This window comes from Pantoea sp. LMR881, assembly GCF_027157825.1.
In the GTDB taxonomy this organism is placed as follows: Bacteria; Pseudomonadota; Gammaproteobacteria; order Enterobacterales; family Enterobacteriaceae; genus Pantoea; species Pantoea haifensis.
This window is the reverse complement of record NZ_JAPVOK010000002.1, coordinates 230,538-288,208: the sequence shown is the minus strand read 5'-3', so window position 1 is coordinate 288,208 and position 57,671 is coordinate 230,538. Positions and strand designations below refer to the sequence as shown.

Here is a 57,671-nt window from a genome sequence, read left to right as displayed (position 1 = left end):
TATCCAGTGCGCTGAAGCTGATGGACGAAGTGGTAAAAGATCGGTATGACCCTGCGCAGTGGAATATTTATGCTGCACAAGCCTCAGACGGTGACAACTGGGCAGATGATTCGCCGCTGTGTCATGAAATTCTGGCAAAAAATATCCTGCCCGTGGTGCGTTATTACAGTTATATCGAAATCACCCGCCGTGCACATCAAACGCTCTGGCGTGAATATGAACATCTGCAAGCGATTTTCGATAATTTTGCTATTCAGCACATTCGTGAGCCGGAAGATATTTATCCCGTATTCCGTGAACTGTTTCATAAGCAGTCTGCCGAAGCCTGATTTGCCCAGCCGGTCTCTGACCGGCTTCTTCTTTATCCGCTGAATAACTTGTAAAAACAGCCCCTTTTCTACTTTTACTCTGCCAACCCCTTCATTCTACACGTTAATCTGATCATGCTACGCGATAAACATTTTAATTCATCTTAATATTCACGATGACAACTCTTTGATAAAACATTATCTTTCATCAATAGCGCAGGAAAAACGCCCTGTTTTATTCATAATGCCCCTTATTAGCGCAGGAGACCGGGTTTGAACCACAATATCGTTTACAGTCTGTTTATCATCGGTTCTGTGCTGGTTGCATCAAGCATTTTACTCAGCTCATTCTCTTCCCGTTTAGGCATTCCTATCTTAGTTATCTTTCTGGCGTTGGGCATGCTCACCGGCATTGATGGTATTGGCGGTATTGCTTTTGATAACTATCCTGCGGCGTATTTAATTTCCAACCTGGCCCTGGCAATTATTCTGCTTGATGGTGGCATGCGCACCAAAGCCAGCTCGTTCAAAGTCGCGCTGGGACCGGCGCTGTCGCTTGCTACGCTTGGCGTCATGATCACCGCGGGTTTAACCGGACTGGTGGCGGCCTGGCTGTTCGACCTGGACATGATGCAGGGCTTTCTGATTGGTGCCATCATCGGCTCTACTGATGCCGCGGCGGTATTTTCTCTGCTCGGCGATAAGGGCCTTAATGAACGCGTGAGCTCTACGCTGGAAATTGAGTCGGGCAGTAACGATCCAATGGCCGTTTTTCTGACCATTACGCTAATAGAAATGATTCAACAGGGGCAAACCCGCATCGACTGGATGTTCCTGGTGCATTTAATTCAACAGTTTGGTCTGGGTATCGCACTGGGGCTTGGCGGTGGCTGGGCGCTTCAGCAGTTAATTAATCGCATCAATCTGGCCAGTGGTTTATACCCTTTACTGGCGGTCAGTGGCGGGATTTTAGTGTTTGCCCTGACTACCATGCTGGAGGGCAGCGGTATTCTGGCCGTTTATCTGTGCGGGTTCCTGCTGGGTAACAGACCGATACGCAACAGACACGGCATTTTGCAGACCTTTGACGGTATGGCCTGGCTCAGCCAGATTGGCATGTTTATCGTGTTAGGGCTGTTAGTGACGCCGTCTGATCTGTGGCATATCGCCCTTCCGGCCATGCTGTTATCGCTCTGGCTTATTTTAGTGGCGCGTCCGCTGTCAGTGTTCATCGGCTTGCTGCCGTTTCGCAGTTTCACCGCTCGCGAGCGCGTTTTCATCAGCTGGGTAGGCTTACGCGGTGCGGTGCCGATCATTCTGGCCGTGTTCCCGATGATGGCCGGGCTTGAAAATGCTTCGCTCTATTTCAATATTGCCTTTTTTGTCGTCATGGTGTCGTTGATGTTACAGGGCACCTCGCTCGGCTTTGCCGCGAAGAAAGCGAAAGTCGTGGTACCGCCGACGGCCTCACCCATCAGTCGCGTCGGTCTGGATATTCATCCTGAGAACCCCTGGGAACAGTTTGTGTATCAGCTCAGCGCCGATAAATGGTGTGTTGGCGCAGCGTTACGCGATTTACAGATGCCGCGAGAAACACGGATCGCGGCACTGTTTCGCGATAATGTGTTGATGCATCCGAATGGGGGACGCGCCTGAAAGAAAATGATGTCATTTGCGTGATTGGACGCGAGCGCGATCTTCCGGCTTTGGGCAAAATGTTTAGTCAGTCACCGCCCGTCTCGCTTGATCAACGCTTCTTTGGCGACTTTATTCTCGACGCTGAAGCACGATTACGCGATGTGGCACAAATTTACGGTCTGGAGCTGGGTGAAGAGACCAACGATCAACAGTCGCTTGGTCAGTTAATATTAAGCATGCTGGGCGGTGCGCCAGTAGTCGGCGATCAAATTGAATGGAATCAGCTCACCTGGACCGTGGCAGAGAAAGAAGATAACCGAATTGTAAAATTGGGGTGCGCCCGGTCGCAGACAAGGATTAATCCTAATTAAACAGGCTCGTAATTCCACGTAAACCCACTAAGCTAAATATTCAACCCAGCATATACGGGAGAAAAGTATGGGACACGTGGTAAAAATTGGCCGTTACGAGATAATTGATGCCGAACTCGACACCGAAAAACTTGAAACGGTTAGCATTCCCTGCCAGACCAATCCCGGTTTGAGTTATCAGCTTGACGGCTGGGATCATGAGACCAGCGTTCCTGCCTGGATAGACGGTAATCCGGTGGATCTGCAAATTGCGCATTATGATAAAGAAGGCGATCGGTGGGTGCTCAAAAAACCTGCATGAGCTGAGGTAATTAACCGCCAGTCACCCGATTGGCGGTAATTCCGAAAAACAGGCTTAAACGCAATGGTTATAAGCAGGTTTAAAACTATTTAACTCTTTATTTTCAAAGAATTAGCCTTTAAAAACTTTAGTGCTTTTTTGAGTTTTCAGAATTATTCCGTATTAACTCCTTCACATATCTCCTGCATACTCTTAAACGTCGCTGCACTTTTTCATGATGGAAATCACATTTTTTCCGTTGCTCTGATGGCAGCGAATAGCGATTTAACAACTGTAATTATCTGAAAATTGGTCTTTTCTAATTTTCAGTAGCCCACTCCTGAACGCGTACTTGATTCTGGTCAGGCCATCTTTTACTTAAGAAAAGTGAGCAGGTTTTATGGCAAGTACATTGATAATGAATGATGCGAGCCGCTCATGGAGCGGAACGCGTAAAAACATCATCGTTAAGTTCGCATTAAGCTTTTCAGATTTAATTGCTTTTAATTTGGCGCTCTTCTTGTCCGCCGCCACAGTCCAGGGTATTTGGGGAGAACTGGATTCATTTATTCCACCGCATCAAATCGAATACCGTTTTATTGCACAGTTTATTATGTCAGTAATGTGTACCGGTTGGTTCTGGGTACGCTTACGTCATTACACTTACCGCAAACCTTTTTGGTTCGAGTTAAAAGATATTGTTAAAACATTATTTGTTTTTTCACTGCTTGATCTCGCCCTGATTGCTTTTTCCCGGTGGGATTTCTCCCGCATGATTTGGGTGTTTAGCTGGACTTACGCCCTGCTGCTGCTGCCGCTGATGCGTACTTTAGTGAAACGCGCAATTAACAAAGCCGGACAGTGGCAAAAAGAGACAATTATTATTGGCTCAGGAAAAAATGCCACTGAAGCTTATACCGCCTTACAAAGCGAAGAGATCCTTGGCTATAACGTGCAGGCCTTTATTTCCGTCGATGATGTTCCTCAGCAGCAAAGTGTCAATGGCGTGCCGGTCATTACCTGGAAAGACATTAACTGGCAAACCATTGATCGCGATAATATCCAGTTCATCGTGGCGATGGAGTATGAACAGCAGCCGATGCGTGACCGCTGGTTGAAGTTTCTCTCCAGGATGAATTGCCGCTCCGTGTCTGTGATCCCTACTTTGCGTGGCGTGCCGCTGTACGGCACGGATATGTCCTTTATCTTCAGCCACGAAGTGATGATCCTGCGCGTCAGCAATAACCTTGCCAAGCACTCATCGCGCTTCCTGAAACGCACCTTCGATATTGTGGTCGCCTCTCTGCTGCTGCTGTTTCTGGCTCCGGTGTTTGGCCTGCTCTGTTATATGGTAAAGCGCGACGGCGGCAATGCGATTTACGGTCACGAACGTGTAGGCCAGGAAGGCAAAAAGTTTAAGTGCCTGAAGTTTCGATCAATGGTGACCAATTCAAAAGAAGTGCTCGAAAATCTGCTTGCGACAAGCGCGGAAGCGCGCGCCGAGTGGGATAAAGACTTCAAACTGAAAAACGATCCGCGCATCACCAAAATTGGCGGTTTTCTGCGTAAAACCAGCCTGGACGAACTGCCGCAGTTATGGAATGTCATTCGTGGCGAAATGAGCCTGGTCGGCCCACGTCCGGTTATCGAAGCCGAACTGGAACGTTATGCAGGCGATGTTGATTACTACCTGATGGCGAAACCGGGTATGACGGGTTTATGGCAGGTCAGTGGTCGAAACGACATCGATTATGATACTCGTGTCTACTTCGATTCCTGGTATGTCAAAAACTGGGCGCTGTGGACTGATATCGCCATTCTATTTAAAACAGCCGGTGTGGTATTGCGCCGGGATGGCGCTTACTGACTGAAGTTCTGGCGATGCCTGTTTCCACAGGCATCGCATTTTATATCCTGTTTTTCTCTTCCCTTTTCAGTGCTGAGTCATTAACCTCACCGCCTTCGTTTTTTCACAGAACGTTTACCCTCTGGTTGTTATGCAAAAATTTACTTTACTGTTATTAAGCCTGGTGCTGCTGGCGCCTTTAGGCATTGATCTTTATCTGCCCACGTTGCCACAAATCGCTGAAGGGCTGAATACGCCAGTCAGTCTGATCCAGACCACCATTCCCCTGTTTTTGCTGGTAATGGGTGTTGGCCAGCTTGTAACGGGTCCTTTGGTTGATAATTATGGTCGTAAGCCAATTGCCCTGGTGGGGCTGGCGCTCTATATCATCGGCAGCGCGATTGCGGCTACCGCAACGTCCTGGCCGCTGTTTTTGATTGCGCGCCTGGTACAGGGCTGCGCAGTCTGTTGCACTGCTGTGGTAGCGTTCAGTGGCGTACGCGACCGTTTGAGTGGCGATGACGCTGCGCGTGCCTATGGTTTTCTGAATGGGGCGTTAAATATCGTTCCTGCGCTGGCTCCCCTGTTGGGCGGATTACTGGCCAGCGCATTCGACTGGCGCGCGCCCTTCTGGTTCCTGTGCAGCTATGCCGCCCTGATTACCCTGCTGGTTATCGTCTGGCTTCCTGAGACACGTCCGGCCAATACGCTGCGCGTTAAGGGCTTACCCGTTGCACAGTACGCAGAAATTTTAAGCCAGCCGCGTTTTCTGGCATTTGCTTTTGCTAATGCGGGTGCGTTAGGCATGGTACTGACCTATGTTTCGCTCGCGCCACAGGTTTTGATGACCGAAGGCGGATTGTCACCCATTCAGTTTTCTTTTGCCTTTGGTGCCAATGGATTTTGGATCATGCTGGTCAGCGTGCTGGTAAATAAAACGATTCGCAAAGTCGGTCGCCCGTTTTGTCTGGCAATGGGCTGCGTCACGATGCTGCTCGGCGCGCTGTTATTAATAACCGGGATGCTGCTGCTGCCCGCTGCGATACAGACCCACTGGGCGCTGTATATGTTGCCCGTGGCGATTGCCGTGGCGGGCCTGGCGTTTACCGTCGGGCCGGCGACCAGCTATGCGCTGGAGCCTTATCAACAACAGGCAGGCGTGGCGTCAGCTTTACAGGGTTTTATTCAAATGGCTGGCGGTGCAGCGGGAAGCTTATTGATTGTGGCCCTGCCGTTGAGTGAAAAAAATGGCGCTGGCGTGGATGATGATAGCGGGTGCAGCCCTGGCGCTGATTGCCTGGCGCTGCACTAAAAAAATGCACGGTACGCTAACCGCGCTTAAATAACCTTAACCGGAACGCGTGGCGCAAGGGCACACATAAGCTCATAGCCCACCGTTCCGGCTGCTTTTGCTACCTGATCAATTTTTACCTGCTCACCCCATAATTCTACCCGCGAACCGATGCCAGCTTGCGGGCATGGGGTTAAATCAACAGTAATCATATCCATCGAAACAGCCCCGACGACTTGCGTCAACGTGCCATCCACCATGACTGGCGTGCCGGAAGGCGCATGACGCGGATAACCATCGGCATAACCGCACGCCACTACGCCGATACGCTGTGCCTGTGGCGCATGATAGCGATAGCCGTATCCCACGCCATCGCCTGCATTCAACTGCTGCATACCAATAATTTCACTGGTAAGCGTCATGACCGGTTGTAAGCCGCTGCTGGCAATATCTTGCCAGTTACCGCTCGGTGATGCGCCATACAACACAATGCCCGGACGAACCCAGTTATAATGCGCCTCAGGATGCCATAAGGTACAGGCCGAGTTGGCGAACGAGCGCGGACAATCAAGCCCTTCTGCCGCGCGATCAATACGCTGCAGAGGTTCGATAAGACCTTCAGGATTTTCCGCATCGGCAAAATGCGCCATCAGCGTCATATCACCTACATTTTTTAACGAGCGCAATTTATGCCAGGCATTGCTGACGTGTTCGGGACGAAAACCGAGCCGGTTCATCCCGCTGTTAACCTTAAGATAAACATCAACTGGCGCCGATAATGGCGCCTTCGCCAGCGCCTGAATTTGCCAGTTGCTGTGCACACTGGTGGTCAAACGATACTGGTCAATCAGCACCAGATCGCTTTCATGAAAAAATCCTTCCAGCAGCAGAATGGGTTTTTTCCAGCCTTGCTCGCGCAGCAGGATTGCCTCTTCCAGATTAAGCAAGGCAAAGCCATCGGTTTCCGCCAGACTTTGCCAGACACGCGTAATCCCATGACCATAGGCATTCGCTTTAACCACCGACCACACACGTGATTCTGGTGCAGCCTGGCGAACAATGGCCAGATTATGCCGCAACGCCTGTTGATTAACGGTAGCGACAATTGGACGTGACATACAACTCTCCCTGATAGCTTAACGAGTGGCATTGGCATTGCGCAGCGGTGAGGCGCTCGCGTTGAATCCTGGCAGATAGCGAAAAACTGACAGGTCGTCCGCAGTAATCGCCGGTTTCTTTCCTGAGATCAGATCGGCAAGCAACTGACCGGAGCCACAGGCCATGGTCCAGCCCAGGGTGCCGTGTCCGGTATTCAGATAAAGATTAGATAACGGCGTTGCACCTACAATTGGCGTACCATCCGGTGTCATAGGACGTAAACCGGTCCAGAAACTGGCCTGCTCAATATGACCGCCTTCAGGATAGAGATCACTGACGACCATCTCCAGCGTTTCACGACGTGCATTCAGCAGTTTGGTGTTAAAACCAACAATTTCAGCCATTCCCCCTACGCGAATGCGATCGTCGAAGCGCGTCACTGCCACTTTATAGGTTTCATCCAGAATGGTTGAGAGCGGCGCAGCATCAGGATTTTTAATCGGAATGGTCAGTGAATACCCTTTTAAAGGATAAACCGGGATATCAACGATATTTTTTAACAACGCAGTGGAGTACGAACCAAACGCCACAACATAGCTGTCAGCTTTGATCACTTCAGCGCCGCACTTCACGCCGTAGATCCGGTTGCCTTCGCGCAGCAGTTGATCTACCGGGGTGTTGAAGCGGAACACCACGCCAGCCTCTTCTGCCATTTTTGCCAGGCGCTGAGTGAAAAGCTGACAGTCACCGGTTTCGTCATTCGGTAAACGCAACCCGCCAGTCAGCTTGTGCTGTGTTGCTGCCAGCGCGGGTTCAACACGCGCCAGCTCGTGCGCCTGAAGCAGCTCGTAAGGAACTCCCGCGTCACGCAGAACAGCGATATCTTTGCTGGCGCTATCGAATTGCTGCTGAGTGCGAAAAAGTTGTAGCGTGCCGCCCTGACGCCCCTCATAAGCGATACCCGTTTCAGCACGCAGGGCTTTAAGACAGTCGCGGCTGTATTCAGCAATGCGCACCATGCGACTTTTATTCTGTTGATAGTGATCAATGTCGCAATTGCGCAGCATGTTCCACATCCATTCCAGCTGGAAACTGCTGCCGTCCAGACGAATTGCAAGCGGCGCATGGCGCTGAAACATCCACTTTACGGCTTTCAACGGCACGCCCGGCGCTGCCCAGGGCGCAGCATAGCCCGGTGAGATTTGACCGGCATTACCTGCGCTGGTTTCCATTGCTGCTGCAGGTTGACGATCAATCACGGTTACCTGATGTCCTGCTCGTGCCAGATACCAGGCACTCGCGACGCCAACCACACCACTACCCAGAATCACTATGTGCATATGTCCCCCGCTGCAATTTTTTAAAAGCATAATCCACTAACTCTAAGGATATATTCAGCGTAATTAATCAGCCATCACCCTCGCCAAATTGATGTAACTATTTCACATCTTTTTTACCAAACTGGTAACTAAAATCTTGGTGGCAGACAAAAATCAGTGGTTTATACGCCTTTTTTAAAAATTGCAGGAATTAATGACATTCGCTTTAGTTAATTCATCTTTTATCAGGAGAAAAAGCCAACCCCATACAATACGCTTACAAACAGGATATTATGCTAACGACAAAATAGATTATCGAAGATAAGGCTATTTAATTCCACTGCAATAAAGTTCAAATGATTTTCTGCCAAAGAATTCATTTGAGTTCCGGTTTCGGATAGGCGACAGTGGACTATCATTGAAGTGTTCACTCAGTTTTTGGGTTTTCTTTCTCAGGATGAAGCCTTAAATAACCGGAACGGGCTACTCTGGTAAGCCCGTTTGCAAAACAGAGGTGCGCTATGACGACTATCTTTGACGATCCCATTAAGGACAGCAAACGACTCAATGACGGACCAGACTGGACATTTGACCTGCTTGATGTCTACTTAGCCGAGATCGACCGCGTAGCTAAACTCTATCGGCTCGAGACCTATCCTCACCAAATTGAAGTGATCACCTCTGAGCAAATGATGGATGCTTACTCCAGCGTGGGTATGCCAATTAACTATGCTCACTGGTCATTTGGCAAAAAGTTCATAGAGACCGAACAGCGTTATAAACACGGTCAGCAAGGACTGGCGTATGAGATTGTTATTAACTCCAATCCCTGTATCGCTTACCTGATGGAAGAGAACACCATGACGATGCAGGCGCTGGTTATGGCGCACGCCTGTTACGGTCACAACTCATTTTTTAAAAATAACTATCTGTTCCGCAGCTGGACTGATGCCAGCTCCATCGTTGATTACCTGCTGTTCGCCAAAAACTATATTTCTGACTGCGAAGAACGGTATGGGGTGGAGGAAGTTGAACGCCTGCTTGATTCCTGTCATGCATTAATGAATTACGGCGTTGATCGCTATAAGCGTCCGCAAAGATTTCGCTCCAGGAAGAGAAAGCGCGTCAAAAAAGCCGCGAAGAATATCTGCAGAGTCAGGTAAACACCCTCTGGCGTACGTTGCCGCGTCGGGAAAAAGAGGCGGTGCAGGTTGAAGTTGCCCGTTACCCTTCTGAACCGCAGGAAAACTTACTCTATTTTATGGAGAAAAATGCGCCGCTGCTGGAACCCTGGCAGCGTGAGATCCTGCGTATCGTGCGTAAGGTGAGCCAGTATTTTTATCCGCAGAAACAGACTCAGGTGATGAACGAAGGTTGGGCCACTTTCTGGCATTACACCATCCTGAATCACCTCTATGATGAAGGCAAAGTGACAGAACGCTTCATGATGGAATTTCTGCACAGCCACACCAATGTGGTGTTTCAGCCGCCGTATAACAGCCCCTGGTATAACGGTATTAATCCGTATGCGCTGGGCTTTGCCATGTTCCAGGATATTAAACGTATTTGTCAGTCGCCAACGGAAGAAGATCGCTACTGGTTCCCGGATATTGCCGGTTCAGACTGGCTGGAAACCTTGCACTTTGCCATGCGTGAGTTCAAAGATGAAAGCTTTATCAGTCAGTTTTTGTCGCCAAAAGTCATGCGTGATTTCCGCCTGTTCACCGTGCTGGATGATGACCGCAATAATTATCTGGAAATTGCCGCAATCCATGATGAAGCGGGTTACCGGGCTATTCGTCAACAACTCTCTGCGCAGTATAATCTGAGCAACCTTGAGCCAAATATTCAGGTGTATAACGTCGATTTACGCGGTGATCGCTCGCTGACGTTGCGTTATGTGCCGCAAAGCCGCACGCCGCTGGATAAAAGCCGTCGTGAAGTGCTTAAGCACGTGCACCGTTTGTGGGGCTTTGATGTCATTCTGGAACAGCAAAATGAAGATGGTAGCGTTGAATTACTGGATCGCAACCCTCCACGCGGCAGCGCACTGTAAAAGCAAAAAACCGGACATGCTGTCCGGTTTTTTATTAACGTTTGCTGCTTAGATCGTCTGGCATACTTTTTTGCATGCTGTGCCAGATTTCACCGCTGCGACGGCCATAATTTCTGACGGTTTCGACAATTTCATCCTGCGATGGCTGTGCCTCACACAAGCTGAACAGCTTGTTATAGAAATCACGAGCCACCTGACGCGCTTCAGGATTAGAGAAATAGTGACGCCCGACACGTGTATAAAGGCCTTTAAGCCCATTGAGGATTAAACCGTAAATGGGGTTGCCGGAAGCAAAAGCCAGCCCACGGAACACGCGATAGTCTAATTCAGTGAAGGCATCAGCCTGATCTTCAGCCTGAGCAACGCTTTCTAAGACTTCCCGCGCCTTATCGGGATGATGACGCAATGCGCGGCTGATAAAGATTGACGAAATATTGGTGCGCACTGACAGCAGGTTATCAATTAATACCGGTACGCTGTCATGATCGAGACGCGCCAGAGTTTCCAGAATATTAAGCCCTGACGTTTCCCAAAAGTCATTTACGCGCGTCGGTTTACCATGCTGGATAGTTAACCAGCCATCACGCGCCAGACGTTGTAAAACTTCGCGAAGCGTGGTGCGCGTTACCCCGATCAATTCAGAAAGCTCACGTTCAGCAGGCAAAATTGACCCAGGGGGAAAGCGGCTATTCCAGATGCTTTCAATAATATATTCTTCAGCAAATCCCGCTGGACTCTGAGCCTTAATGACCATAGCAGTGTGTTCTCGTTGCTTTCTTTTTCGTGGTAGGCACTCATCATACCAGACGGCCTATAGCGGATATAGCCTGTGCAACTATTTAAAGCGCGCGCTGGTGCAAAATTCAACCGCTTTCCTCTGGTTTGATTAACAGGATTTGCGCCCTTACCTGCCTAAGATTATTCTTTGCGGCACATCGCATTGACTACAACAGGATCTTAACGCGGATGGAATTAACCTACGCCCAGGCATTTAAACGAAATTTTCTTGGTCATTCACCGGACTGGTATAAGGTACTGATGATCGGTTTCCTTATTCTTAATCCCCTTATCTACTTCTTTGTTAGCCCTTTTTTAGCCGGCTGGCTGCTGGTTGCAGAGTTTATATTTACGTTAGGCATGGCGCTAAAGTGTCATCCGCTTTTACCCGGCGGATTATTAGCCATTGAGGCTATTTTTATTGGCATGGCCAGCGCCGAACAGGTAAAAGCTGAACTGGCGAATAATCTGGAAGTGTTGCTGCTGTTAATTTTCATGGTGGCAGGCATCTTTTTTATGAAGCAGCTGCTGCTGTTTGTTTTTACCCGACTGCTGCTGACGCTGCGTTCTAAAGTTTTACTTGGCCTGACCTTTTGTGTTGTCTCCGGCTTCCTCTCCGCTTTTCTTGATGCCCTGACAGTGCTAGCGGTGGTGATCAGCGTGGCGGTAAGTTTTTATGAGATTTATCACCGCGTCGCATCCGATCCTAAATTCCAGGGACAGGCTATCGCTCAGCGTGAAACGCTGGAACAGTTCCGCGCTTTCCTGCGAAGCCTGATGATGCAGGCTGGCATTGGCACCGCCCTGGGGGGTGATGACGATGGTCGGCGAGCCGCAAAACCTGATTATCGCTAATGCTGCTGGCTGGGATTTCATTCAGTTTTTTCCTGCGGATGGCTCCGGTTACGGTGCCGGTTTTGCTGTGTGGTCTTTTAACCAGTGTTGCAGTAGAACGCTTCCGCCTGTTTGGTTACGGTGTCACTTTTCCACAGGCCGTGCGCCAGATTTTAGTGGATAATGAGCGTCAGGCTGCTGCTCAGCGCACCCGACAGGATACCCTTAAACTGGTGATTCAGGCGCTAATTGGCGTCTGGCTAATTATCGCGTTGGCTTTTCATCTGGCTGAAGTCGGGTTAATTGGCTTATCGGTGATCATTCTGGCGACCTCACTTTGCGGTATCAGCGATGAACACACTATTGGTCAGGCCTTTACAGAAGCCCTGCCTTTTACCGCGCTGCTCGCGGTCTTTTTCGCTATCGTGGCAGTCATTGTGGAGCAGCAACTTTTTACGCCGCTGATTACATTTGTTCTCAATGCCGAACCTGCGGCACAGCTTAACTGGTTTTATGTCTTCAACGGGCTGCTCTCCTCTATTTCCGATAATGTGTTTGTCGGTTCTGTTTATATCAACGAAGCGAAACATGCGCTCGACAGCGGTATGATTGATGCACGTCAGTTTGAGATGCTGGCGGTTGCCACTAACACCGGCACTAATTTGCCTTCTGTCGCCACACCGAATGGTCAGGCCGCCTTTCTGTTTTTACTTACGTCAGCACTGGCACCGCTGATTCGGCTTTCTTATAGTCGGATGGTTTGGATGGCCTTACCGTTTACGGTAGTCTTATCGATAATAGGTTTCTTGTGTATTCAGTTTCTGCTGGTGCCTTTTACCGACATGATGATGAATGCCGGCTGGATCACATCGCCTCACTTTTAATCGGCCTGGCCCGTCTGGTGCAGGGTGAGATCATGTTTGTACATGATTTTCCGTTGCGCCAGGCTGGCGTGGGCTCGCTTTTGGTTTACACTGCCAGCCATTCACGTTTACAGGGAAGGCAATATGTTGCGATATCTGAATCAATGTTCTCGTGGTCGCGGAGCCTGGTTATTACTGGCACTGACGGCGCTGGCGCTGGAGCTAACGGCATTGTGGTTTCAGCATGTTATGGGGTTAAGCCCCTGCGTCATGTGTATTTATGAACGTTGTGCCCTGTTTGGCGTGATGGGCGCGGGCATTGCTGGCGCGATTGCACCTAAAACGCCGTTGCGTTTTGTTGCACTGCTGGTTTGGCTCTATAGTGCCTGGGAAGGATTACGCCTCTCCTGGGAACACACCATGCTTCAGTTGCATCCTAATCCTTTTGTTACCTGCGATTTCGCAGCACGCTTCCCAGGCTGGCTGCCACTGGATAAGTGGTTGCCTTCAGTTTTCGTTGCCAGCGGTGATTGCGCAGAGCGAGGCTGGACTTTTCTGACATTCAGTATGCCGCAGTGGATGATTGTCATTTTTGCTGGCTATTTGCTGGTGGGTCTGCTGGTTCTGCTTGCACAGCCGTTTAAAGCCAAACGCCGCGATCTTTTTAGTCGCTGACTGAGTCGCTAATGTTGAAAAGGCTGCCAGAGGCAGCCTTTTTAATCCACGTTATCCGTTGCGATCGGGGCGATCAATAATATGATCTTCCCAGTCCCGAACTTCACTTTCCCGCACCGCAATGTAACGTACCGAAATACGTTGCGCATGCATCTCTTTTTCGAACCCACGCGCAAAGGATGCCAGGCTGGTAAGGTTTTGCCCTCACCTAACAGACGATAAGCACAGGTACGCGGCAGCCAGTCAAAGGTGGTGAGGTTTTCCCGCGTCAGTTTAATGCAGTCTTCTTCGAGCTCGAAACGGCGCTCATAGTTACGGCACTGACAGGTTTTGATGTTGAGCTGGTTACAGGCGACGTTGGTGAAATAGATTTCATCGGTATCAGCATCTTGCAATTTGTTCAGGCAGCACTGACCACAACCATCACACAAGGATTCCCATTCCTCATCGCTCATTTGTGCCAAACGCTTGTGTTGCCAGAAAGGGATTTCAGTCATGATCAATGTCCTGCTTTAAATCAAACCGCACCTTATAAAGCCTCCGGTGCGGCGATGCAAGCTTTACAGTACGCGAGTGCTGATACTCTGGCCTGCCAGTGACACTTCCAGCGTATCGCCAGAATGCAGTGGTCCAACCCCTTCCGGTGTCCCGGTCAGAATGACGTCACCAGCACGCAGGGTAAAATACTGACTCATATGTGCAATCAGCGGTAAAATTTTGTGGATCATATCAGCCGTGCTGCCATGCTGACGAACCTCACCGTTGATTACCAGCTTAAGTTCAACGTTTTGCGGGTCGGCGCTAAATTCTGACACGGGAATGAAGCCCGAAAGCGGACAAGCGTTATCAAAGCCCTTTGATTTTTCCCGGGTTGCCCGGCTTTCTTTAATTTGGCCTGTAAATCACGCAAGGTTAAATCCAGCGCCACGCCATAACCGGCAATCGCTTTTGCCACATGCTCTTCATTCGCCTGCTTCAGCGTGGCACCAATCAGCACCGCCAGCTCGACTTCATGATGAACTTCGCCGAATGCGCTGGGAACAGACAGCGGCTGGCGCAAATCGCATAGCGCGGTCTCGGGTTTGATAAATATCACCGGCTCGACAGGCGTTGCGCTGCCCATTTCCTTAATGTGTTTCGCATAGTTGCTGCCGACGCAAACCACTTTGCTGACTGAATAATCCAACAGAGCGCCTTGCCAGTTACGATGCTGATACATGCTAATCCCCTGCTTTTGTTTGGTGTGATGCCAGCGATGCTGGCGGATTGATGCTTGCTTACGCGCTGGTCGAACGGCCAACCTCGTCGGCAAATAATAAGATGGTTTTACTGGTCAGGTATGCGGAAATTGTCAAAAACCGTGAATCAACAGGTTGAAATGGTGAAATATTGCACAGCGGGAGCATTAACGGTGCCGTTAAAATAAGCGTTTTAATGGCGCAAGCGCGCGCCATTAATATTTTATCGCTGAGAACAATTTATTTTTGACGATATTTAAACAATGACTGTTTATATTTACAGATGAATCCGAATTAATCTTTTTATCGCTTCCAAGATGAACTTTTAGCAGATTTTCAATCGGTGGTGGAATTTGCAAATAAAAGCCCTGTTCGCTTAATCCCTGCTTAACTTTATTGATGTCCGCATTCGCTAACTTATCGCGGCCCGCCAGCGATAAAACCATTGCCAGCTGGGGCTTACCGAAGCCTTTCAGTAATTCTTCAGGCACACGCGAAAAATCGTCTTTTTTTTCAACATAGAGATAAGTCTGGTCACGTAACGGGCTTCTGTAGATCACACAAAACATATATTTTACTCGAATTAACTGGAATTGAGGCTTGTCTGTATATAGCTGTAACTATAACATGCTTGCAGAACTTCGAATATTCACCGTTTTCGCTTAATGATGATTTAATCATCCTTCAGCAAACGGTAGTGAAAACAGGACTGAGTCGGGACAGATGTCGCAAACGCCAATCGAATTCAAAGGTAGCAGTTTCACACTGTCTGTCGTTCATCTGCATCACCACGATCCCGAGGTGATTCGCAAGGCACTTCAAGACAAAATTGAACAGGCTCCCGCTTTCCTGAAAAACGCCCCCGTGGTGCTGAACGTGGCGGCACTGAATGGCGAAGTTAACTGGAAACAGTTGCAACAGGCTGTGCTGACCACAGGATTACGTATTGTGGGCGTCAGCGGCTGTAAAGATGATGCGCTCAAACGCATGATTGCCCGTGCGGGTTTACCGGTTCTGGCAGAAGGCAAAGAGGGGAAAGCGCGTAACGACGTCCCTGAGCCTGAAGCCAGGCCGCCTGTCGCCGCACCTGCCGCCGTGAAAACCCGCATCGTCAACACGCCCGTGCGATCGGGCCAGCAGATCTACGCCCGCGACGCCGATCTGATCGTAACGAACAGCGTCAGCGCGGGCGCTGAGCTGGTTGCCGACGGCAATATCCATATTTATGGCATGATGCGCGGTCGTGCGTTGGCGGGTGCCAGCGGCGATCGCGATTGCCAGATTTTTTGCACCAACCTGGCAGCAGAGTTGGTCTCAATCGCCGGAGAGTACTGGATTATGGACCAGATCCCGGAAGAATTTTTTGGTAAAGCAGCGCGCCTGTGCCTTCAGGATGGCGCCCTCACTATCCAGACACTTAATTAGGCCCCTTTTCTTTCGTTAAGGAAATCAATATTTATGGCACGCATTATTGTAGTTACATCAGGTAAAGGGGGCGTTGGTAAGACCACGTCAAGCGCGGCCATCGCCACCGGTTTAGCGCAGAAAGGCAAAAAGACGGTCGTTATCGATTTCGATATTGGTTTGCGTAACCTGGATCTGATTATGGGCTGCGAACGTCGCGTAGTGTATGACTTCGTCAATGTGATTCAGGGCGATGCGACATTGAATCAGGCACTGATCAGAGACAAACGTACCGAGCAGCTCTATATCCTGCCCGCTTCGCAAACACGTGATAAAGACGCCCTGACGCGCGAAGGCGTTGAAAAAGTGCTGAATGATTTAATCGCGATGGACTTTGACTTTATCGTCTGTGATTCACCGGCCGGTATTGAAACGGGTGCGCTGATGGCTCTCTATTTTGCTGACGAAGCGATTATTACCACCAATCCTGAAGTCTCTTCAGTGCGCGATTCCGATCGCATTCTCGGCATCATTTCTTCGAAATCCCGCCGCGCTGAAAACAGTCAGGAGCCGGTTAAAGAGCACCTGTTACTGACACGTTATAACCCTGGCCGCGTCAGTCGTGGCGACATGCTGAGCATGGAAGATGTGCTGGAAATCCTGCGCATTCCGTTAGTCGGTGTGATACCGGAAGATCAATCTGTGTTACGCGCCTCCAACCAGGGCGAGCCGGTGATCCTCGACAGCGAATCTGATGCTGGCAAAGCCTATGCCGATACCGTTGAGCGGTTACTCGGTGAAGTACGCCCCTTCCGCTTTATTGAAGAAGAGAAGAAGGGTTTCCTGAAACGCCTGTTCGGGGGATAAACCATGGCATTACTTGATTTCTTTTTATCCCGGAAGAAGAACACTGCCAATATAGCCAAGGAAAGGCTGCAAATTATCGTGGCAGAACGCAGAAGGGGCGACAGTGAGCCCCACTATCTTCCGCAGCTTAAGCGCGACATTCTGGAAGTGATTTGCAAATATGTGAAGATCGATCCAGAAATGGTTACGGTTCAACTGGACCAGAAAGGCGATGATATCTCCATTCTGGAGCTGAACGTGACGCTACCGGAAACGGAAGACGTGACTAAATGACGCTGCTGGTTTCCTGAATTTCCCCTGCTCAGTTGCAGGGGAATTTCGCCTGTCAGATATCCGCCAGAATGTGATCGATACCTGGTTTTAACACCTTGCCGCGCCAGCCGGTTAACAGTTCAGGTAAACGATTTTGTGGCTTGAGTCCCCAGTGCTGGCTCAATACCTGATTAATCTGCCGCCGTGATGCCAGAAGCTCCTGGCTAAAGCCGCTTTGCTCGCTCACCTGCTGCACCAATGCTTTAATCGCTTTGAAAACCTGCTTGTAGTTCGGATGATCGATAAGATTGCCTAACGGCTGCGGCAAATCATCCTCGCTGAGTGCCTGCGTCTCATCGACCAGCGCCAGTAGCGTTTTTCCATGAAAACGAATTTCATGGCCTGACAAGCCCAGATGATCAAGCTCGCCCAGTGAACCGGGCATAAAGCGCGCCACTTTCCACAGATTTTCTTCCCGCACGACAAAGTTCACTGCCATATCTTTTTCCCGTGCCACGTTTAAACGCCATGCGGCGAGACGCTGTAAGGCGGCTAACTGACGCGGCGCAGCTGCCAGGCATTCGTAATATCACGCCAGGCCTCTTCAGGGGTGAGAATATCGAGTCGACGCTGGCACAAATTCTCGCATTCACTGAGCGCAGCCTCCATATTGCCGGCAGCCGTTGTTTGCTCCATTAACTGATGTGCAATAGGTAACAAAAAATGTACATCTGCCGCGGCATACTGGCACTGACGTTCAGTCAACGGGCGAGCCAGCCAGTCGGTGCGCGCTTCGCTTTTGTCCAGCTGAACCTGGGTGAAATGCGCCACCATAGAGGCAAAGCCCCACGAAAGTGGCTGCCCGGAGAATGCTGCCAGAATTTGCGTATCAATCATCGGTTGTGGCAGAACCCCGAAGCGATGAAGGAACACCTCTAAATCTTCACCGCCCGCATGGAGAAATTTGGTGACGCCGGTGTCCGTCAGTAAGTCGATAAACGATGACCAGTCGCTGATTTTCAGAGGATCGATAAGGACCAGTTGTTCGCTGTCATAAAGTTGAATCAGCCCCAACTGTGGATAGTAAGTGCGCGTACGAACAAATTCAGTGTCGAGGGCCACAGCCGCATGCTGGCGGGCTTTTTGACAGACTTCTGCCAGTTGATCATCCTGGTCGATCAGGGAATAGTTCACGTTCATTTTTTCACCGCAGCAAACCGCGCGCGGTGCTCCATGTTAAAAGCAATAAAAACGCCGGTCATCGCCGGCGTTCAACCTGTATTCATGCTGGCACTCAGCTTGCGCTGGGTTTCGCATCGTCTCGTAATTCACGCCGCAAAATTTTGCCGACATTGGTCTTCGGCAGTTCTTCACGAAACTCAATAATTTTGGGCACTTTGTAGCCTGTTAGCTGACGGCGGCAGTGATCAAGCAGTTCATCTTTCGTCAGAGACTGATCCTTTTTCACTACGCAGACTTTCACCGCCTCGCCCGATAAATCGCTGGGAACCCCAATTGCCGCCGCTTCGCGCACTTTTGGATGCTGCATCAACACATCTTCGATTTCATTAGGATAGACGTTGAATCCGGAAACCAGAATCATATCTTTTTTACGATCGACGATGCGGATAAACCCTTCCTGATCAACGGTAACAATATCACCGCTGTGGAGCCAGCCATTTTTGAGGACTTCAGCCGTCGCGTCGGGGCGTTGCCAGTAGCCCAGCATCACTTGCGGGCCACGAATGCACAACTCACCCGGTTCACCGGGTAAAACATCATTGCCTGCGTCATCTACGACGCGGATATCCGTAGAGGGCACCGGCAAGCCAATGCTGCCGGTATGGCAACTGATGTCATATGGATTAACAGACACTAACGGAGAACATTCAGTCAGGCCATAACCTTCCAGCAGATAATGACCGGTCAGCTTTTCCCACCGTTCCGCCACAGCCTTTTGCACCGCCATGCCACCGCCAGCGGAAAGACGCAGCGTGGAAAAATCGAGCTTATTAAAATCAGCGTCGTTCAACAGCGCGTTGAATAAAGTGTTTACGCCAGTCAGCGCGCTGAAAGGAAATCTCGACAGCTCCCTGACGAAGCCGGGAATATCACGCGGATTGGTAATCAGCAGATTCTGCCCACCCAGCTCAAAGAACAGCAGGCCGTTCACGGTCAGAGCAAAGATGTGATACAGCGGCAGCGCCGTGACAACGCACTCCTTCCCGTCACGCAGCACTTTGCCGTAGGTCGCTCTGGTTTGTTCGAGATTGGCCTGCATATTGCGGTGCGTCAGCATAGCCCCTTTCGCCACGCCCGTGGTGCCACCGGTATATTGCAGGAAAGCGATATCGTCATTGCTGACATCCGGACGCTGATAAGGCATCTCAGCACCCAGCTGTAATACGCTGCGAAATGAGATGGCGCCCGGTAAGTGATATTTAGGCACCAGCCGCTTGATATATTTAATGACAAAGTTAACCAGCGTCGCTTTCACTGGCGCCAGCTGATCTCCCATCCGGGTCAAAATCACATGTTTTACTGCTGTCTCCGCCACAACTTTTTCCAGCGTATGGGCGAAGTTCGAAACGATAACAATGGCACTGGCTCCGCTATCGTTGAGCTGATGCTTAAGCTCACGTGGGGTATAGAGCGGATTGACATTCACCACCACAAGGCCTGCACGTAATACGCCAAACAGGGCCACGGGATATTGCAGCAAATTTGGCATCATCAGGGCGACACGTTCGCCAGGCTTGAGATGCAAAGCATTTTGCAAATAGGCGGCAAAAGCCCGGCTTTGCTCATCGAGCTGGCGATAGGTCATCTTCTGACCCATATTCCAAAATGCGGGTTGGTCGGCGTAGCGTTTTGCACCTTGTTCAAACAGATCGATCAATGAGGTATAACGATCCGCACTAATTTCGGCAGGAACATCTGCCGGGTAGCGTTTAAGCCAAACCTTGTTCAAGGATTCACCCCGATAATCATGTTGTATTCCCATCGCTACCTCAGCCTTTCAGTTTGTTAACAATATTTTAACTGATTGTACCAGTTTGGCTGTTTCGGCATTTTGAGGTTGCGAAGTTCATCACTAAATTTCGTGCCGGTTGAAAAGCACATTAAAAAGCCCGGTGCCTACGCCGCTACCGGGCTGAAAACAGTACGCCACATCAGGATTATTCGGTCAGGATGGTTTCAACCTGAGCCGGGCCGCTACTGTACATTCCCCAGTATGGATTGGGCCCCCAGTAGCCGGGACGATAACGGGTCGGACCGTACCAAATCCAGGGATCGATCGGCTGTGGCGGCGACATCACCTGCTGGGTTAAACGCCAGCGTTGATAGCCACGCACATCAATCAATACGAATTTATATTTGGCTTCACCAATGGTTCCTTCTTCGGTGCCTTTGATGGTGCCCAGTACCGTAACGTATTGATTTTTTACATCAACCGGATCAACAAAGCCATGGATATCCGCATAGATCCGTCCAACGGAAGCCGCACCCAGTCGTGGGCGAGCTCCTTCATCCAGCGGCTGCGTGGCGATCTCCAGCCGCGTTTTACCGGTAAGATTAGTGACATTGACGACTTTACCGCCAAAGCGCGACTCCTGACCGACATAAATTGCCGGATCGTTCATTACCCGCAACAGATCTTGTTGAGGAAGCGCCGCGCCACCTTTGATAGTGTCAGGCACAGAAACACAGCCACTTAAAACCAGAGCACAGGTCAATATCAGACCAGTCAGGCTTTTTCTACAGATGGACATAGGCGTTCTCCAGATAATATGTGATTAGACTGGACGCATAACAATAAGTTGCGTTGCCTTTACCGCCCCGGTAATTTTTTCCATGCTACTTCATTACGTAAATAGGTTGGCTCTGCCTGCTCTGGCGGAACAGTATTACCCTGAGCCAATGCCTGCTGGGCTAAGGGCAGCATATCCTGCGCGGCGGGCAGTAAAACGTCGCTGGCCTTGAGTTGCAAGGCATGGCCTTGTTGTAATGCTGGATAAGCCTGCCAGCCCGTGCCAGCGGTAGTCCATTCACCTTCCAGCGTCTGCATACGTGCCAGAGCAGTTTCGGGCGACAACACGCTTTCGCTGGCTTCGCCCTGCCAGACCCCGTTTTCGTCACGCTGGTATTCCGCCCAGTAGACTTCACCCATGCGTGCATCAATGGCGGCTAATACCCGCGTCGCGCCGTGCTGCCGCCATGCGCCCTGCGCTAAGGTTGCCAGCGTTGACACCCCAATCATGGGCAAAGCAGCACCCAGCGCCAGACCTTGCGCAATACCAATACCGATGCGTACCCCGGTGAAGCTGCCTGGCCCCCGGCCAAACGCCAAGGCATCAAGCGCCGTCAGCTCGAGCTGCTGCGCCAGTAATAGTTCTTCAATCAACGGCAATATGCGCTGCGTGTGATCGCGCGGTGCGATTTCAAAGCGGGCATCAATCTGATGCTGATTCAGCAGTGCGGCTGAACAGGCTTCCGTCGCCGTATCCAGGGCTAAAATTCGGGCCGACATAACCACCTCAAGAGATTTTAAACGGCGCGCATCTTAGCACAAAATCACGCAACCGGTTGTTGACGTATAAACGCAATAGCGCGTTCAATGTCACGTGTCCGCGGCGTGGGGGCAGGCTGTTAAGAAACAGCGCACCATAAGGACGCGACACCAGCCGTTGATCGCAAATCACCAGCACGCCGCGATCTTCCGTATCGCGAATTAAACGTCCCACGCCCTGTTTAAGCGTAATCACCGCGTCAGGTAATTGCACATCAGCAAAAGGATCGCCTCCACGGATCCGACAATCTTCCATTCGCGCCTTCAACAGCGGATCTTCCGGTGAAGTAAACGGCAGCTTATCAATGATGACCAGCGATAACGCATCGCCGCGAACATCCACGCCCTCCCAGAAGCTGCTGGTCGCCACCAGCAAGGCATTACCTTTTTCGATAAATTGCTTCAGTAACTGTCCTTTGCTGGTTTCACCCTGAACCAGCACCGGCAAGGTCATTGAAGCGCGAAACTCAGCGGCCAGCTCGCGCATCATCAGATGCGAGGTGCAGAGAAAAAAGCAGCGCCCCTTATTGGCATCAATGAGCGGCTTCATCATCTGCGCCAGACGACGCGCGCCACCGGGACGATTTGGTTCGGGTAAGTTACGCGGCACGCAAAGCAGGGCCTGTTGCGTGTAATCAAACGGGCTGTTGAGGATCAGGCTTTTCGCCTCACTGACACCAAGGCGATCGGCAAAGTGATGGATTTTTTCATCAACCGCTAAGGTTGCCGAGGTAAAAATCCACGCAGCTTTGCGGTTATCCATCACTTCACGAAAACGCTCAGCGACCGAAAGTGGCGTTAACGCTAAGGTAAAATGGCGCGAGGTACATTCGTACCAGTAGCTGAAACCGGGTTCACTGATGGCGCGAAGACGCTTCAACCGGCCACGATAAAGTGCCGCACGCTCAAAGGCCGCATCCAGCAAAGCGGAACGCCCAAGCGATAACTTGATTACGTCGTAGCAAAGTTCAAGGGCATCATCCAGCAAGGTAAACATTCGCATGATGTTATTATCGCTGAGCAAATCACGCAGGTTGCCGCGATAGCCTGGTTCGCCAAGCGATAAGCGAAAATCCTGCGCACACTGCGCCAGCCGATCGGCAGACTTTTGCAGTTGCTGGACGTCACGCACTTCTGTGCGGTAAGCAATAATGATGTCTTTTGCGAGATCCAGGAGCTGGCGGCTGGAGAGCTGCTGGCCAAAGTATTGACTGGCGATGTCGGGAAGCTGATGTGCTTCATCAAAAATCATGACGTCAGCTTCTGGGATTAGCTCTGCAAATCCGCTCTCTTTTACCACCAAATCGGCGAGAAAAAGATGATGGTTTACCACAACCACATCCGCATCCATGGCGCGTTTGCGCGCTTTAACCACAAAGCAATCTTTATAGAGCGGGCAATCGCTGCCGAGGCAATTGTCATTAGTGCTGGTAACCAGCGGCCAGATGGGGCTGTCTTCAGTGACCCCGCCACAGGTGCTGATATCGCCATCAACCGTTTGTGAAGACCAGGCACGCAGCGTAACCAAATCGGTCAGCGCCTGCGTATTCAAATCGCCCCCGGCCATTGATTGCTGTTCAAGCCGCTCAAGGCATAAATAGTTTGAGCGCCCTTTTAATAAAGCCATTTTGCCTTTGAAGGTTAACGCTTTGGCGATGGTAGGAAGATCGCGCCCGTAGAGCTGGTCCTGCAGGGCTTTTGATCCTGTCGACACAATCACTTTTTTTCCGGCACGTAACGCGGGTGCCAGATAGGCATAGGTTTTGCCGGTTCCGGTGCCTGCTTCCACCACCAGTTCACTGTTACTTTTAACGGCCTCAGAAACCGCATGAGCCATCTCACGCTGTGCCTCGCGGGGTTTAAACCCGCTAATGGCTTGCGCCAGCGCGCCATCAACTGCAAAATCGTCCGCCACATTTCCTCACATAGAACGGCAAAAACCCTGTAATTATGTCAGTATTGCCAGGGTTAAGCAAAAGGCCGACGAGCGACGGATGGCGCGCTGCAGGGTGGCTGTTACGCATAAGGAAGCGGCTGGCGCGCGTTAACAAACAGACTTATTACGGCCAACACCGGGTAAGTTTTGTGCTATGACACACTAAAAAACCGGCTAGTTGCCGGTTTTTTAGTTAATCGCTGCAGCGAGAGTTAACTCACTTCAGGCGTTTGCCTTATTTCAATACCGAAGGCGCAGCGTCAGACAGCATCTGCTCTTTTTGCGCGCCTGAATTGGCTTTTGCATGGCCCAGCAGGGGTTCTTCACCCAGCATTTCAGGCTGCTCTTTCGCCGTGAACTGGCCTGCGCCGTCGAAGGAAGGACCTTCACACCAGCGACCTTTCGGCAGCGGCTTATCCAGCGAGGTATTCAGGCAGTAGTAGGAATGCTCCTGCGCCTCTTCCGATTGCGGGAAGCTGTTTGGAATCGGCAGCGAGGCACTCAGTCCCCCATATCTTCGATAACTGCTAACCACTGTTGCTGGTGCATCGTGTCACGCGCAATCAGGAACGACAGGAAATCTTTCATCCCTTTATCTTCCGTCATGTTGTATAAGCGCGTAGCCAGCACACGACCGGTCGCTTCTGCCGTGACGTTAGCCAGCATGTCGGCAGCAATGTTGCCCGACGCGTAAATGTGGCTCATATCAAAGGGTACACCGTTGGCATTAACGGGCATAGCGGACAGGCCGGACGACAACACGTGTCGTGGGTTCATGCCACCAAGAATCGCATTGACGACAGGATCTTTCGCTGACGCTTCCTGATAGGAAACCGGTGCGCCTTCCAGATTGAGCGCCACAGCATGACCCAGCATCTCAATATGCGCTAATTCTTCAGTTGCCGTAGAGATGAGCAGATCTTTAATCCGGGCATCGCCACGGGCACCCATTGCCTGGAAGAAATATTGCATCGCGACACGTATCTCCCCTTCTACGCCACCAATCGCCTGCTGTAACAGCATGGCAAATTCTGGATCAGGCTTTTCTACGCGAACGGGATACTGAAGTTTTGATGAATGATGAAACATGGTCTTCTCCTGGTAATGTTATACAGATGAAGCAGCCCATCAAGCCTGGAACGACATTCTGGAGAATGAAAGCGGAGCGAGAGCGATTTTCGCTGAAACCCTTATTTAAAAACATTAATAATCAATAATTTAAGCGGATAAAAATTTTTCCTGCCCCGCCCCTGTTATAACAGCCACACTGTCTGTTTTCTGGCACTGTTTGTCATTCAGCGCAACAGATGACAATGGCTATCGGGTTGTGTCAGGCTTATACCCTTAAAACCAAGGAGATAAAGATGACCATTACACGTATTGATCCCGAGCATCGCATGTCGGAAGCGGTAATCCATAACGACACGATTTATTACACCAGCGTGCCGGAAAACCTTGATGAAGATGCACAAGCGCAAACGGCCAATGCGCTGGCAGTGATTGATGCGCTGTTAACGCGCGTGGGAAGTGATAAAAGCAAAATTCTTGATGCCACGATCTTTTTAGTCGATAAAGCGGACTTTCCCGCAATGAACCGTGCCTGGGATGCCTGGGTTTCGCCAGATAACGCCCCGGTACGCTGCACGGTTCAGGCCGGATTAATGCATCCTGACTATAAAGTCGAAATTAAAATTATTGCGGCACGCTAAGTGTTACGCCGGGCGTCAGACTTCATCTTCATCTTCCTCTTCGAAGCGCGCCCGGATCTGTTCACCCTGATGATTTTGGCGAATTTCCTGCGCAACCTGCGCGATAGCCTGGCCACTGGACATGCCGCCAGCCATTAATTCCTGGATGCGCTCAACCGCCTGCTGTTGCTGTTCATGAGACAGTGCCGGTAAACCTGTAAACATATTTCACTCCTGCGTTGGGGCAGACATTATTCCATGCAGAACAAACAGGTGCCAGCCAGTTAAAAATATGTCAGTCTAGCGGCCTTATTGATGTCTGATTTTTCTGCCCGATGATCGTTGAAACTCATAGCCTAAATTATACGCCGGATGCGCTGACACAGCTTTTCGCCCGCATTGCGCATCTGCCCTGGGCGATGCTGCTTTCCTCTGGTCAGGCCGAGCACGCCGATAACCGATTCGATATTCTGACCGCCGATCCGCAAGTGACTCTAATGACGAGTGCCGCCCTGACCGTGATCCGCCAGGGAGACAATCTCACGGAGTCTGCTGATGATCCGCTGCGTTTGCTGCAATATTACTGCGACAGCCTGGGCATTAAACCTGAGCGCCATCCTGATTTGCCTTTTCAGGGCGGCGCGCTGGGCCTGTTTGGCTACGATCTGGCCCGGCGTTATGAGCGATTACCGGATCACGCACAAGCCGATCTCACCACGCCGGATATGGCCGTTGGCATTTATGACTGGGCATTAATTGCCGATCATGACCTGCAACGCCTGACGCTGGTGGCCCTGAACAATGCACAGGCGCGTTTACGCTGGCTGGAGCAGTGGCCAGAGCGTAAAGCCCCTGCGTTTTCTCTGACCAGCGCCTGGCAATCCAGCCTCAGCTATGCTGAATACGCTACACGCTTCAATGCAGTGCAAGCGTATATTCAGGCCGGCGATTGCTATCAGGTCAATCTGGCACAGCGTTTTCAGGCGGGATATCAGGGGATGAATGGCTGGCATTCTGTGCACTTAATGCGGCTAACCGTGCGCCCTTTAGTGCTTTTCTGCGTTTGCCTGACAGCGCAATTTTGAGCCTGTCACCGGAACGTTTTCTCTCGTTAGACAACGGTAAGATTGAAACGCGCCCCATTAAAGGGACGCGACCGCGTTGTGACGACCCGTTAGCCGATCGGCAGCAAGCGGAAAGTCTGGCGTCATCAGAAAAAGATCGTGCTGAAAATCTGATGATTGTCGATCTCCTGCGTAACGATATCGGCCGCGTGGCGCTTCCCGGTTCCGTTCATGTTCCTGAGCTGTTTGTGGTTGAACCTTTTCCTGCGGTTCATCATCTGGTGAGCACAGTTCGCGCGACGTTACCCGCTAATTTACAAGCCACCGATCTGTTACGCGCCTGTTTTCCGGGCGGATCGATTACGGGCGCACCCAAAATTCGGGCCATGGAAATTATCGATGAACTGGAGCCTCAACGCAGAAATGCGTGGTGCGGCAGCATCGGTTATCTCAGCCTGTGTGGCCGAATGGATACCAGTATTACGATTCGCACATTGATTGCCGAAGGAGATCAACTTTACTGTTCTGCAGGCGGAGGCCTGGTGGCAGACAGCGAACTGGACGCGGAATATCAGGAAACCTTCCATAAGGTCAGTCGTATCCTGCCCGCGCTGGAAAAGGAGCCAGAATGAGCCCACCGCTGACGCTTGAGGCTTTTCGCAGCCGCTTTTTGTTACAGCAACCGCTGCGACATACGCAGTTGCTGGCTGGTCGTCACGCAGCGGTACTGGTGCCCATTGTCGCGCGCGAACAGCCGGGTTTGCTGTTAACTCAACGTTCTCATGGCCTGCGTAAACATGCCGGACAGGTTGCTTTTCCAGGGGGATGCAGGATCCCAGCGATGTCACGTTGATTGCCACTGCGCTACGAGAAGCCCACGAAGAAGTGGGTATCGATCCCCGCCAGGTTGAGGTACTGGGTTGTTTGCCTGCCGTCACCAGCAGCACCGGTTTTCAGGTGACGCCTGTACTGGGCATCATACCCGCGACGACATCGTTACAGCTCAATCCTGATGAAGTTCTCAGCGCGTTTGAAATGCCACTGACGGAGGCGCTGCAACTCAGCCGTTACGCATCGTTAGAGATTCAGCGCGCCGGTATGCGCCATCCCGTTTGGCTCTCGCTTTATGAAAATTATCTGGTCTGGGGCATGACAGCGGGCATTATTCGCTCGCTTAGTCAGCAAATCGCATTCTGACGCCTGTTTTTTTACGCTTCTTTGACCGGTACCGCTGTAAAACGGCCCGGCTGCATTATAATTTTTTCTGCACCTTTTAATTAGTTTATTTCATGCGAAAAGCTGCTCTTTTCCCTTTGCCGAAGATTACTATTAGCGCCATAAACTGCCCCGGCAGACTTAGAATAATTTGTGAGGAGTGTCATCTGTGATTAGCGTTTTCGACATGTTCAAAGTGGGTATTGGCCCATCGAGTTCTCATACTGTCGGCCCGATGAAAGCCGGGAAACAGTTTGTGGATCTGTTATCTGAACAGGGGAAGCTGAAAGAGGTGACACGCATTGCGGTTGATGTTTATGGGTCACTGTCACTCACCGGTAAAGGTCACCATACCGATATCGCAATTATTATGGGACTGGCGGGTGAATCGCCGGACAGTGTGGATATCGACGCGATCCCGGCGTTTATCAAAGATGTTGAACAGCGTGAACGCCTTTTGCTGGCCAACGGCGAGCATGAGGTCGATTTCCCACGTGAAGGCGGCATGGTCTTTCGCAGCGAAAATCTTTCGTTGCATGAAAACGGCATGCGTCTGTTAGCCTTCGCTGGCGATCTGTTAATTCTTTCTAAAACTTACTATTCGATTGGCGGCGGCTTCATTGTTGATGAAGAGCATTTCGGTCAGTCTGCACTCAATGAAGTCTCGGTGCCCTGGCCGTTCCATTCTGCCAAAGATCTGTTAGCGCACTGCCGCGAAACCGGTTTGTCGCTTTCTGGTTTAGTCATGAAGAACGAGCTGGCGTTACATTCGCGCGAAGAGATTCATGACTACTTCAGCCACATCTGGCAAACCATGCAGGCGTGTATCGATCGTGGGCTGAATACTGAAGGCGTTCTGCCCGGCCCACTGCGGGTGCCGCGTCGCGCTGCATCGCTGCGTCGTTTACTTGTCTCCTCAACCAAACACTCCAACGATCCGATGAACGTGATCGACTGGGTCAATATGTTTGCGCTGGCGGTAAATGAAGAGAACGCCGCGGGCGGGCGTGTTGTAACGGCCCCCACAAACGGGGCGTGTGGCATTGTTCCTGCGGTACTGGCTTATTACGATCATTTTATCGAAACCGTCACACCCGATATCTTCATTCGCTATTTTCTCGCCTCGGGCGCCATCGGTGTTTTATATAAAATGAACGCGTCGATTTCTGGCGCTGAAGTCGGTTGTCAGGGCGAAGTCGGCGTGGCCTGTTCTATGGCAGCAGCCGGTTTAGCTGAACTGTTAGGTGCCAGCCCAGAGCAAGTCTGTGTCGCCGCTGAAATTGGCATGGAGCACAATCTGGGACTCACCTGTGACCCGGTTGCAGGCCAGGTTCAGGTTCCCTGCATCGAACGTAATGCGATCGCGTCCGTCAAAGCCATTAATGCCGCGCGTATGGCGTTACGCCGCACCAGCGAACCGCGCGTGTCGCTTGATAAGGTTATTGAGACCATGTACGAAACCGGGAAAGATATGAACGCGAAATATCGCGAAACTTCACGTGGCGGTTTAGCGATAAAAGTTCAGTGCGACTGATTTAAGCGAAGCGTTATCTGCTCAAAAAGCATGCAATCGTTTTAAAATCCGCATCCTACGCTATCTCCTACCCGTTTAATTATGTAGAGTAATTTTCCGCGCGACCTCCGGGTCGCGTTGTTTTCAGTGCCGCTTTATTTCAGAAGCACGGCCTAAATTTGGACCGTGCCGTGCCGATAACAACCCCGTTATTTTTGTTTTTTTGGGAAGGTGGTTACTGATGCTTATGGCCCAGCAATTTGTTGGACAATTCAGGCGCAAGCGTCTACTGATTGCGCTGGTGATTGCCACCGCCGTCCTGATACTGACGCTCGCTTTTCGCTATATCGAAGAAAAGTCACGTATAGAGCAACAGGCCATGAATTTTGCCGACAACGCCATCATGCGTTTTGATCGGATGTTCTCGCCGCTGGATGTTTCGGCTAATAATACGCTGGGCCTGGTTGGCGTCTCCTGCCAGGATGTGCGCTTTCCTCTGATTGAAAAAATCTCTGCCCTGCAAACTGTTCGCGCTGTTTTGCTGGTTGATAACGATACGATTTATTGTTCAAGTATTTATGGGCCACGTAACATTCCGTTCAGTGAAACCTATCCGGAACTGGCCATTTATAATCAGCGGATGATTTTAGCCACGGACAATTATTTATTGAAAGGCTCGCCGGTATTGCTGCTGTGGACGCCGAAAACACAAGATAATCGCTCAGGCATATTGCAGGTCATCAATATTGAACTGATGAGTAACTATCTGCTCGAGCCGCAGCTGCCCTGGGTTGAACGCGCCATCATCAATGTTAATGGCGAAAGCCTGGAGTATGGTAATCCGCTTATTGAGCCTACCGAGCCTTCTGAAGATGAAGTCAGTTATAACGAAGCGTCGCTGCGTTATCCCTATACGCTTACGCTTTATGGCCCTTCGCCGACGCGGCTGGCTTTAGCAACGCTGCCGTCCCAGCTTCCCTTAGCCCTGCTGCTGAGCCTGTTAATGGGCTACATCGTTTGGCTGGCGACGGCAAATCGCATGAGTCTGAGCTGGCAAATCAGTTACGGTATTACCGCCAACGAATTCATGGTGTATTGCCAGCCATTAATCAATGCGAAAACCGGTGAGTGTGACGGCATAGAGTTGCTGTTACGCTGGCACAATGCCCGCCAGGGATGGATCGCTCCGGATGTCTTCATTCCACTGGCCGAGCGCCAAAACCTGATCGCCCCGCTGACGCGCTTTGTGATCAATCAGGTTGTGGCTCACTTACCTGAGCTGCCCCGCTGTCCTTCGTTCCACATTGCTATTAATGTCGCGGCCAGTCATTTCCGCAATCACGCTATTTTGGAAGATCTGCAAAGCTTGTGGTGGCCAGCGAATCCGGTGCCAAAACTGGTGGTCGAACTCACGGAGCGCGATGCGTTGCCCGTGGTTGATCAGTCGGTCATTTCACAGCTGCACGACATTGGCGTCAGGCTGGCGATAGACGATTTCGGCACCGGACACAGTTCACTTTCTTATTTGAAAGATCTACAGCCGGATGTACTGAAAATTGACAAAATTTTTACTGCTGCTATTGGCACTGATGCTATCAATGCGACCGTAACGGATATGGTGATTTCGCTGGCGCAACGCCTGAACATTAGTCTGGTTGCAGAAGGCGTAGAAACCGCTGAACAAGCGGCGTATTTAAGCGCGCGTGGCGTTGATCACTTACAAGGCTACTATTACGCACGTCCTATGCCGCTTGGCGATTTCCCAGCCTGGCTAAAGCAGCATCAGACAGATATTGAGGCTTAATATCTACACAACACGTTAATGAGGCATGCCAGAGGCTGGCGATCGAAACATAAAAAAACGCACCGGTTAACGGTGCGTTTTTTTACTTCATTATCGCGACTTATGCGCCTTCCTCTTCATGATCGTGAGGTTTATCTTTGGTCACACGTATCAGGTCAACACGATAATCTGTCGCTTCGATAATCTGAAAATGCAGCGGTTCAATATCGATCACTTCACCTGGCAACGGTAACTGGCCTTTCTGGGCTATCAATAAACCGGCCAGCGAGGCGTGATCTTCATCGGGATTAACCAACTCGTGAAAGTCGAGTAACTGCTGCAATGAGTGTAAGTCAGTTCCGCCTTTCACTAACCAACCGTCACCATCCGCAATGATATCGGGGGTTTCGTCTTCATCCGGGAACTCACCGGCAATCGCTTCCAGCACGTCTAATGGCGTAATCAAACCTTGTACTACACCAAACTCATTGGTCACGATAACAAAGCTGCCTTTGGCACGACGCAGAACCCCGAGGAGATTAATCGGGTCCAGCGTTTCCGGCACCACAATGGTTGGCGTGCTGGCAGCAAATGTCGCCACATCCATGCCATGTTCTAACGCTACCAGCAATTCTTTCGCACGCACTACGCCGATGATTTCATCCAGTTCACCCCGACATACCGGGAACAGGCTGTGCGGCGTATCCAGTAACTGAATACGAATTTCATCTAAGGGACGGTTGGCGTCCACCCAGGAAATTTCACCGCGCGGGGTCATGATGCTGCGAATTGAACGTGATGCCAGCGTTAATACACCATTGATCATAAAACGCTCTTCATCTTTAAATGCTTCCTGCGGCATCGCTGTGATGGAGGCAGATTCTTCATTATCAGGTGCCTGAGCGCGGTTCCGTCCACCCATCAGGCGCAAAATAGCTTCAGCGGTACGCTCACGCATCGGGCGGCGCGACTGATGGCGAATAAAATTGCGGCGTGCAATCTGGTTAAACAGTTCAATAATGATTGAAAAACCGATCGCCGCGTAGAGATACCCTTTAGGAATATGGAAACCAAAACCTTCTGCCACCAGCGATAAGCCAATCATAAGCAGGAAGCTCAGACACAACACCACCACGGTGGGATGCGCATTAACAAAGTTTGTTAACGGCTTAGACGCCAGTAACATCACTCCCATTGCGATCACCACGGCCGTCATCATCACCGGCAAATGGTTTACCATGCCCACTGCTGTAATCACCGCATCAAGCGAGAAGACGGCATCTAACACTACAATCTGCGTTACCACCGCCCAAAAACTGGCATAGCTGCGATTACCGGAATCCTCATGCTGACGATTCTCTAACCTTTCATGCAACTCCATGGTTGCTTTGAAAAGCAAGAACACCCCTCCCGCCAGCAAGATCAAATCTCGTCCGGCAAAGCTGAAATCGCCTACGCTGAATAAGGGTCGGGTCAACGTCACCATCCATGAGATCAGTGAAAGCAGACCTAAACGCATGATCAAGGCTAACGACAGGCCGATCAAACGCGCTTTATCACGCTGTTTGGGTGGCAGTTTGTCAGCAAGGATGGCGATAAACACCAGATTGTCGATGCCTAAGACAATTTCCAGCACGACGAGCGTCAGTAAACCCGCCCAAATTGAGGGGTCGAATAGAAATTCCATTAATGACTCCTGAACGAGGAACAGATCGAACGATTTCGTGCCAGCACCATCAGGCGTGACATAAATGCAGTCGGGTAAGCAGTGAAAACGCCATCAGGCGTGAGATGACGCGCCAGCAGGCGCAAAGAACAGGTTAAGCGACGTCGGTGACGATCCATAAAGGTGGGCTGAGGCCCGTTACTCCTGAGTAATAAACAGATCGTTAATGTAACAGTTAGCGTAATGGCGTCAAAAAATTTTATTAAGTTTACATTTCGCTTGCTCATGACGCAGGCGTATGAAAATGCAAATTACAGAAATCAGCCGCTAAATAGCAGAGGAGTATCACAAAATTTATTTTTTCGATCACTAAAATAAATCGCGAACTTATCGCCTGGATTTTTCTTTAGATCAATTCTCAACCGCATTTGGGCGATCTGGCTACGCTTATTCAGACGTAACCGAAGCGATAAACCATACCGGTTCATTGACTCCAGATGAACTTCTCTAGCGAACGGAGGTAGCACGTGACCATTGCAATTGTAATTGGTACACACGGCTGGGCAGCCGAACAACTGCTTAAAACAGCCGAAATGCTGTTGGGAGAGCAGGAAAATGTTGGATGGATCGACTTCGTGCCCGGCGAAAATGCAGAAACGCTTATTGAGAAATACCAGGCACGTCTTACCGAACTTGATACTGCAAAAGGTGTGCTGTTTTTAGTCGATACCTGGGGCGGCAGCCCTTTTAATGCAGCGAGCCGTATCGTCGTTGATAAAGAAAATTATGACGTTGTCGCCGGGGTCAATATTCCAATGTTAGTGGAAACACTAATGGCACGGGATGATGACCCCGGCTTCGACGAGTTAGTCGCCATCGCGGTTGAAACCGGACGTGAAGGCGTCAAAGCGTTAAAAGCCAAAGAGGAAGAACCCGCCCCTGCTCCGGCTAAAGCCGCACCCGTCGCTGCACAGCCGCAAAAGCCACTGGCACCCGGCGAACATATGAAGATTGGCCTGGCGCGTATCGATGACCGTTTGATTCATGGTCAGGTGGCGACCCGCTGGACAAAAGAGACCAATGTGACGCGCATTATTGTGGTCAGTGATGAAGTGGCCAAAGACCATGTGCGCAAGACATTGTTAACTCAGGTTGCTCCTCCGGGCGTCACCGCCCACGTGGTTGATGTCGATAAGATGGTTCGCGTCTGGAATAACCCAAAATATAGTCAGGACCGCGTAATGTTGCTGTTTACCAATCCGACTGATGTGCTGCGTATTGTTGAACAAGGTGTTGTTATAAAAAGTGTCAATATAGGCGGCATGGCATTTCGTCAGGGCAAAACTCAGGTGAATAACGCCGTGTCAGTTGACGAAAAAGATATCGCAGCGTTTCGTAAATTGAATGAACGCAATATCGAGTTAGAGGTGCGTAAAGTCTCCAATGACCCGAAATTGAAAATGATGGATCTGATTGCGAAGGTTAACGCGTAATTCGTCATCATCGTTGCCTGAAAAGGTAATTTCATTCTCGCTATCCTGCTGAGGACAAGAAGTATGATGGAAATATCCGCACTACAAATCGTTTTAATCTTTGTTGTCGCCTGTATTGCCGGTATGGGTTCGATCCTTGATGAGTTCCAGTTTCACCGTCCGCTGGTGGCCTGTACGTTAATTGGTGCAGTTTTGGGTGATATGACTACCGGGATCATTATCGGCGGTACGCTGGAGATGATTGCGCTGGGCTGGATGAACATCGGTGCTGCTGTTGCACCCGATGCCGCCCTCGCCTCGATTATCTCCACCATTCTGGTTATTGCCGGAGGTCAAAGCGTCGGCGCCGGTATTGCGCTGGCGATCCCGCTGGCTGCGGCCGGACAGGTACTGACCATTATTGTGCGTACCATTACCGTTGCCTTCCAGCACGCAGCCGATAAGGCGGCAGAAAAAGGTAACCTGTCGGCCATTTCCTGGATTCACGTTTCGGCCCTTGTGCTGCAAGCGATGCGTATCGCTATTCCTGCCCTGATCGTTGCGATTTCTGTCGGCACGTCGGTTGTGCAATCCATGCTTGAGTCTATCCCGGAAGTGGTAACGAACGGCCTGAATATTGCAGGCGGCATGATCGTGGTAGTGGGTTATGCGATGGTCATTAATATGATGCGCGCAGGCTACCTGATGCCCTTCTTTTACCTGGGCTTTGTTACTGCGGCCTTCACTGACTTTAACCTGGTTGCGCTCGGCGTAATTGGTGTGGTGATGGCAGTGCTCTATATCCAGCTCAGCCCGAAATATAACCGTGTGGCTGGTGCGCCTGCGGCGGGTCCGTCGGCTAATGACCTCGATAACGAACTCGATTAAGGAACAGGTGACAACATGGTTGATATCTCAAAGGTTGAAAAGAAACTGACGCCAGGCGATGTTCGTGCGGTATTTATCCGTTCAAACCTGTTTCAGGGCTCATGGAACTTTGAACGTATGCAGGCGCTGGGTTTCTGTTACTCAATGGTGCCGGTGATTCGTCGGCTTTATCCAGAAAATAATGATGACCGTAAACAGGCTATCAAACGTCACCTGGAATTTTTAATACCCAGCCTTATGTCGCCGCACCTGTTTTAGGCGTCACCATGGCGATGGAGGAGCAGCGTGCAAACGGCGCAGCCATAGATGACGGTGCGATTAACGGTATTAAAGTGGGACTGATGGGGCCGCTTGCAGGCGTAGGCGATCCGATATTTTGGGGTACAGTGCGTCCGGTATTTGCCGCGTTGGGTGCGGGTATCGCCATGAGCGGCAGCTTACTGGGTCCGCTGCTGTTCTTTGTGCTGTTTAACCTGGCGCGCCTGCTGACACGTTATTACGGCGTGGCGTATGGTTATCGTAAAGGGATTGATATCGTTAGCGATATGGGTGGCGGCTTCTTACAGAAGTTGACGGAGGGCGCCTCTATACTCGGCCTGTTTGTCATGGGCGCACTGGTCAACAAGTGGACGCACGTGAACATACCGCTGGTAGTGTCGCGCATCACCGATCCGACCGGGAAAACCACTGTCACTACGGTTCAGTCTATTCTCGATCAGTTAATGCCCGGCGTCGTACCGCTGTTGCTGACATTTGCCTGTATGTGGCTGCTACGCCGCAAAGTGAATGCGCTTTGGATTATCGTTGGCTTCTTTGTCCTTGGTATCGTGGGTTACTGGCTCGGCTTCCTGGGTCTGTAAACCAACCCGTCGGGAGCCAGCCTCCCGACTGTTTTCTTGCCTGTGGCAAATGAGGAAGGAATATGTCACTGACGGATGCCATTATTGCGTTATGCATTGTCGCGCTGTTGTGTCTGGCGATCTATGTTGACGCTATTTTGCCACGACGCAAAGGCGAAACACGGCTGCGGGTATCGCTGCGCCGTCGTCATAAAGCAGACAGCCTGATCTTTTTTGGTCTGCTGATTATTCTGTTATGGAATAATATTACGCATCACGGCCCACAATTAACCACCAATCTGTTAGTGGTGCTGAGCTTTTTAGTGTTCTGGCTGTTCTGGTTGCGTCGGCCTACGCTGTTGATGAAAAACAGAGGGCTGTTTTATGCCGGTGTCTGGATTGACTATAGTCGCATACAAACCATGAACCTCTCTGAGGATGGTATTCTGGTCATGCAGCTGGAGCAGAGGCGCTTATTGATCGCCGTGCAACAGCTCGACGATCTTGAACGCATTTATAATACCCTGATCGAGGCGGGTTAATCGCGCTGCCAAAGCGTCAGGGTAAAGTCAGCATCGCAGCTGAAGTGTTGACTCTGACGTAAGCCCTGCCAGACCTCTTCACGTGCACGCCAGGCAAAAGGCGTCATCTGCAATAAAGTTGCTGCCTCTTCGCCGCTTAATGCCATGTTGTATTGCAGCGCGTGCTGCGCAATCTGCTGAAAGCCCGCATAGTTTTTCTCTTCCGCAGCATGTAGCTGCACTTCCCGATAGATTAACGCCTTGAACTGCATTAAATGCTGCGGCCCGGGCGTTACCGTTAACAGAATGCCGCCGGGCTTGATAACACGCGCCAGCTCAGCTTCGTTGCAAGGGGCATAGATGCGCACAATGCCATCCAGCGAGGCATCAGCAAAGGGTAAACGCTGACTTGAGGCGACACAAAACAAAACGTTACGGTAGCTTTTAGCGGCGAGCCGGATAGCCATTTTCGCCACATCAAGGCCATATACCTGACCGTGCGGGAAGCGATCTGCGAAAGCGGCGGTGTAATAACCTTCGCCACAGCCAATATCCAGCAGGTGCGTGTTATCAGGATGAAGCTGTGCTGCGAGGAGTTCAACCACCAGCTCGCGGAGGGGTTGATAATGCCCTGCCTGGAGAAATTCACGGCGTGCCTGCATCATCTCTGCGCTGTCGCCCGGCTCACGCGAACCTTTATGTTGAACGGGCAACAAATTGACGTAGCCCTCTTTCGCCTGATCAAACTGATGACGATTATCACAGCGCCAGCTGCGCTCAACCAGACTCAGGGGAAGATGACATAGTGGACAAATCAACGACATGAAGCACTCCGGAAAAAATTGACGCGCCGAAGTGTACTCTGAACCCTGCCGCATCGAAAGCATAAAGAAAAGCCCCGGCTAATTAGCCAGGGCTTTAAGATTCGTGTCAGAGGTGCAGAGCACCGGGTCTGTGAACGAAATTAGATAGCAGTTACGTTAACTGCTGCTGGGCCTTTCTGGCCATCCTGAATTTCGAACTCAACGCTCTGGCCTTCGGCCAGGGTTTTGAAACCATTGCCCTGGATAGCAGAGAAATGTACGAATACATCTTTGCTGCCGTCAGCCGGGGTGATGAAACCAAAACCTTTAGACTCGTTGAACCACTTAACCTGACCTTTAATCTTTGCCATTTTGCAAATTCCTTAGAGTGTTTATTTTGCCCGGAGGCTGACCTACAGAGAAACCAGAGACATTACTGAATGAGGCACTTATTAAGGTTCGGCAAGGAAGCGGTATTCAACGTCAACGTTTTTACTCGTAACTTCTTTACTGAAGATGCCATACATAAACAGAACTGTACCTCGTTTAACCCACGAATTGTTATCACATATTCGCTAAATAATGGCAAGCCATTTTTAAGGCGCAATGGATGCTTAGCGCATTATTGCTAAACCGCTCGCATACTTTGTCCGGTTTGGTTCAAAGGATACGCGCAGTCATTACCAGAATTAACCTTATTGGTTGATTAGCTGGCGCCATTCAGCTTTTTAAAACGATATCCATGCTGACAGCAAGTCTTGCTAACCTCAAGTATATCCTGAAGAAAATATATTTCATAAATATGGCAAAGTAAAATTTAATTAGCGTAGCCGTAATTCTCTTTAGTAATGACTGAAACGTTTAAAGCGTGAACAAATCTTAATTAAGCGCCGCTGAATTTTTTGGTTGCACCAAAATCAGGAGCTTAATGTTCCTTTTGCCCCAAATAAAAGCAGAGCGGCTGATTTGTTTTATTACCATTCTTTCTTAGAACATAAAAAATGCGTATTGCCTGAAATGATTTTGTTAACCTGCCTGAATTTATGCTTTAAGAATAATCCTGGTTTATAGCCAGAAGACAGCGGCTTTCCCCTATTCTCCACGGCGAGAAGCGGCCATTATCCTCGCCAGCCTCATTAAGCACACGTATCAACTCGGCAGGAGGTTCATCCAGGGATTCATCTGCGAGTTCAAAAACCCCCAGTGAATAGGAATAGTTACTGGTTTGCCAATGGCACGCCACAGCGCAACAGATTGCTCTGGATCCATGTGCTGGCCACCCATGAACCATCTTGGGGCATAGGCACCCACAGGTAGCGCGGCAAGGTTAAACGGGCCAAGTCGCTCGGTGATATCGACTAATTTTTCAGAATATCCGCTGTCTCCTGAAAACCAGAAACGCAGCGTTGAGGTGCGTATTACCCAGCCACACCATAAAGAACGATTACGATCGTGCAACGTTCTCATACTCCAGTGGCGCGCAGGCACAGCATCGATGCGTATGCCAGAAAACTCAGCCTGCTGCCACCAGTCCAGCTGCTGGATATGGCGAACGCCTTGTTTTTTACACCAGGGTGCTAACCCCAGCGGAACAATAAAGGTCGCATTCGGAAAGCGCCTTACGATACGTTTTACCGTTGGTTTATCAAGATGATCGTAATGGTTATGCGAAATCAAAACATAATCCAGGTGAGGCAGATGTTTAATGTCGAGTGGGGACGGTGTTTTTCGCTGAGGACCCGCGAACGGCAGTGGTGACGCTCGCTTCGACAACGCCGGATCGATCAGTAAATAACGTCCGTTAAGGCGTAATAACAACGCTGCATGCCCCAGCCACCATACGCGATCATCTTCGCCACTCAAATTGACCGGATGCCACCAGTGCTGGATAAAAGCAGAGTAACCCGCCTGAGGGGGACGAGGTAGTCCCTGCGCTTTACGCTCCTTGCGCCAACGCTGTAAATCCCCTTCTTGCCGCAGATCGGGTTCAAGGTTGCGAAACCCTTCAGGGGTATGATGCGGTTTACTGCCGTCAAACCAGGGATTTTTCCAGACCATCCAGCCTTTATCCTTTTATTAACGCTCTGGAATCAAACGGATAAAATCACGTTTATCCTGTTCATCACCGACTTTTTTCTGCTCGTTTCCGGGCTGTACTTCAAGTATACGGCGCAGTAATGCATTTTGTTTCTTCTGCTCTTCCAGCAACGACTCCAGCAACTGAATCTGTTCACCGGCACGGACACTGGCCCGGTTGACATAAAACCAGGCAATGAAGGCCACAATCAGGATGATACCCAGCACGCCGTAACTGACCAGCGGACCCGCATTTGCTAATTCATTCATAACGCCCTCGTCATGCAAAAAGTAAGGCCTTAAAACGGCTCAACCGCACATTCTACCTGTCACGAGAGAAAATGATAATGGGTGCAGCGGTAATGCAGATTTTCCCGTTTCAGTTATCTCTGATCGATCCAGTCCAAAAAGCGAGGCATGCTGTTAGTATCACGAGTGGCAGTAACAATGGGAAAGCTGCGTTATGTATCACATGGAGACAAAATGAAACTTTTTATGCGGGCAATTTTGGTGATGGCGGTTATCTGGCTGGGCATGCTTTTAACCGGTTACGGCGTCTTAACCGGCAGTAATAAGAACGCAGCGGGGCTTGGCCTGAAGTGCAGTTATTTGACTGCGCGGGGGTCATAACGTCACAGTATCTGCACACCGATAGCGGTGTGATTGGCGTAACCGACTGCCCGATATTAAAGAAAAGTGGCGACGTGATTGATAACTAATCCTAAAAAGCGGGCTAATTAGCCCGCTTTGTTTAGAAGCTATAGTGGTGATAGCCCATCTCAGATGACAGGGTCCGTGCGGCACGATGCAGCATCGCCACATAATCCTGTTTCGCATCTTCTGAGAAACGAATCGTCGGAAAGGAGATGCTTAAGCCAGCAATGACCACGCCGAACCGATCGAACACCGGCACTGCAATGCAGCGTAAGCCCTCTTCCTGCTCTTCGTTATCTTCACCGAAGCCCTGCACTTTTACCTGGTCCAGTACATCAAGTAACGCTTCTGCGCTGATGATGGTGTTTGCGGTGCTGCGCTTGAATTCCACCTCACGCAAAATATCCTGAACTTCACTGCGATCGCGCCAGGCTAAAAGTACTTTGCCGATAGCCGTCGTGTGTAAAGGATTGCGGCGGCCGATACGGGAATACATACGAAGATTATAGAGCGAATCGATTTTGTGAATGTAGACGATACTGTCTTCTTCCAGCGCGCCGAGATGAATCGTCTCTTTGGTCAGTCGTGACAGCTCACGCATCTGGACGTCAGCACTGCGTATCAGATCGACGTTTTGCAGTGCTTTTGCACCCAGTTCAAATAACTTGAGCGTCAGCGAATATTTTTCACTCTCGCCTTCCTGCGTTACATAACCGAGTGACTTCATGGTTTGCAGAAAGCGATAAACGGTACTTTTAGACATCATTACGCGTTGCGCGAGTTCTGTAATGCCGTGGTCGCGCTCTTCACCCAGCGCCTGCAAAATGCCGAACACTTTCAGCACTGAAGAGACTGAGTCGGGCTGTTTGTCATTATCACTTGAGGTCATCGCGCACCTTTTTAAGCGTGTTTCAAAAAAAACGGAACGAGTGACCAGTATAGAGCGATGCCCGAGGTGGCGGCAATCGTTTAAGTTGAGAGACATATTTCAAGATACATTTTATCGCGAAACGCGATGCTTTTTCGCTGCGAATTCATTAGCATGATGATATTCACTTATTTCACTTATCGGCACTATGTCACCTTCCTCTTCGCATGACGGATTACCGGTCCCACAACGTTATGGCGCGATCCTGACTATCGTCCTGGGAATTACCATGGCGGTACTGGATGGCGCGATCGCAAACGTGGCCTTACCCACTATTGCACGCGAATTCAACGCCAGTCCGGCTGAATCGGTGTGGATCGTCAATGCTTATCAGATTGCGATTATTGTCTCGCTGCTTTCGCTCTCCTTTCTTGGCGATATGTTAGGTTACCGGCGCATCTATCAAGCAGGGCTTGCCCTGTTCATAGCCACCTCGCTGTTTTGCGCGCTCTCCTCCTCACTCAATATGCTGACCTTTGCACGTGTATTGCAGGGATTTGGCGGCGCCGCATTAATGAGCGTGAATACAGCACTCATCCGCATTATCTATCCGCAGCGTTATCTCGGACGCGGCATGGCCATTAACTCGCTGGTTGTGGCCGTCTCCACGGCTGCTGGCCCAACGGTTGCCGCAGCAATCCTTTCAGTAGCGAGCTGGAAATGGCTTTTTTGATTAACATCCCGCTGGGCGTGATTGCGTTATGGTTTGCGCTGCGCTACCTGCCTGAGAATCCGCAAAAAGCGAAATCACAAAAATTTGATGTTCCCAGTGCCCTTATGAATGCACTGTTTTTTGGTTTACTGATTTCGGCATTAAGCGGGTTTTCTCAGGGGCAGAGTCACTTACTGGTGGCGGGTGAACTTATTGCATTAGGGATTGTTGGCTGGTTTTTTATTCGCCGCCAGCTGCGCATGCCGGTGCCGCTGCTGCCGGTGGATTTACTGCGCATCCCCATTTTTAGCCTGTCGTTATGCACCTCGGTCTGTTCATTTTGCGCACAGATGCTGGCAATGGTTTCACTGCCCTTTTTCCTGCAAAACGTATTAGGGCGAGATGAAGTCGCCACCGGCTTATTGCTTACGCCCTGGCCACTGGCGACGATGGTATTAGCACCGATTGCAGGCCGTCTGATTGAACGTTTCCACGCCGGATTGTTGGGCGGTATCGGTTTAGCGATGTTTGCAGCCGGCTTGTTTCTGTTGGCCCTGCTGCCAGCTCAGCCGCACGATGGTGATATTATCTGGCGCATGATGCTGTGCGGTGCTGGTTTTGGGCTGTTCCAGTCGCCAAATAATCATACGATTATTACGTCTGCGCCGCGCAATCGCAGCGGTGGCGCAAGCGGTATGTTAGGTACGGCGCGTTTGCTGGGGCAAAGCATGGGTGCCGCTTTGGTCGCCCTGCTTTTTAATCTGTTTGGTGATAACGGTACTCACGCCTCACTGCTGCTAGCGGGGACATTTTCTGCTGTGGCGGCAATCATCAGTTTTTCCCGCATGACTCAAAGCCGCACCGTGAATTAATAAACGGGCACAAAAAAGGCGACATTTCTGTCGCCTTTTTCTTTATTTCAGATACTGACCGCTGCGTAGCGCCTCAATACGTTTATCCAACGGCGGGTGAGACATAAACAGCTCGCTGAATGACTTGTTTTTACCGTTAATACAAAATGCCATCATGCTGCCTGGCTCTTGCGGCTCGTAGCTGGTTTTCAGTCGTTGCAGTGCCGCAATCATCTTTTCACGGCCGACTAATTTGGCGGAGCCTGCATCTGCGTGAAATTCACGGTGACGTGAGAACCACATGGTAATGATGCTGGCAAGGATGCCGAAGACCAGTTCAAGCACCATTGACACCGCGAAGTAAACCAGTGGATTGCCATTGCTGCTCTCTTCATCCTCCCGGTTACCTGACATAAAGCCAGCGGCAATTTGCGCCAGGATACGAGAGATAAAGATCACAAAGGTATTCACCACGCCCTGAATCAGCGTCATGGTGATCATGTCGCCATTAGCGATATGTGCCACTTCGTGGGCCAGCACAGCTTCCGCTTCATCGCGGCTCATATTTTGCAGTAAGCCGGTTGATACCGCGACCAGCGAGGCATCACGGCGAGCACCGGTTGCAAAGGCGTTGATATCGGGCGCGTGATAAATCGCAACCTGTGGCATTTTAATACCCACCTGCTGCGCCTGGCGTCCAATGGTATCCACTAACCAACGCTCGGTTTCATTACGAGGTTGTTCAATAACTTCACCGCCAACCGAGCGCAACGCCATCCACTTCGACATCAGCAGTGAAACAAACGCACCGCCGAAGCCAAACAGACCCGCCATGATCATCAGGCCCTGAACACTGCTTGACTGAATCCCTGTCAGGCTGAGAATCAGCCCAAATACCAACATCACAGCCAGGTTGGTCATCAGGAAAAGAGCAATACGCATCATATTTGTTTATCTTCCTCAGTAGTTCACGCGCTTATGCGCGGATATATATCCTATGAGCATTGTGCGGGTTTTCAAGCGACCTTAACATTTAAGTGCCTAAAAAGACATAACTTTACATTTAGACATGGTTTAAGGACGGAACCCGCTTCCGCTACGTTCAGTCAAGCTAAACAGTGATCCGGCGTTGCGTTATACAGGCAAAAAAAAGCACCGTTAAACGGTGCTTTTCACAATACGCTGGCGCTTATTTTGTGCCCGCCGTTTGCGCTTCGGGTTGTGCTTTATCCAGTTGCGCAAGATCGTTTGCAATCTTCACCGTCTCATCAAGATACGGATCCGGTTCTTTGTACTCTTTCGGCAGATCGTCGAGGCTCTTCAGCGGTTTTTTGCCTTCAGCCTGATAGCGAGCATTGATCCGTTCCAGACGTAACGCATCTTCTTCATGATTCTCTTTCTCGCGTTGGGCAAGATTGAGCGAGACGATATTCCGTTTCTCTTTCATTGCATTAAAACGTGCAATGTCTTTCATGATGTACTGGAACTCGCGATCCTGTGCGATACGTGCTGCATGATCCCGGGTCAACTGCGGCACCAGTGGTTTTACCTCACCGCTTTTGACGTAAGTCGCTGCATTGATGCTGTCCCACGGCAGCGCATTGTCCTCGAATTTTTCGCCCGTTTCCGCCGCTTCAACACCTGTTGGCATCAGCAGATCTGGCGTTACACCTTTACGCTGCGTGCTGCCACCGTTAATGCGGTAAAACTTTTGAATCGTGTACTGAACCGAACCGAGCGCAGGCCATTCAGGCCGCAGCATCTGATCGTAAATGCGGTTTAGCGAGCGATACTGTTGCACGGTGCCTTTACCAAAGGTTGGCTCGCCAACAATCAACGCACGTCCATAATCTTGCATCGCGGCGGCAAAAATTTCAGACGCGGAAGCACTAAAGCGATCCACCAGCACCACTAACGGACCTTTGTAGTAAACGACGCCGTCATTGTCGCTGTCTTCACGTACGCGACCATTGTTATCGCGCACCTGCACCACCGGACCGGCGGGAATGAACAGGCCTGAGAGTGAAACCGCCTCTGTCAGCGCGCCGCCGCCGTTAGTTCGCAAATCGATAACAACACTGCTCACGTTTTGCTTCTGCAGTTTTGCAGCTGCACTTTAACATCATCAGTTAAGCCAACGTAGAAGCCTGGAATATCCAGCACGCCAACTTTGTCTTTGCCAACGTTATGCACGGTCATTTTTACTGCGCGATCTTCGAGGCGAATCTTTTCACGGGTGAGCGTAACGGTACGGGTTTTTGTCCCCTTACCCGCCGGCAACACTTCGAGACGCACTTTACTGCCTTTTGGGCCTTTGATTTTTGCAACGACATCATCCAGGCGCCAGCCAATTACATCTTCCATCGGCTTGCCAGGCTGGCCGACACCAACGATACGATCGCCTACGCTGATTGATTTACTTTTGGCTGCTGGTCCGCCCGCCACCATTGAGTTAATCACGGTGTAGTCGTCGTCCATCTGCAACACCGCACCAATACCTTCAAGCGACAGGCTCATTTCGGTATTAAATTGTTCAGTGTTACGCGGTGATAAATAGTTAGTGTGGGGATCAATTTCGTGGGCGAAGGCGTTCATGGCTAACTGGAACACATCTTCACTGTTGCTCTGGGCCAGACGGCGGATGGCAAAGTTATAACGTTTAGTCAGAACCTCGCGAATCTCTTTCTCATCTTTGCCTGTCAGCTTGAGGCTTAACTCATCATATTTGACCTTGGCGTCCCATAGCGCATTAAGTTCAGCCTGATCTTTCGGCCAGGGCGCTTTGGCACGATCAATATCGATGGTGTCATTGCCGGAGAAATTCATTGGGCGCGCCAGCACGGTCAACGCATACTGATAGCGTTCGAAGCGGCGTTTTTGCGCCAGATTATAGAGTTGATAAAACACATCCAGCTTACCGCTGCGCAGTTCATCACCAAGCGTGGTTTTTTGACTGGCAAACTGGGCAACGTCCGACGCCAGCAACACATTGTGGCTGTAGTCGAGCATATTCAGGTAGCGATCAAATATTTTCGCTGAAAAATCCTGGTTCAGGTCGAACTGGCGATAGTGTGAGCGGGTAAAACGAGAGGTAACGCGTTCGCTGACGGTAGGGTCTTGCGCATCTTCATGAAGCTGTGGAATCTGATCGGCGCGGGTAATGTTCTCTGCGCCAAAGGAAGGGCCTGACAACAGCAGGCCCGCAATAAATCCAACTTTAAAAAGGGTGTTCATGCCGGGATCAGCCTCCGTTTCAGAACTGCAAATGTTCTGCGCGCACAATCATTGCCATGCCGGAAGCGAGCTGCACCCGAACGCCGTCTTTTGATACTTCCAGAACGGTAGCGTCCATTGCACTTTTGCCTGCTTTAACTTTAATACTCTGGCCAGGTTGCAAAGTTGAAGTATCAGTGATGGCTTTAGGCTGTACCGTGCGAGACGCTGCTGGCTTGCGATTTTGCGAAGCGGTTGCACGCTCAGCCTGCGGACGCGGTTTACGCGCGGCATCGCCTTCAGCGGGCTTGCGTGGCGCAGCCTTGCGCGGACGACGTGGTGCTGCGCCCTCTTCAGCTTCACCGGCTTCACGTCGGGCGGCACGTTGCTGCTCGCGCTGCGCCTGAACGCGGGCTTTAGCGTCTTCCAGTTGCTTACGCGCATGCTCAACATGCTGCTCGTCCAGTACGCCGCAAGCGTTACCGTCGAGATCAACTCGCGTAGCGCCGGCTTTGATACCGTACAAATAACGCCAGCTGGAGGTATAAAGACGCAGCGCAGAACGCAACTGAGTTTTACTCAGGCCCATCTCGCCCTGAACACGCTCGACCAGATCCTGAAAGATGCCAATCTTAAGCGGACGTGCTTCACCTTCTGCGCTAAAGCAGTGCGGAAAACGCTCCGCCAGAAAGCTGATGACTTCTTTACTGCTATTCAACTTAGGTTGATTTTCCATGAAATTTCCTGATTACAACGGGTTTGCCGACCAGAGCAGGCATGAACAGGCGACATTATAATGACAACATCGCTAAATGCCATGTGATCCAGACGATTAGCTGCGTATCAGCTGCAGATATTTTTCTAAGTCGCTGTTCGCAAGCACTTCGCAAAGCCCATCAGTGAGGCTTACAAGCCCCGCTTCGTCATCGCTATCAAAGCGATTGTAGTCAACGCTGTCGATATCGAGGACACCGACGATGCTGCCGTTCACTTTCAGAGGAATCACAATTTCAGCGTTGCTGGCGGCATCGCAAGCGATATGACCAGGAAATGCGTGTACATCTTCTACGCGCTGTACCGCGTCTTCTGCCACTGCAGTTCCACATACGCCTTTGCCTACCGGAATACGTACGCAGGCAATTTTGCCCTGAAACGGGCCCAATACCAGGGTATCCGCTTCTGTAAGCAGGTAAAAACCTGCCCAGTTCACACCGTCGAGACGTTCATACAACAGTGCGCTAAAGTTACCCATCGCGGCGAGGAACGCCGTTTCTCCCGCCAGCAAGGCGCGCATATCGCGATTCAAATCGGCGTAAAAGGCAGTTTTGTTCATTATTCAACCATTACCAATGACAACTGAGCGAATTTCGCTTTCGCTCGTTAAAATAAGCACTAAATATCCAGAGCGACAAGGTGAATCATAGCGTTAGTTGCTATACCCTTAGCATTCTGTGGATCGAAGCGTGATGCCCGACACCGGCACACAGGCAATATCTTACCGACCGATTTTTGTCACGAACGATGAGCAATAACAGCATCACTTTATGAAAATTCACGCTATCAGTCAGACATTGCCTCACGCACGTTATCAGCGTTGCCCGCAATGCGATACCCTTTTTCCTTACCGGATGTGAAATCGCACCAGTCTGCTTATTGCCCCCGCTGTAATGCGCAAATTATGAGCGGTCACGACTGGTCTGTAACACGCCTGATGGCGATGGCCGCCACAATGATGGTATTGATGCCCTTCGCCTTTAGCCTGCCGCTGGTGGATATTCGCCTGTTAGGAATGCGCATTAATGCCAGCCTGATTGAAGGCATCATTCAAATGACGCAACAGGGCGATGTCCTGACCGCTTCAATGGTGGCGTTTTGCACTATTGGTGCGCCCGTTACGCTTGTTGCGGGGATAGGCTATCTCAGTATTGGTCATCGCCTCGGCATGAATCTGCGTCCGGTGCTTCTGATGCTGGAAAAGCTCAAAGAGTGGGTGATGCTGGATATTTATCTTATCGGCATCGCCGTCGCCTCAATCAAAGTTCAGGATTACGCCTCGCTGGAGCTGGGCTACGGCCTGGCGGCCTATCTGGCGCTAACGGCGTTGAGCGTACTGACGCTGATCCACCTTAATGTTGAGCAACTCTGGGACTACTTTTATCCGCAGCGGCCGGGCAATGCCGCACGCGATCAGTTACAGGTTTGCCTGAACTGTCACAATACCGGTGTCCCTGATGCACGAGGCCGCTGCCCCCGTTGCCATACGCCGCTCGATTTTCGTCGTCGTCACAGTCTGCAAAAATCCTGGGCCGCGTTGATCGCCTCAATCGTGTTGCTGATCCCAGCAAATTTGCTGCCAATTTCCATCGTCTATGTAAACGGTTCCCGGCGCGAAGACACCATTTTTTCCGGGATCCTTTCATTAGCATCCGGCAATATTCCTGTCGCTGCTATCGTTTTTATCGCCAGTATTCTGGTGCCCTTTACCAAAGTGCTGGTGATGCTCACACTGCTACTCAGCATTCACTTCCGTTGTGAGCAGGGTTTAAAAACGCGCATTCGCCTGCTGCGCGTAGTGACCTGGGTTGGCCGCTGGTCAATGCTGGATCTTTTGTCATTTCATTAACCATGTCGTTGGTCAACCGCGACCAGCTACTGGCTTTTACCATGGGACCGGCTGCATTCTATTTTGGTGCCGCCGTAATCCTGACCATTATGGCTGTTGAGTGGCTGGACAGCCGCCTGCTCTGGGATGCACATGCAACAGGAAACGCCGACTACACCGACTAACGCTACGTTGCGTAACAAACGAAAAGTTTCTCCCTTCTGGCTGCTGCCGATTATCGCGATGCTTATTGCGGGTTGGCTGCTATGGACTAACTATCAAGAGCGCGGCACCACCATTACCATTAATTTTCAGACTGCGGATGGCATTGTGCCAGGACGCACGCCGATCCGTTATCAGGGCGTTGAAGTGGGTACGGTGCAAGGCATTAATCTGAGCGACGACTATCGCAGCATTCAGATCAAGGCCAGCATCAAGAGTGATATGCGTGACGCATTACGCGAAAATACCCACTTCTGGCTGGTGACGCCTAAAGCCTCACTGGCGGGCGTGTCAGGCCTTGATGCGCTGGTTGGCGGCAACTATATCGGTATGATGCCGGGTAATGGTAAGCCGCGCGAAAGCTTTACTGCACTGGATACGCAGCCAAAATATCGCGTAAACACAGGTGAATTACTGATACATCTGCATGCACCCGATCTCGGCTCGCTCAGCACCGGCTCACTGGTCTATTACCGTAAAATCCCCGTAGGCCGCGTTTATGATTACAGTATTAATAACCAGACGGATGGCGTGTCGATTGATGTGTTGATCGATCGCCGCTTCACCAGTCTGGTTAAAACCACCAGCCGTTTCTGGAATGTTTCCGGCGTCAATGCGGATGTCAGCCTGAGCGGTGCCAAAGTTCAGTTAGAAAGTCTGGCGGCGCTGGTTAATGGCGCGATTGCCTTCGATTCACCCACTCACGCCGAAGCGGCTAAATCGGAACAAAATTATCAACTTTATCCTGATTTAGCCCAAAGCCAGCGTGGTGTTTCAATCTCGCTGGATTTACCGAGCGGCAACAACCTGAAAGCAGGCAGCACACCGCTGATGTATCAAGGGCTGGAAGTCGGCACGCTAACCAAACTCAATTTGCAGGATGGCGGCAAGGTCACGGGTGAGTTAACTCTCGATCCGTCGGTCGTTGGCCTGATGCGCGCCGGTTCACGCATTGAAATGCGCAGCCCAAAAATCAGCCTGACGGATACCACGCTCAGCAGCCTGTTGACCGGTAATACATTTGAACTGATTCCTGGCGAAGGTGCGCCGCAGCAGCACTTTACCGTGCTGCCCTCAAATGAATCACTGTTGCAAAAGCCGAACGTCCTCACGGTTAAGCTGAACGCGCCGGAAAGCTATGGCATCGACGCCGGTCAACCGCTGATGCTGCACGGCATGAAGATTGGCCAGGTGATGTCGCGCAACCTGGATGAAAATGGCGTCAATTTTGTCGTGGCGGTGAACCCGGAATATCGCCAGCTGGTGCATGGCGACAGTAAATTCATCGTTAACAGCCGCCTCGATGTGAAGCTCGGCCTGGACGGCATGCAGGTGATTGGTGCCAGTGCTCGCGAGTGGGTCGAGGGCGGTATTCGTCTTGAACCCGGTAAAAATGGCAACGTGAAGCCGAACTATCCGCTGTTTGCCGATGCCGATAAAGCGGCAGAAGGTATCACTGGCGACAGCCCGTCAACAACCCTGACGCTTTCTGCCACCAGCCTGCCCGATGTACAAGCCGGTTCAGTGGTGCTGTATCGTAAGTATCAGGTAGGCGAAATCACCAAAGTGACACCTCGCGCGAATGCCTTTGAAATTGCCGTTCATATCCAGCCGGAATACCGCAAGCTGCTAACCAGTGAAAGCGTGTTCTGGGCAGAAGGCGGTGCGCGCGTTCAGTTAAACGGCAGCGGTTTGACCGTGCAGGCTTCGCCACTCAATCGTGCGCTCAGGGGTGCCATCAGCTTTGATAATCTGAGCGGTGCGGTATCAGCCAAAGGCGCTAAGCGTGTGCTTTACCCCTCTGAAACGGCGGCGCGCGCGGTCGGTAGCCAGATTACGCTACACACCTTTGATGCCAGTAAACTCTCTGCAGGTATGCCGATTCGCTATCTCGGCATTAATGTCGGCCAGGTTGAATCTCTGTCGCTGAGTGAAGATAACAACCAGGTCGTCGCCAAAGCGGTGCTTTACCCGGAATATGTGCAGGATTTCGCGCGTAACGGTAGCCGGTTTTCCGTCGTATCGCCGGAAATCTCTGCCACGGGTGTGAACCATCTGGAAACGTTGCTGCAGCCTTACGTCAATGTCGATCCCGGCAGGGGCCGCGCGGCGCGCACCTTTGAGTTGCAGGAGAGCACCATAACCGACTCCCGCTATCTCAACGGCCTGAATATCTATGTTGATGCCGCTGAAGCGGGTTCACTGTCGGTTGGCACGCCCGTTCTTTTCCGCGGCGTGGAGGTGGGTACAGTGACCGGCACCTCGTTGGGTAATATGGCCGATCGCGTGCAAATTGCCCTGCGCATCAGCAAGAAATATCAGCATCTGGTACGCAATAACTCCGTGTTCTGGCTCGCCTCTGGCTACAATCTGGACTTTGGTTTGATCGGTGGCGTAGTGAAAACCGGCACTTTCCAGCAGTTTATTCGTGGCGGTATTCAGTTCGCGACACCGCCTACCGTGCCGCTGGCTCCGCAAGCTACCGCAAACAAACACTTCCTGTTGCAGGATGAAGCGCCGCAAGCGTGGCGCAACTGGGGAACAGCGATCCCTGAACCTGGTCAACCTTAAGCAAAACGGGCAGCCTGGCTGCCCGTTTTATTTCGACATGATACACTCCCGCCTTTGCTTCTACTGGATATAGCCTGTGTCAGACTCATCTTCTGTTTTTCCTGCTGATTTTCTCACGCTGATGCGTCAAAGCCTGCCGGACGAGACGGCATTTGCGCAATTCGTCGCCATTTGCCAACAACCGCTGCGGCGCAGTGTGCGGGTAAATACCCTGAAAATTAGTGTCGCCGATTTCCTGAGCCAGACCGCTCACTACGGCTGGCAGTTGACCCCGGTTCCCTGGTGTGCTGAGGGTTTTGGATCACCCGAGAAGATGAAAGCCTGCCGCTGGGCAGCGTAGCGGAACATTTAAGTGGTCAGTTCTATATTCAGGAAGCCAGTTCAATGTTGCCGGTTGCGGCTTTGTTTGATGCCTCACCTGATGCTGAGGCCGTAATGGATATGGCGGCTGCGCCAGGCTCGAAAACCACACAAATTGCCGCAATGATGAACAACCACGGCGTGATCCTTGCTAACGAATTTTCCTCCAGTCGGGTAAAAGTATTACATGCCAATATTAGCCGCTGCGGCGTAAGCAATACTGCGCTGACGCACTTTGACGCCCGCGTATTTGGCCCGGCATTGCCTGAAATGTTCGATGCCATTCTGCTGGATGCGCCCTGCTCGGGTGAAGGCGTCATACGTAAAGATGCAGACGCCATGAAAAACTGGTCGCTGGAAAGTACGGCTGAAATCGCCGCGACGCAGCGCGATCTCCTCGACAGTGCCTTTCATGCCTTAAAACCCGGCGGTACGCTGGTTTATTCCACCTGCACCCTGAATGAAATTGAAAATCAGCAGGTTATCGCCTGGCTGCTTGAGCGTTATCCCGGCGCGGTCGACATTCTGCCGCTCAATACGCTGTTTGCCGGTGCAGCTCAGGCAGCGACAGCAGAAGGTTATCTGCATGTCTTTCCCCATCTGTTCGATAGCGAAGGTTTTTTCGTGGCCCGTTTGCGTAAGCGGATGTCCGTCGAACCGATGCCTGAACCGACTTATAAAGTAGGCAAACTGCCGTTCTTACCCGTCAGTCGTAAACTGGAAAATGAAATTATTCAGGCCGCTAAGGCAGTTTCGCTGCAGTGGGATGAAAGATTAACGCTGTGGCAGCGAGACAAAGAGATCTGGCTGTTTCCGGCTGCGATTGTGCCGATGCTGGGTAAGGTTCGTTTTTCGCGCATTGGCCTCCGGCTGGCCGAGACTTTCGCTAAAGGTTACCGCTGGCAGCATGAAGCCGTGATTGCGCTGGCACAACCTGATGCCGCTCAGCGTTTCGAGCTAAGCGCAGCCGAGGCGGAAGAGTGGTATCGTGGTCGCGATGTGTATCCTGAATCCACGCCTGTTCCAGATGAAATGATAGTGACGTTTCAGCAGCAGCCGTTAGGGCTGGCTAAAAAGTAGGAAGCCGGATAAAAAACAGTTATCCGCGCGAACTGGTACGTGATGGACGGCTGTTTCGTTAATCTCTATTGCACCTGCACCAGCGTTAAATAATTACCAAATACCGCGCCGGTATCAATGTAATGTAGATTATTGATATCGAGCGGTTTATGCAGAGGCGTATGGCCAAAATAAAAGGCGTCGGCACCCTGAATGGTGCCGCGCTTGCCTTGTTGAAATCCATCAATACGCTTACGGCTCCATACCACATCGTGCCAGTTTACGGGTTGTTCCCACGCATAGTGCTCAGCAGGATAATCTGCGTGAGCGATGATCACTGTGCGATCTTCAAGCTGTAAATGCAGAATAAGCGGCACGTCATTGAGACGTTTAAGCGCATGCCTGGCGGCAATCAATTCCGTTCCTTTTAATTGCCAAAACCACTCACCACCGTTCATTATCCATAGCTGACTTTCGTGACACCGTAACGCCCTCAGCGCCATATCTTCGTGATTTCCCCGCACGCAGCGGAACCACGGCTCTTCAATCAACTGCAAACAGCCCAGACTGTCTGGTCCGCGATCAATTAAATCGCCAACGGAAATCAGTAGATCTTGCTGTCGGTCAAAATCATGTGTTGTCAGTAACGCGTCAAGCTGGCTGCGACAACCGTGTAAATCACCCACAATCCATATTCTCTGCCAGTTTTCACCGTTCAAATATTGATAATTCATTGTTCAGCCTTCGCCTGAATATGCTCTGACTTAGAATTATAGACGGTGTGACAGACAGAGCCGCCGGGCAAAGAGAACATCAGCAGGCTATTTTTAGCCCTTCCCGGCTCACCCTTTATCCACGCTTTTCTGCAGGCCGGCCTGGCCGACGCACTAATTCCCCCACAGTTAGGACAAACATGCAGCAAACGCTTTTCTGCACAGTCAGCACAGAATGTGCACTCAAAGAGCATATTCGCGCTTCACGCGAGGCTGGCGGTAAGCCAGCTCCACAACATTCACAGTTCGGACGCATTTCCAGCACAGGTCACCTCTCAGGTCAGTTTTTTCTTCAGCTTCGCAAAGCCACACAGACCTGTCGAGGCTGATAGCGGACAAGAATGCGCCATTTAGCGACACATTCTCTCTGTGGCAAATCGCATCATGAAAAGCGCAGCGACAGATACATCAGGCAATTTAACTTTGATGTTCAGCCCAGGCGTCACTAACCTTTATTTAACCACCCCGTAAGCTCGCGCAGACGGGCGCGGTTCCTCATCTGCCCCTGTCGCCGGGGGCCTTTTTACACGCTGAAAATAATTTGTTACGCGTAAAACCTTAACTTTCCTTGAACTCCTGATCATGAATGCCAGGCTTTACGCAGTGATCCTTTGGTTATTTAAAACAGATGAGGAGTAAATATGTCCAGATTTAAAGGGAAAGTGGTTGTGGTGACCGGTGCGGGTTCAGGCATTGGCGAAGCAGCTGCTAAACGCTTTGCCGAAGAAGGCGCATCTGTTGTTTTGATCGGCCGTACCAAGGAAAAACTTGAAACCACATTAGCTACCCTGCCCCAGGGCGAGCATCTGGTCGTGCCTTGCGACGTTGCAGAGGCAGAACAGGTCAAAAACCTGGCGAATAATGTGTTAGCTAAATATGGTCGTGTCGATGTGCTGGTGAATAATGCTGGCGTGGTTGTTCAGGGTCGTATTCATGAGATCGAACTCAATGACTGGAAAAAACTGATGAGCGTCGATTTGGATGGCGTATTTCACTGCGTTCATTACTTTATGCCCGCATTGCTAAAAACCAAAGGTAACGTTATTAATATTTCGTCAGTATCAGGACTTGGCGGTGACTGGGGAATGAGCGTTTATAACGCGGCAAAAGGTGCTGTCACCAATTTTACCCGTTCGTTGGCAATGGATTATGGTGCTGATGGCGTGCGCGTGAATGCTATATGTCCCGGTTTTACCTTGACTGATTTAACTGAAGATATGAAAAACGATCAACAACTGCTCGACAAATTCTATGATCGTATCCCGTTAAGACGTGCTGGCGAGCCTGAAGATATTGCCAGTGCCATTGCCTTTATCGCCAGCGATGACGCCCGCTATATCACAGGCGTTAATCTTCCGGTTGATGGCGGTATTACCGCTTCAAATGGACAGCCAAAACAGGCGTAATTAGGTTGGCGGTACATTCAGTGCCGCCCTTAATCACTATCAGCAAGAGCAATAAAAAGCCCAACCTGTCAGTCTGTAAACCTGCAGCGTCTTTTGTTGATTCTCTGTCCGACAGTGATTAACGCCGTTAAATCTACAGCGTTAATGATCGCTGTCAAAGTTAAAAGCGTCATGACACTTCACTCTGTTCTTTTTAGCCCAACCTGCTTAAAGAACCTGTAAATAAATGAGCGATATTTTCTTAAAAAAGCATTTATGTGAGTGCCTGCGTAGAGAAGTCATGATGAGCAACAAACCCTTCTCATGGTTCAGGACTATACATAAAGCTGTGAAGTGTCCTGAAAGGACATTCTATTTTTGGTGGCGAATCGCTTCTTATTTATACCGAAGTAAAAAACGCCCAGGAAAATATCTTGCAAGAAAAATAAATCGTCACCTTATCAGAAATTACCACACTGAAATTCAGTTGTCTGCGCACATTGGCCCTGGATTAAAAATTACGCATTTCTTATCGGTGGTTATTAACGGCAGCGCCGTTATAGGTGAAAACTTTAAAATAAGGCAAAACTGCACCATTGGCCTCAGCGGAGGGGCTGGCAAACCTGGAGTGCCCCCGCCATATATATTGGCGATAATGTTGATATAGGTGCAAACAGCTGCGTAATTGGTAATAACTTAACGATAGGAAATAACGTGACTATTGGCGCTATGACATTTATTAATAAAAACATCCCTGACAATACCGTTGTCTATACTGAAAAAAATCCTTAAAATGCACCTCAGTCAAAAACGTTGAAAGTCATCAACACAGGAACAGCTTTTACTAAAATAAAAAGGACGTTTCGCCTGCTTTCATCACAATAATCCATCACAAGCACCAGCCTGGAATTTTCCCTTACTAAAATCTTGCAGCTTGTGCTTGTTATCTACTTACCAGAGAGGGAAGTTCTGGTTAGCAAATATATCCCTTCTGGTTATGAAGTTTCCTGTCAACGTTAAACATTTGCTCACCTTGTGCCACTGAAGATTTGGCACTAAACCTATAGGTATGGTTTCCAAAAAGGAGGAGAAGCAAATGCAAAAGAAAAAGTGGTTCATTTCTTATGTGGTTAAACAGGACGCACAAGAACCAAAAACGATGCATGCTTTCATAGAAGGGGTTGATGTGGAACAGGAACTTGAAAAACACATTTTTGAAATCAAAGACCTGATGGGCCTTGAAACCGAAGAAATTACCGTGATCTCTGTGAGCCTGGTTTAGGTTAAATCTCCCCTTCTCCCCGCTGCTGCGGGGTTTTTAATGCCCACTGGCACCCTCGCCCTGTACAACCCATCGGTAACAGATCAGGCCAGCATACGTCCGTTGGCCTCAGGTTCAGAGAGAGTGGTTGCTGCCGGATCGGTTGTGATATGCCGTCTTATATTCGATACTTTTTTTTGGACCGGTTAGCCCGGTCAATGACTGTCAGCTAACGTGAAGAGGCGTGATAACGAACGTTAATTCTAACGGGTCGATAGCGGCAAAGGTGAGAGATAAATCGAGGCTGCTAAACACTCAGGCACTCTCGTCAGGAGTGTACAGAATGACAGCGTGGCCTAACCCATTCATTATGCAAAATTCAGATCCTTTTATTTTGCGTACCGAACAACATTACTATTTCACCGCATCGATCCCGGAATATAACCGTCTGGAAATTCGACGCGCGGATACGCTGATGGGCCTTCGTGAGGCAAAACCTGTTACAGTCTGGCGTAAACCGGACAGGGGTCCCTACAGCCAACTCATCTGGGCACCAGAACTACACCGTTTTGGTGAGCAATGGGTGATTTATTTTGCTGCCGCCCCTGCCTGCGGTTACATCAATGGTTTATTCCAGCATCGTATGTATGCACTGGTCTGCGATGACGACGATCCCTTAACCGGATACTGGCAGGCCTGCCGCCGGATTTTTACCCCTTATGATACCTTTTCCCTGGATGGCTCTCATTTTGTTCATCAGGGCAAACACTGGTATCTGTGGGCGCAGAAAGATCCTTTTGTCGCGGCTAATACCTGTATTTATCTGGCTGAACTGGAGAAGAATCCCTGGACGCTCAAGGGCCAGACTGTGATGATTAGCCAACCCGAGCTGGCATGGGAAAATGCAGAGGTGGGGGTTAATGAAGCGCCAGCGGCATTGCTCTATGGAGATCGCCTGTTTGTTTCTTATTCCGCCGGCGCCACTGATGAAAATTACTGCATGGGCCTGTTGTGGATTGATAAAGATGCCGATCTGCTACAGCGCAGCAACTGGCAAAAATCGCCCTGTCCGGTATTCAGCACCTCTGTAGAAAACAAGCAGTTCGGCCCAGGACATAACGGTTTTACCCTGGATGAGCATGGCCGGCACGTGATGGTCTATCATACGCGCAACCATACCGGGAGAAGAGGCGATGGGGTCTGGGATCCGAGTCGCCATACCCGTCTGAAATATTTCCACTGGCGCGACGACGGTATGCCCGATTTCGGTGTCCCACCTGCTCAAAACCTGTATAGCGGGCCGTAATGCGCCGGTGATCAGCCGCAGCAGGCATAATATCTCCGATAGCAGAAAGGTGCAGACTGGATATTAAGCCTGTTCATTAACAGAGATATCGCCGTTTCCGATAGCGGTAAACAAACAATTGCCAATGCTATTTTCCTTGTGAACAGGCGCTAATCCGTGGAGTAACGGTCTTATTCTTTTGCGGCAATCTTCAGCGTTTTAGCTTCCACAAGAATCAAGGGACACTTCCTCACCTTACATGCTTGCGAGTATGCCAGTTCACAGACTTCACAGAGATCTCTTACGTCTGATTCATATTCGTACTCCATGTAATAACGGAACTTTCCATCATGAGGTTCTGTTCTCCAGAATCTTTGCGGCTCCAGAATCTCATCAAGTTGCCTGAAAGTCAGGCCTGTAGGGTTATGAAAACCCACTTTTACGCGGTATGTAGTCATGCGCAGATTATTTCCATAATGGAAGGTTACTCGCCAGCCGGTATTGTTTCTCATTGGGATAGGAGAAACCTAATCAGCCGCCATGATGAAAAATTAAACGCAACAGAGTGGCTCCTTACAGTACGGATTGCTTAAGCTCATTGGTGCATTCACACTCGCAGGCTTCGTTGGCGGAATTAAGGTTGTCTCCTCGTCCGCATCGACTTTGAATGGCGCACCGCGAAACAAAGCAGGCACCAGGCGATC

Annotated in this window: 40 protein-coding genes and 19 pseudogenes (1 of these 59 only partly in view); 30 read left to right on the top strand and 29 right to left on the bottom strand. The window is 50.6% G+C overall.

What is annotated here, in order from left to right; translation table 11 throughout:
• The 5 genes and pseudogenes from O3W44_RS03125 to O3W44_RS03105 form a co-directional block, all read left to right on the top strand.
• Positions 1-329, top strand: partial view of a YeaH/YhbH family protein gene (locus tag O3W44_RS03125; RefSeq protein ID WP_269291953.1) — the 3' portion only. 949 nt of this gene lie to the left of the window's left edge; the window shows 329 of its 1,278 coding nt (coding positions 950-1,278); its start codon lies off the left edge, out of view; its stop codon occupies positions 327-329.
• Between the two features lie 252 nt (positions 330-581).
• Positions 582-2,317 (top strand): annotated as a pseudogene (locus tag O3W44_RS03120) (potassium/proton antiporter).
• 67 nt (positions 2,318-2,384) lie between these two features.
• Positions 2,385-2,618: a DUF1480 family protein gene (locus tag O3W44_RS03115; RefSeq protein ID WP_269291952.1), complete on the top strand. Its 234-nt coding sequence runs from the start codon at positions 2,385-2,387 to the stop codon at positions 2,616-2,618.
• A gap of 379 nt (positions 2,619-2,997) precedes the next feature.
• On the top strand, positions 2,998-4,464 hold the full coding sequence (gene wbaP, locus O3W44_RS03110) for an undecaprenyl-phosphate galactose phosphotransferase WbaP (protein WP_269291951.1): 1,467 nt from the start codon (positions 2,998-3,000) through the stop codon (positions 4,462-4,464).
• Between the two features lie 130 nt (positions 4,465-4,594).
• Positions 4,595-5,789: pseudogene (locus tag O3W44_RS03105) on the top strand (multidrug effflux MFS transporter).
• Here the strand turns inward: O3W44_RS03105 and dadX are convergent.
• The gene (dadX, locus tag O3W44_RS03100) at positions 5,782-6,852 is read right to left on the bottom strand and encodes a catabolic alanine racemase DadX (RefSeq protein ID WP_269291950.1); all 1,071 of its coding nucleotides are present in this window, start codon (positions 6,850-6,852) and stop codon (positions 5,782-5,784) included. The pseudogene O3W44_RS03105 and the gene dadX sit on opposite strands and share 8 nt — an antisense overlap.
• An 18-nt stretch (positions 6,853-6,870) precedes the next feature.
• A complete protein-coding gene (locus O3W44_RS03095; RefSeq protein ID WP_269291949.1) occupies positions 6,871-8,172 on the bottom strand; it encodes a D-amino acid dehydrogenase in 1,302 nt (433 codons plus the stop codon).
• Positions 8,173-8,672: 500 nt separating this feature from the next.
• Here O3W44_RS03095 and O3W44_RS03090 point away from each other — a divergent pair.
• A pseudogene (locus tag O3W44_RS03090) lies at positions 8,673-9,922 on the top strand (SpoVR family protein); the annotation flags it as partial.
• Between the two features lie 81 nt (positions 9,923-10,003).
• Positions 10,004-10,207 carry a hypothetical protein gene (locus tag O3W44_RS24900; RefSeq protein WP_442954658.1) on the top strand — a complete coding sequence of 68 codons (204 nt, stop codon included), beginning with the start codon at positions 10,004-10,006 and terminating at the stop codon, positions 10,205-10,207.
• Between the two features lie 34 nt (positions 10,208-10,241).
• On the opposite strand, the gene fadR is transcribed toward O3W44_RS24900, so the two are convergent.
• Positions 10,242-10,961, bottom strand: a complete 720-nt coding sequence (fadR, locus tag O3W44_RS03085) for a fatty acid metabolism transcriptional regulator FadR (protein ID WP_269291948.1) — start codon at positions 10,959-10,961, stop codon at positions 10,242-10,244.
• Positions 10,962-11,173: 212 nt separating this feature from the next.
• Here fadR and nhaB point away from each other — a divergent pair.
• Together nhaB and dsbB are read left to right on the top strand one after the other, a co-directional pair.
• Positions 11,174-12,702: pseudogene (gene nhaB / locus O3W44_RS03080) on the top strand (sodium/proton antiporter NhaB).
• 123 nt (positions 12,703-12,825) lie between these two features.
• Entirely contained in the window at positions 12,826-13,356 is a 531-nt protein-coding gene (gene dsbB, locus O3W44_RS03075) for a disulfide bond formation protein DsbB (RefSeq protein ID WP_269291947.1), read from the top strand.
• 51 nt (positions 13,357-13,407) lie between these two features.
• Here dsbB and O3W44_RS03070 read toward each other — a convergent pair.
• The 3 pseudogenes from O3W44_RS03070 to O3W44_RS03060 form a co-directional block, all read right to left on the bottom strand.
• Positions 13,408-13,853 (bottom strand): annotated as a pseudogene (locus O3W44_RS03070) (YcgN family cysteine cluster protein).
• A gap of 63 nt (positions 13,854-13,916) precedes the next feature.
• A pseudogene (locus tag O3W44_RS03065) lies at positions 13,917-14,575 on the bottom strand (fumarylacetoacetate hydrolase family protein).
• Positions 14,576-14,893: 318 nt separating this feature from the next.
• Positions 14,894-15,163: pseudogene (locus O3W44_RS03060) on the bottom strand (YcgL domain-containing protein); the annotation flags it as partial.
• Between the two features lie 154 nt (positions 15,164-15,317).
• Between O3W44_RS03060 and minC the strand changes: the two are divergent.
• The 3 genes from minC to minE are packed head-to-tail and all read left to right on the top strand — an operon-like array spanning position 15,318 to position 17,138.
• On the top strand, positions 15,318-16,019 hold the full coding sequence (minC, locus tag O3W44_RS03055) for a septum site-determining protein MinC (RefSeq protein WP_269291946.1): 702 nt from the start codon (positions 15,318-15,320) through the stop codon (positions 16,017-16,019).
• Positions 16,020-16,052: 33 nt separating this feature from the next.
• Entirely contained in the window at positions 16,053-16,865 is an 813-nt protein-coding gene (minD, locus tag O3W44_RS03050; protein ID WP_269291945.1) for a septum site-determining protein MinD, read from the top strand.
• Between the two features lie 3 nt (positions 16,866-16,868).
• On the top strand, positions 16,869-17,138 hold the full coding sequence (minE, locus tag O3W44_RS03045; RefSeq protein ID WP_269291944.1) for a cell division topological specificity factor MinE: 270 nt from the start codon (positions 16,869-16,871) through the stop codon (positions 17,136-17,138).
• Between the two features lie 52 nt (positions 17,139-17,190).
• Here the strand turns inward: minE and rnd are convergent.
• The 7 genes and pseudogenes from rnd to O3W44_RS03010 all read right to left on the bottom strand — a co-directional run bounded on the left by rnd (position 17,191) and on the right by O3W44_RS03010 (position 24,712).
• Positions 17,191-18,311, bottom strand: a pseudogene (gene rnd / locus O3W44_RS03040) (ribonuclease D).
• Positions 18,312-18,411: 100 nt separating this feature from the next.
• Positions 18,412-20,088 (bottom strand): long-chain-fatty-acid--CoA ligase FadD, encoded by a 1,677-nt coding sequence (gene fadD, locus O3W44_RS03035; protein WP_269291943.1) that lies wholly within the window; start codon positions 20,086-20,088, stop codon positions 18,412-18,414.
• 208 nt (positions 20,089-20,296) lie between these two features.
• Positions 20,297-20,890, bottom strand: a complete 594-nt coding sequence (locus tag O3W44_RS03030) for a Slp family lipoprotein (protein ID WP_269291942.1) — start codon at positions 20,888-20,890, stop codon at positions 20,297-20,299.
• A gap of 59 nt (positions 20,891-20,949) precedes the next feature.
• A complete protein-coding gene (tsaB, locus tag O3W44_RS03025; protein ID WP_269291941.1) occupies positions 20,950-21,648 on the bottom strand; it encodes a tRNA (adenosine(37)-N6)-threonylcarbamoyltransferase complex dimerization subunit type 1 TsaB in 699 nt (232 codons plus the stop codon).
• 44 nt (positions 21,649-21,692) lie between these two features.
• Positions 21,693-23,602: pseudogene (locus O3W44_RS03020) on the bottom strand (ATP-dependent DNA helicase).
• Between the two features lie 256 nt (positions 23,603-23,858).
• Complete coding sequence (locus tag O3W44_RS03015; protein WP_269291940.1) at positions 23,859-24,158, bottom strand: hypothetical protein; 300 nt, start codon at positions 24,156-24,158, stop codon at positions 23,859-23,861.
• A complete protein-coding gene (locus O3W44_RS03010) occupies positions 24,125-24,712 on the bottom strand; it encodes a manganese catalase family protein (protein WP_269291939.1) in 588 nt (195 codons plus the stop codon). The genes O3W44_RS03015 and O3W44_RS03010 overlap by 34 nt, the downstream gene beginning before the upstream one ends.
• Positions 24,713-24,987: 275 nt before the next feature.
• Here O3W44_RS03010 and O3W44_RS03005 point away from each other — a divergent pair, with 275 nt between their 5' ends.
• Positions 24,988-25,332, top strand: a complete 345-nt coding sequence (locus O3W44_RS03005) for a RidA family protein (RefSeq protein WP_269291938.1) — start codon at positions 24,988-24,990, stop codon at positions 25,330-25,332.
• A gap of 15 nt (positions 25,333-25,347) precedes the next feature.
• Here O3W44_RS03005 and O3W44_RS03000 read toward each other — a convergent pair whose 3' ends face one another.
• Entirely contained in the window at positions 25,348-25,536 is a 189-nt protein-coding gene (locus O3W44_RS03000; protein WP_269291937.1) for a YoaH family protein, read from the bottom strand.
• A 110-nt stretch (positions 25,537-25,646) separates the two neighbouring features.
• Here O3W44_RS03000 and pabB point away from each other — a divergent pair.
• The 4 genes and pseudogenes from pabB to O3W44_RS02980 all read left to right on the top strand — a co-directional run bounded on the left by pabB (position 25,647) and on the right by O3W44_RS02980 (position 30,907).
• Positions 25,647-27,007: pseudogene (pabB, locus tag O3W44_RS02995) on the top strand (aminodeoxychorismate synthase component 1).
• Positions 27,004-27,572, top strand: a pseudogene (locus O3W44_RS02990) (CoA pyrophosphatase). Before pabB ends, O3W44_RS02990 begins: the two co-directional pseudogenes overlap by 4 nt.
• 187 nt (positions 27,573-27,759) lie before the next feature.
• On the top strand, positions 27,760-29,124 hold the full coding sequence (sdaA, locus tag O3W44_RS02985; RefSeq protein WP_269291936.1) for an L-serine ammonia-lyase: 1,365 nt from the start codon (positions 27,760-27,762) through the stop codon (positions 29,122-29,124).
• A gap of 220 nt (positions 29,125-29,344) precedes the next feature.
• The gene (locus O3W44_RS02980; RefSeq protein WP_269291935.1) at positions 29,345-30,907 is read left to right on the top strand and encodes an EAL domain-containing protein; all 1,563 of its coding nucleotides are present in this window, start codon (positions 29,345-29,347) and stop codon (positions 30,905-30,907) included.
• Between the two features lie 100 nt (positions 30,908-31,007).
• Here the strand turns inward: O3W44_RS02980 and O3W44_RS02975 are convergent, their stop codons facing one another.
• Positions 31,008-32,573: a TerC family protein gene (locus tag O3W44_RS02975; protein ID WP_269291934.1), complete on the bottom strand. Its 1,566-nt coding sequence runs from the start codon at positions 32,571-32,573 to the stop codon at positions 31,008-31,010.
• Positions 32,574-33,079: 506 nt separating this feature from the next.
• On the opposite strand from O3W44_RS02975, the gene manX reads away from it, so the two are divergent.
• The 4 genes and pseudogenes from manX to O3W44_RS02955 all read left to right on the top strand — a co-directional run bounded on the left by manX (position 33,080) and on the right by O3W44_RS02955 (position 36,293).
• Entirely contained in the window at positions 33,080-34,045 is a 966-nt protein-coding gene (gene manX, locus O3W44_RS02970) for a PTS mannose transporter subunit IIAB (protein WP_269291933.1), read from the top strand.
• A gap of 66 nt (positions 34,046-34,111) precedes the next feature.
• Positions 34,112-34,912: a PTS mannose/fructose/sorbose transporter subunit IIC gene (locus tag O3W44_RS02965; RefSeq protein WP_269294354.1), complete on the top strand. Its 801-nt coding sequence runs from the start codon at positions 34,112-34,114 to the stop codon at positions 34,910-34,912.
• A 15-nt stretch (positions 34,913-34,927) separates the two neighbouring features.
• Positions 34,928-35,772 (top strand): annotated as a pseudogene (locus tag O3W44_RS02960) (PTS mannose transporter subunit IID).
• A gap of 62 nt (positions 35,773-35,834) precedes the next feature.
• The gene (locus O3W44_RS02955) at positions 35,835-36,293 is read left to right on the top strand and encodes a DUF986 family protein (RefSeq protein WP_269291932.1); all 459 of its coding nucleotides are present in this window, start codon (positions 35,835-35,837) and stop codon (positions 36,291-36,293) included.
• Here O3W44_RS02955 and rlmA read toward each other — a convergent pair.
• The 5 genes and pseudogenes from rlmA to O3W44_RS02930 all read right to left on the bottom strand — a co-directional run bounded on the left by rlmA (position 36,290) and on the right by O3W44_RS02930 (position 39,421).
• Positions 36,290-37,096 carry a 23S rRNA (guanine(745)-N(1))-methyltransferase gene (gene rlmA, locus O3W44_RS02950; RefSeq protein ID WP_269291931.1) on the bottom strand — a complete coding sequence of 269 codons (807 nt, stop codon included), beginning with the start codon at positions 37,094-37,096 and terminating at the stop codon, positions 36,290-36,292. The two genes, O3W44_RS02955 and rlmA, sit on opposite strands and share 4 nt — an antisense overlap.
• A 140-nt stretch (positions 37,097-37,236) precedes the next feature.
• A complete protein-coding gene (cspE, locus tag O3W44_RS02945) occupies positions 37,237-37,446 on the bottom strand; it encodes a transcription antiterminator/RNA stability regulator CspE (protein WP_003852684.1) in 210 nt (69 codons plus the stop codon).
• A gap of 81 nt (positions 37,447-37,527) precedes the next feature.
• Complete coding sequence (locus tag O3W44_RS24895) at positions 37,528-37,602, bottom strand: DUF2627 domain-containing protein (RefSeq protein WP_370661853.1); 75 nt, start codon at positions 37,600-37,602, stop codon at positions 37,528-37,530.
• Positions 37,603-38,123: 521 nt separating this feature from the next.
• Positions 38,124-39,133: pseudogene (locus O3W44_RS02935) on the bottom strand (MBL fold metallo-hydrolase).
• A gap of 18 nt (positions 39,134-39,151) precedes the next feature.
• Complete coding sequence (locus O3W44_RS02930; RefSeq protein ID WP_269291930.1) at positions 39,152-39,421, bottom strand: YebO family protein; 270 nt, start codon at positions 39,419-39,421, stop codon at positions 39,152-39,154.
• A gap of 213 nt (positions 39,422-39,634) precedes the next feature.
• Between O3W44_RS02930 and O3W44_RS02925 the strand changes: the two are divergent.
• Positions 39,635-39,870, top strand: a pseudogene (locus tag O3W44_RS02925) (YobH family protein).
• A gap of 32 nt (positions 39,871-39,902) precedes the next feature.
• Here O3W44_RS02925 and kdgR read toward each other — a convergent pair.
• A complete protein-coding gene (gene kdgR / locus O3W44_RS02920) occupies positions 39,903-40,694 on the bottom strand; it encodes a DNA-binding transcriptional regulator KdgR (protein ID WP_269291928.1) in 792 nt (263 codons plus the stop codon).
• 187 nt (positions 40,695-40,881) lie between these two features.
• On the opposite strand from kdgR, the pseudogene O3W44_RS02915 reads away from it, so the two are divergent.
• Positions 40,882-42,257: pseudogene (locus tag O3W44_RS02915) on the top strand (MFS transporter).
• Positions 42,258-42,299: 42 nt separating this feature from the next.
• Here the strand turns inward: O3W44_RS02915 and htpX are convergent.
• From htpX to O3W44_RS02895, 4 genes and pseudogenes are all read right to left on the bottom strand, one after another.
• On the bottom strand, positions 42,300-43,181 hold the full coding sequence (gene htpX / locus O3W44_RS02910; RefSeq protein WP_269291927.1) for a protease HtpX: 882 nt from the start codon (positions 43,179-43,181) through the stop codon (positions 42,300-42,302).
• A 244-nt stretch (positions 43,182-43,425) separates the two neighbouring features.
• A pseudogene (prc, locus tag O3W44_RS02905) lies at positions 43,426-45,470 on the bottom strand (carboxy terminal-processing peptidase).
• Positions 45,471-45,489: 19 nt separating this feature from the next.
• Complete coding sequence (proQ, locus tag O3W44_RS02900; RefSeq protein WP_269291926.1) at positions 45,490-46,185, bottom strand: RNA chaperone ProQ; 696 nt, start codon at positions 46,183-46,185, stop codon at positions 45,490-45,492.
• A gap of 96 nt (positions 46,186-46,281) precedes the next feature.
• A complete protein-coding gene (locus tag O3W44_RS02895; protein ID WP_269291925.1) occupies positions 46,282-46,782 on the bottom strand; it encodes a GAF domain-containing protein in 501 nt (166 codons plus the stop codon).
• Between the two features lie 211 nt (positions 46,783-46,993).
• Between O3W44_RS02895 and yebS the strand changes: the two are divergent.
• From yebS to rsmF, 3 genes and pseudogenes are all read left to right on the top strand, one after another.
• A pseudogene (yebS, locus tag O3W44_RS02890) lies at positions 46,994-48,236 on the top strand (membrane integrity lipid transport subunit YebS).
• Complete coding sequence (locus O3W44_RS02885; RefSeq protein ID WP_269291924.1) at positions 48,205-50,844, top strand: PqiB family protein; 2,640 nt, start codon at positions 48,205-48,207, stop codon at positions 50,842-50,844. The pseudogene yebS and the gene O3W44_RS02885 overlap by 32 nt, the downstream one beginning before the upstream one ends.
• Positions 50,845-50,920: 76 nt before the next feature.
• A pseudogene (rsmF, locus tag O3W44_RS02880) lies at positions 50,921-52,346 on the top strand (16S rRNA (cytosine(1407)-C(5))-methyltransferase RsmF).
• A 3-nt stretch (positions 52,347-52,349) separates the two neighbouring features.
• Here the strand turns inward: rsmF and O3W44_RS02875 are convergent.
• From O3W44_RS02875 to O3W44_RS24885, 3 genes and pseudogenes are all read right to left on the bottom strand, one after another.
• Positions 52,350-52,997 carry a metallophosphoesterase gene (locus tag O3W44_RS02875; RefSeq protein ID WP_269291923.1) on the bottom strand — a complete coding sequence of 216 codons (648 nt, stop codon included), beginning with the start codon at positions 52,995-52,997 and terminating at the stop codon, positions 52,350-52,352.
• Positions 52,994-53,230 carry a DUF1272 domain-containing protein gene (locus tag O3W44_RS24890; protein WP_442954596.1) on the bottom strand — a complete coding sequence of 79 codons (237 nt, stop codon included), beginning with the start codon at positions 53,228-53,230 and terminating at the stop codon, positions 52,994-52,996. The genes O3W44_RS02875 and O3W44_RS24890 overlap by 4 nt, the downstream gene beginning before the upstream one ends.
• Positions 53,194-53,292, bottom strand: a pseudogene (locus O3W44_RS24885) (DUF1272 domain-containing protein); the annotation flags it as partial. The gene O3W44_RS24890 and the pseudogene O3W44_RS24885, both read right to left, overlap by 37 nt.
• Positions 53,293-53,677: 385 nt before the next feature.
• Here O3W44_RS24885 and O3W44_RS02865 point away from each other — a divergent pair.
• From O3W44_RS02865 to O3W44_RS02845, 4 genes are all read left to right on the top strand, one after another.
• Positions 53,678-54,442 carry an SDR family NAD(P)-dependent oxidoreductase gene (locus tag O3W44_RS02865; RefSeq protein WP_269291922.1) on the top strand — a complete coding sequence of 255 codons (765 nt, stop codon included), beginning with the start codon at positions 53,678-53,680 and terminating at the stop codon, positions 54,440-54,442.
• Positions 54,443-54,668: 226 nt separating this feature from the next.
• Positions 54,669-55,088: a hypothetical protein gene (locus O3W44_RS02860; RefSeq protein WP_269291921.1), complete on the top strand. Its 420-nt coding sequence runs from the start codon at positions 54,669-54,671 to the stop codon at positions 55,086-55,088.
• Positions 55,089-55,517: 429 nt separating this feature from the next.
• On the top strand, positions 55,518-55,703 hold the full coding sequence (locus tag O3W44_RS02850; RefSeq protein ID WP_269291920.1) for a hypothetical protein: 186 nt from the start codon (positions 55,518-55,520) through the stop codon (positions 55,701-55,703).
• Positions 55,704-56,025: 322 nt separating this feature from the next.
• On the top strand, positions 56,026-56,988 hold the full coding sequence (locus tag O3W44_RS02845) for a glycoside hydrolase family 43 protein (protein ID WP_269291919.1): 963 nt from the start codon (positions 56,026-56,028) through the stop codon (positions 56,986-56,988).
• 170 nt (positions 56,989-57,158) lie between these two features.
• On the opposite strand, the gene O3W44_RS02840 is transcribed toward O3W44_RS02845, so the two are convergent.
• Entirely contained in the window at positions 57,159-57,425 is a 267-nt protein-coding gene (locus tag O3W44_RS02840) for a hypothetical protein (protein WP_269291918.1), read from the bottom strand.
• Between the last annotated feature and the right edge of the window lie 246 nt (positions 57,426-57,671).

Excerpts from the sequence above, each read along its gene's own strand:
- dadX (WP_269291950.1), bottom strand. The coding sequence starts at position 6,852 with ATGTCACGTCCAATTGTCGCTACCGTTAATCAACAGGCGTTGCGGCAT.
- O3W44_RS02865 (WP_269291922.1), top strand. The coding sequence starts at position 53,678 with ATGTCCAGATTTAAAGGGAAAGTGGTTGTGGTGACCGGTGCGGGTTCA.
- wbaP (WP_269291951.1), top strand. The coding sequence starts at position 2,998 with ATGGCAAGTACATTGATAATGAATGATGCGAGCCGCTCATGGAGCGGA.
- O3W44_RS02975 (WP_269291934.1), bottom strand. The coding sequence starts at position 32,573 with ATGGAATTTCTATTCGACCCCTCAATTTGGGCGGGTTTACTGACGCTC.
- O3W44_RS02980 (WP_269291935.1), top strand. The coding sequence starts at position 29,345 with ATGCTTATGGCCCAGCAATTTGTTGGACAATTCAGGCGCAAGCGTCTA.
- O3W44_RS02875 (WP_269291923.1), bottom strand. The coding sequence starts at position 52,997 with ATGAATTATCAATATTTGAACGGTGAAAACTGGCAGAGAATATGGATT.
- cspE (WP_003852684.1), bottom strand. The coding sequence starts at position 37,446 with ATGGCAAAGATTAAAGGTCAGGTTAAGTGGTTCAACGAGTCTAAAGGT.
- kdgR (WP_269291928.1), bottom strand. The coding sequence starts at position 40,694 with ATGACCTCAAGTGATAATGACAAACAGCCCGACTCAGTCTCTTCAGTG.
- htpX (WP_269291927.1), bottom strand. The coding sequence starts at position 43,181 with ATGATGCGTATTGCTCTTTTCCTGATGACCAACCTGGCTGTGATGTTG.
- O3W44_RS03000 (WP_269291937.1), bottom strand. The coding sequence starts at position 25,536 with ATGTTTACAGGTTTACCGGCACTGTCTCATGAACAGCAACAGCAGGCG.
- O3W44_RS02845 (WP_269291919.1), top strand. The coding sequence starts at position 56,026 with ATGACAGCGTGGCCTAACCCATTCATTATGCAAAATTCAGATCCTTTT.
- fadR (WP_269291948.1), bottom strand. The coding sequence starts at position 10,961 with ATGGTCATTAAGGCTCAGAGTCCAGCGGGATTTGCTGAAGAATATATT.
- O3W44_RS02955 (WP_269291932.1), top strand. The coding sequence starts at position 35,835 with ATGTCACTGACGGATGCCATTATTGCGTTATGCATTGTCGCGCTGTTG.
- O3W44_RS24890 (WP_442954596.1), bottom strand. The coding sequence starts at position 53,230 with ATGCTCTTTGAGTGCACATTCTGTGCTGACTGTGCAGAAAAGCGTTTG.
- O3W44_RS02850 (WP_269291920.1), top strand. The coding sequence starts at position 55,518 with ATGCAAAAGAAAAAGTGGTTCATTTCTTATGTGGTTAAACAGGACGCA.
- proQ (WP_269291926.1), bottom strand. The coding sequence starts at position 46,185 with ATGGAAAATCAACCTAAGTTGAATAGCAGTAAAGAAGTCATCAGCTTT.
- O3W44_RS03005 (WP_269291938.1), top strand. The coding sequence starts at position 24,988 with ATGACCATTACACGTATTGATCCCGAGCATCGCATGTCGGAAGCGGTA.
- minC (WP_269291946.1), top strand. The coding sequence starts at position 15,318 with ATGTCGCAAACGCCAATCGAATTCAAAGGTAGCAGTTTCACACTGTCT.
- O3W44_RS02885 (WP_269291924.1), top strand. The coding sequence starts at position 48,205 with ATGCAACAGGAAACGCCGACTACACCGACTAACGCTACGTTGCGTAAC.
- O3W44_RS02930 (WP_269291930.1), bottom strand. The coding sequence starts at position 39,421 with ATGAATGAATTAGCAAATGCGGGTCCGCTGGTCAGTTACGGCGTGCTG.
- O3W44_RS02840 (WP_269291918.1), bottom strand. The coding sequence starts at position 57,425 with ATGACTACATACCGCGTAAAAGTGGGTTTTCATAACCCTACAGGCCTG.
- O3W44_RS03030 (WP_269291942.1), bottom strand. The coding sequence starts at position 20,890 with ATGTCCATCTGTAGAAAAAGCCTGACTGGTCTGATATTGACCTGTGCT.
- minE (WP_269291944.1), top strand. The coding sequence starts at position 16,869 with ATGGCATTACTTGATTTCTTTTTATCCCGGAAGAAGAACACTGCCAAT.
- rlmA (WP_269291931.1), bottom strand. The coding sequence starts at position 37,096 with ATGTCGTTGATTTGTCCACTATGTCATCTTCCCCTGAGTCTGGTTGAG.
- O3W44_RS02860 (WP_269291921.1), top strand. The coding sequence starts at position 54,669 with ATGAGCGATATTTTCTTAAAAAAGCATTTATGTGAGTGCCTGCGTAGA.
- dsbB (WP_269291947.1), top strand. The coding sequence starts at position 12,826 with ATGTTGCGATATCTGAATCAATGTTCTCGTGGTCGCGGAGCCTGGTTA.
- tsaB (WP_269291941.1), bottom strand. The coding sequence starts at position 21,648 with ATGTCGGCCCGAATTTTAGCCCTGGATACGGCGACGGAAGCCTGTTCA.
- minD (WP_269291945.1), top strand. The coding sequence starts at position 16,053 with ATGGCACGCATTATTGTAGTTACATCAGGTAAAGGGGGCGTTGGTAAG.
- O3W44_RS02965 (WP_269294354.1), top strand. The coding sequence starts at position 34,112 with ATGGAAATATCCGCACTACAAATCGTTTTAATCTTTGTTGTCGCCTGT.
- O3W44_RS03115 (WP_269291952.1), top strand. The coding sequence starts at position 2,385 with ATGGGACACGTGGTAAAAATTGGCCGTTACGAGATAATTGATGCCGAA.
- O3W44_RS02895 (WP_269291925.1), bottom strand. The coding sequence starts at position 46,782 with ATGAACAAAACTGCCTTTTACGCCGATTTGAATCGCGATATGCGCGCC.
- O3W44_RS03095 (WP_269291949.1), bottom strand. The coding sequence starts at position 8,172 with ATGCACATAGTGATTCTGGGTAGTGGTGTGGTTGGCGTCGCGAGTGCC.
- O3W44_RS03010 (WP_269291939.1), bottom strand. The coding sequence starts at position 24,712 with ATGTTTCATCATTCATCAAAACTTCAGTATCCCGTTCGCGTAGAAAAG.